The sequence below is a fragment of the Burkholderia sp. SRS-W-2-2016 genome (genome assembly GCF_001931485.1).
Taxonomy (GTDB): Bacteria; Pseudomonadota; Gammaproteobacteria; order Burkholderiales; family Burkholderiaceae; genus Paraburkholderia.
Genome location: NZ_MSDV01000050.1, coordinates 1 through 54,257, shown reverse-complemented (window position 1 = coordinate 54,257; position 54,257 = coordinate 1). Strand labels below are relative to the sequence as shown.

The window sequence follows — 54,257 nt, the reverse complement described above, 5'->3', positions numbered from 1 at the left end:
GCCGCGTACGGCGCGCGTCCGCCGTTCGCGGTCGCGCTGAACGGCGATTTCGTCGCGCGCACCCAGCATGCGGCGCGCGCGCTGCAGGCGGGCGACCGGCTCGACGTCGTGCAACCGGTCGCGGGCGGCTGAGCGCGACAGCGCGAGCCTGCCGCCAACCCATTGCCGCAAAGCCGTGACGGTAAAAAGCTTCACGCCAACCCGCCACGGCCAACCAGGATGATGCAAATGACTTCTCAACAGAGCGCCGACGCACTCACGCTATACGGTCAGACCTTCGCGAGCCGGGTGCTGCTCGGCACCTCGCGCTATCCGTCGCTGCAGTCGCTGTCCGATTCGATCGACGCGGCGCGCCCCGGCATGGTGACCGTCGCGCTGCGTCGCCAGATGAACGAGGGCAACGCCGAAGCCGGCTTCTTCGATCTGCTCAAGCGCCACGGCGTGCCACTGCTGCCGAACACGGCCGGCTGCCTGACCGTCGCGGAAGCTGTGACGACCGCGCACATGGCGCGCGAAATTTTCGAGACCGACTGGATCAAACTCGAACTGATCGGCGACGACTACACGCTGCAGCCCGACCCGGTCGGCCTGATCGAAGCTGCCGCGCAGCTCGTCAAGGACGGCTTCAAGGTGCTGCCGTATTGCACCGAAGACCTGGTGATCGGCCGCCGTCTGCTCGATGCCGGCTGCGAGGCGCTGATGCCGTGGGGCGCGCCGATCGGCACGGGCAAGGGCGTGATCAATCCGTATGGCTTGCGGGTGCTGCGCGAGCGGCTGCCGGACGTGCCGCTGATCGTCGACGCCGGGCTCGGCGTGCCGTCGCACGCGGCGCAGGTGATGGAGTGGGGCTTCGACGGCGTGCTGCTGAACACCGCGGTGTCGCAGGCCACGCACCCCGACGCGATGGCGCGCGCGTTCGCGCTGGGCGTCGAGGCGGGCCGTCAGGCTTATCTGGCCGGGCCGATGGCCGAGCGCGAGAGCGCGCACGCGAGCACGCCGGTGGTCGGCATGCCGTTCTGGCATCAGGATGAGAGCGCAGCATGACACAGACTCTGACGTTGAAAGACCGCGACCTGTTCTGGCCGCCGGCCGACGAACTGACCGAAGCGGCCGAGCGCATCCGCGCGCGCCTGGGCGACTGGCCGCCTACCCACGCGCCGTGGCGCATCTGCCTGACCGCGCCGGATCAGCCGAACGGCGGCGACCTGATCGTGATCGCCGATGCGCAGCAGCACGGCGAGCAGATGGCGCGCTGGCTTACGCACGGCGCGGGCGTGCTCGAAGCCGCCGAGAATCGCGCGACGCTGCATCTGGGCGGCGAAAAGTACCCGCTGGAAGGCCATCCGGCGGAAGACTGGCTCGCCGCGCTGGCCGCGTTCCTCGACTGCGGTTTCGATCCGCACGACGCGCTGGTGCTCGCGCTCGCGTGGCGCGACGGCGACGAAACCCGCGCCGACGACGCATTCCCGTCCGACCTCGCGCGCTTCCCGCGTCTGTTGGGCCTGCCGGCCGCGCCGGCGCAGGCGTTCCCGCGCTGCCCGGACAAACTGGGCCTGTACCCGGTGCTACCGAGCGCGGAGTGGGTCGAGCGGGTGGTCGGCTTCGGCGTGAAGACGGTGCAACTGCGCCACAAGGCGGCTGAACCGGTCGACGAGCTGAAGCGCGAAATCGCCCGCAGCGTGGCCGCCGGCCGCGCGCACGACGCCCAGGTGTTCATCAACGATCACTGGCGCGCGGCGCTGGAAGCCGGTGCGTACGGCGTCCACCTCGGTCAGGAAGACGTACATACGGCCGATCTGGCCGCGCTTGCCGACGCGGGCATCCGCCTCGGACTGTCGACGCACGGCTTCTACGAGATGCTGAAGGCGCTGCACTTCCGTCCGAGTTACATCGCGCTGGGCGCGGTGTTCCCGACCACCACCAAGGTGATGCCGACCGCGCCGCAGGGACTGAAGCGGCTCGCGCGCTACGTGCGTCTGCTCGAAGGCGTGGTGCCGCTGGTCGCGATCGGCGGTATCGATCTGCAGGTGCTGCCGGACGTGCTCGCGACCGGCGTCGGCTGTGCGGCGGTGGTGCGCGCGGTGACCGAAGCGGCCGATCCGGCCGCCGCCGTTTCTGCGCTGCAACACGCGTTTACGCAATAATCTTCAGGCTTGGTTAAAGGTAAGGGACACCTCACGGCAGCATTTTCAGGGTGGCCCTATAATTCGGCCTTCCCTGTAAAAGGATTGTCAGTTTGGTGCCTTCCTCCGCTGAGACCCTCCTCGAGCTGCGCGACGTCGACTTCGGTTACGGCGACCGGCTCGTCCTGTCGAATCTGAATCTGCGCTTCCGGCGCGGTCAGGTCGTCGCGGTCATGGGCGGCTCGGGTTGCGGCAAGACGACCGTGCTGCGACTGATCGGCGGCCTCGTACGCGCGCAGCGCGGCCAGGTGCTGTTCGAAGGCCAGGACATCGGCGGCCAGACGCGTGAAGGCCTGTACGCGCTGCGCCGCAAGATGGGCATGCTGTTCCAGTTCGGCGCTTTGTTTACCGACATGTCGGTGTTCGAAAACGTCGCCTTTGCGCTGCGCGAACACACCGATCTCCCCGAAGAACTGCTGCGCGACCTCGTGCTGATGAAGCTCAACGCGGTTGGGCTGCGCGGCGCGCGCGACCTGCTGCCGTCGGAGATTTCGGGCGGCATGGCGCGGCGGGTCGCGCTGGCGCGCGCCATCGCGCTCGATCCCGGGTTGATGATGTACGACGAACCGTTCGCCGGTCTCGACCCGATCTCGCTCGGCATCACCGCCAATCTGATCCGCACGCTGAACCAGGCGCTCGGCGCGACCTCTATCCTGGTCACGCACGACGTGCCGGAATCGTTCGCGATCGCGGACTACGTGTACTTCCTTGCCAACGGCGGGGTGCTCGCCGAGGGCACGCCGGACGAGTTGCGCGCGTCGACCGATCCGACCGTGCGGCAGTTCATCGACGGCGCGCCGGACGGCCCGTTCCGTTTCCATTACCCGACCAAAACGCCGCTCGCCGCGGATTTCGGCATCGGCGGAGGCCAGTCATGATCAGTACGATCGGTCGCTCGGTGTTGAGCGGGCTCGGCACCGCCGGCTACGCGACCCGTTTCTTTATCCGGCTGGTGCTGGAATTTTTCCCGTTGTTGCGCCGGCCGCGTCTTGTCACGAAGCAGATCCACTTCGTCGGTAATTATTCGCTGGTGATCATCGCGGTGTCGGGGCTGTTCGTCGGCTTCGTGCTCGGTCTGCAGGGCTATTACACGCTGAACCGCTACGGCTCCGAACAGGCGCTCGGGCTGCTGGTCGCGCTGTCGCTGGTGCGCGAGCTTGGGCCGGTCGTGACCGCGCTGCTGTTCGCCGGTCGCGCGGGCACCTCGCTGACCGCCGAAATCGGTCTGATGAAGGCCGGCGAGCAGCTCACCGCAATGGAAATGATGGCGGTCGATCCGGTCAAGATCGTGATCGCGCCCCGCCTGTGGGCGGGCATCATCTCGATGCCGATCCTCGCGGCGATTTTCAGCGCGGTCGGTATTCTGGGCGGTTACGTGGTCGGCGTGCTGCTGATCGGCGTCGATGCCGGCGCGTTCTGGTCGCAGATGCAGGGCGGCGTCGACGTGTGGCGCGATATCGGCGCCGGGGTGATCAAGAGCGTGGTGTTCGGCCTCGCGGTGACCTTCGTCGCGCTGTTTCAGGGCTACGAAGCGAAGCCGACGCCGGAAGGCGTGTCGCGCGCGACGACCCGCACGGTCGTGTACGCGTCGCTCGCGGTGCTCGGACTCGATTTTCTGCTGACCGCGCTGATGTTCAGCTAAGACCGCGCAGCGCGCCGGCTGCCGGCGGCGCATGATGCGCCGCGTACGGCGGCAAGCGGCGGCGCGGCGGCTTCACTTTAGGATGACGATGAAAAAGAATGCTCTCGACTTCTGGGTCGGCCTGTTCGTGGTGCTGGGGTTCGTCGCGCTGCTGTTTCTCGCGCTGAAGGCCGGCAACATGAGCTCGTTGTCGTTCCAGGCAACGTACCCGGTCAAGCTCAAGTTCGACAATATCGGCGGGCTGAAGCCGCGCGCGCCGGTCAAGAGCGCGGGCGTGACGGTCGGCCGGGTCGCGTCGATCGGCTTCGACAGCAACGCATACCAGGCGCTGGTCACGATCGATATCGACAAGCAGTTCCAGTTTCCGAAGGACACTTCGGCGAAAATTCTGACCTCGGGCCTGCTCGGGGAGCAGTACATTGGGCTGGAGCCGGGCGGTGACACGGAAATGTTGAAAGCGGGCGATACGATCGCGATGACGCAATCGGCGATCGTGCTGGAGAATCTGATCGGTCAGTTCCTGTATAGCAAGGCCGCGGATTCGGGCGCGGCGAAGCCTGCCGCGCCGGCGCCCGCTGCGCCTGCCGCTGGCGCCGCCAGCCAATAAGGAGAACAACAATGCAGACCACACCGCAGGGCGCGCGCCTCGGAGCGTGCGCGGTTCAGTTCGGCAAGGTCGCGGTGGCGGCGGCGCTGCTGGCCGGTTGCTCGACCGTGCCGACACCGACCAAGGGCGACCCGTTCGAAGGCCTGAACCGGACCATCTTCACCGTCAACGACAAGATCGACCAGTACGCGCTGAAGCCGGTCGCGAAGGGCTACGTGTGGGCGACCCCGCAGCCGGTGCGCGACAGCGTGACGAACTTCTTCTCGAACATCGGCGACGTCTACATCGCCGCCAACAACCTGCTGCAGCTGCGGATCGCCGACGGCGTGTCGGACGTGATGCGGATCGTGATCAACACGGTGTTCGGGGTCGGCGGCCTGTTCGACGTCGCGACGCTCGCGAAGCTGCCCAAGCACGAGAACGACCTCGGTCTGACGCTCGGCCACTACGGCGTGCCGGCGGGCCCGTACCTGGTGCTGCCGCTGTTCGGCCCGAGCACGGTGCGTGACGCGGTCGGCTCGCTCGGCAACTACTACGTGAACCCGATCAGCTACATCGATCCGCCGGGCCTGAGCTGGGCGCTGTACGGGCTGAACGTGGTCAACACGCGCGCCAACCTGCTCGGCGCGAGCGACGTGCTGGAAGGCGCGGCGCTCGATAAATACTCGTTCGTGCGTAACGCGTATCTGCAGCGTCGCCAGTATCTGCTGTCGAACAACCGGCGGACGCCGCAGGAGCTGCCGAGCTACGACGAGGAAGCACCGCTGCCGAAGTACGACGAAGATGCGGGCGCCGGTGCGGCCGCCGGCACAGCGGGAACGCCGGGTGCTGCGCAGGCGGCGCCGGCCTCCGGCGCGGTGGCGGCCACGCCGGCTCAGGGCGCTTCGGCACCCGAGGCCGCCTCCGGCAGCGCGGCGGGACCGACGGACACGAGTGGCAATCCGGCCAACACGCAGATCCCGGCCGGCCAGCTCGTACCGCCGACGCGTTTCAATTTCCCGTCCTTCAGATTGCATTGAGCGTGCAGCCGTAACAGATCGATACGACTCTCGCAGTTTGCGCATGGATTGCTGTCGAACTCGCGTGATAAGGTCGGTCCAACCTGTTGCACCATTTTTGAGGCAAAGCTTGATATGAAAAAATTCTTCCTGATTCCGTTGTTTGCCGCGTTGTTCTCGTTCGTGAGCGGCGGCGCATCGGCACAAACCGTCGACACCAGCCAGCCGGACGCGTTGATCAAGACCGTCACCCAGCAGGTGATGGACCAGATCCGCGGCGACAAGTCGATCCAGCAGGGCGACATTTCGCACATCACGCGTCTGGTCAACGAAAAGATCCTGCCGTACACCGATTTCCGCCGCACCACGCAGCTCGCGATGGGCCGCAACTGGCGCAGCGCGACGCCGCAGCAGCAGGACCAACTGGTCGAGCAGTTCAAGATGCTGCTGATCCGTACGTACTCGGGCGCGCTTGCTCAGGTGCGCGACCAGCAGATCCAGTACAAGCCGTTCCGCATGAACCCGGAAGACACCGACACGGTGGTGCGCTCGGTGGTGATGAACAACGGCCAGCCGATCCAGCTCGACTACCGTCTGTACAAGACCCCGCAAGGCTGGCGCGTGTACGACATCAACGTGCTCGGCGCGTGGCTGATCCAGGCATATCAGCAGCAGTTCAACGAACAGGTCCAGCAGAAGGGCGTGGACGGGCTGATCCAGTTCCTGACCCAGCGTAACCAGCAACTCGCCGCGGGCAAGCAGTCGTGAGCGAAGTGCTGAGCCCGGTCGCGAATCGCTTCGACAGCGGCGCGACGCTGACCCACGAGAGCGCGAAGGCCGCGCTCGCGGCGGGTCTGCAACGTATCGCGGCGGGTGCGGGCGGCGTCGATTGCGCGCCGCTCACGCAGTTCGATTCGTCCGCGCTCGCGGTGCTGCTCGCGTGGGTGCGGGCAGCCGGCGCGCGCGGCGTCAAATTCGAAATCGTCAATCTGCCGGCTGGTCTCGCCAGCCTCGCGCAAGCCTACGGCGTCGATACTCTTCTGTCGGCGCGACATTGACGCTCATCTAGCGTCGTCTCCCCCTTCCGGCCTGGCCGGGGGTCTCAGTTTTTGCCCTATAATCAAACGTTTTTTTGGGGCGTTGAACTGGCCCCGAATCGGCCTCGATTTCCGTTTCTTCCAGCATTTGCTCGTCCCCACGCTCCATCGGGGCTACTTTAGGCGCCGCGACGCACGCGGCCCATAGTCATGTCAGCCATAGAAATTCGTAACGTCAAGAAGCGCTACAAGGACTTGCAGGCGCTCAAGGGCGTCAGCCTCACGGTCGAAGAAGGCGAGTTCTTCGGACTGCTTGGTCCGAACGGCGCGGGCAAGACGACGCTCATCAGCATCCTCGCGGGTCTCGCGCGCGCCGACGAAGGCAGCATCGCGGTGCGCGGTCACGACGTCGTCGGCGATTTCCGCAATGCGCGTCGCGCGCTCGGCGTGGTGCCGCAGGAACTCGTGTTCGATCCGTTCTTCACGGTGCGCGAAACGCTGCGTATCCAGTCCGGCTACTACGGGCTGCGCAACAACGACGCGTGGATCGACGAGATCATGGCCAATCTCGATCTGACCGACAAAGCCGACGCCAACATGCGCGCGCTGTCGGGCGGCATGAAGCGCCGCGTGCTGGTCGCCCAGGCGCTGGTGCACCGGCCGCCGGTGATCGTGCTCGACGAACCGACCGCCGGCGTCGACGTCGAACTGCGCCAGACGCTGTGGAAGTTCATCTCGCGTCTGAACCGCGAAGGTCACACGATCGTGCTGACCACTCACTATCTGGAAGAAGCCGAATCGCTGTGCGACCGCATCGCGATGCTGCGCCGTGGCGAGGTGGTCGCGCTCGAGCGCACCAGCACGCTGCTGCAGCGCTTCGCCGGGATGCAGCTGTTCGTGCGCTTCGCGCAGGGCGTGCTGCCCGCCGAGCTGCGTCCGCTCGAGGTGGAAAGCGGCGCAGGCAACGGCAACGGCCGCCAGCATCTGCTGCGACTGACCAGCTACGACGAGGTCGAGCGCATCCTCGCGCAGTGTCGCGCGGCCGGTTGTACATTCGAAGAAATCGAGGTCCGCAAGGCCGACCTCGAAGACGTATTCGTTCAGGTGATGAACGGTCCGGAAGTGATCGAGGGGCTTGCATGAGCGGCTACAGTGGTTTCAGCACGCTGTTTTACAAAGAACTGCTGCGTTTCTGGAAGGTGTCGTTCCAGACCGTGCTCGCGCCGGTCATCACAGCGCTGCTCTATCTGACGATCTTCGGCCACGCGCTGCGCGGCCATGTGCAGGTTTATCCGGGCGTCGAGTACACGAGCTTCCTGATTCCGGGTCTCGTGATGATGAGCGTGCTGCAGAACGCGTTCGCGAACAGCTCGTCGTCGCTGATCCAGTCGAAGATCACCGGCAATCTCGTGTTCGTGCTGCTGCCGCCGCTGTCGCACTACGAGATGTTCGCCGCCTACGTGCTGGCGGCGTGCGCGCGCGGTCTGTGCGTCGGCTTCGGCGTGTTCATCGTGACGATCTGGTTCGTGCCGGTCAGCTTCACCGCGCCGCTGTTCATCATCCTGTTCGCGATCTTCGGCGCGGCGATTCTCGGCACGCTCGGTCTGATCGCCGGTATCTGGGCCGAGAAGTTCGACCAGCTCGCCGCGTTCCAGAACTTCCTGATCATGCCGCTCACGTTCCTGTCGGGCGTGTTCTATTCGACCCATACGCTGCCGCCGGTGTGGCGCGAGGTGTCGCGGCTCAATCCCTTTTTCTACATGATCGACGGCTTTCGCTACGGTTTCTTCGGGGTGTCGGATATCGACCCGCTGGTGAGCCTCGCGATCGTCGCCGGTTTCTTCGTGGTGCTGGCTGTGGTCGCGATGCGCATGCTCGCCACCGGCTACAAGCTGCGCCACTGACGAGGAGCTTCTCTTATGTTGCCGACTCCTGAACAGGTCAAGCAGTACATTGCGGCTGGGCTCGCGTGCGAGCATCTCGAAGTCGAGGGCGACGGTCAGCATTTCTTTGCGACGATCGTCTCGCCGAGCTTCGAAGGCAAGCGCCCGATCCAGCGCCATCAACTCGTGTACGCGGCGCTCGGCGACCGCATGCGCGAGGAAATCCACGCGCTCAGCATGAAGACGCTGACGCCCGCCGAATGGCAGAACGCGTAACTCTGGAAATTTAGTGCGAATTACTCAGGAAGGGCGCGACGCCGCGAGCGGCGCGCCGAACACAGACAAGCCAGGTCCGGACCAGCACCGGGCCGATCAGGAACCGACAGGCATGGATAAACTCATCATTGAAGGGGGCTACCCGCTCTCCGGTGAAGTCGTCGTCTCGGGTGCGAAGAACGCGGCGTTGCCGATCCTGTGCGCGGGTCTGCTGAGCGCGGAGCCGGTGCATCTGGAGAACGTGCCTGACCTGCAGGACGTGCGCACGATGCTCAAGCTGCTCGGCCAGATGGGCGTGCGGATCGAGGCGGCCGACGGGCGCGTGTCGCTCGACGCGTCGAAGGTCGACAACTGCGTCGCGCCGTACGAAATGGTCAAGACGATGCGCGCGTCGATCCTCGTGCTCGGCCCGCTGGTCGCGCGCTTCGGTCATGCGCGCGTGTCGCTGCCGGGCGGCTGCGCGATCGGCGCGCGGCCGGTCGATCAGCACATCAAGGGCCTGCAGGCGATGGGCGCCGAGATCACGATCGAGCACGGCTTCATCGAAGCGCGCGCGAAGCGTCTGAAGGGTGCGCGCATCGTCACCGACATGATCACCGTGACCGGCACCGAGAACCTGCTGATGGCGGCGGTGCTGGCCGACGGCGAGACGGTCATCGAGAACGCCGCGCGCGAGCCGGAAGTGGTCGACCTCGCGCACCTGCTGGTCGCGATGGGCGCGAAAATCGATGGCATCGGCACCGACCGGCTGGTGATCCAGGGCGTCGAGAAGCTGCACGGCGCGCATCACGCGGTGATTCCGGACCGCATCGAAGCCGGCACCTTCCTGTGCGCGGTCGCGGCCGCCGGCGGCGACGTGACGCTGCGCAAGATGCGTCCGCTGCTGCTCGAAGCAGTGACTGAAAAGCTGCGCGAAGCGGGCGTGACGGTTGAAGAGGGCGACGACTGGATGCGCGTGCGGATGGACAAGCGTCCCGCCGCGGTCACGTTCCGCACCTCCGAATACCCGGCGTTCCCGACCGACATGCAGGCGCAGTTCATGGCGCTGAACACGATCGCGGACGGTACCGCGCAGGTCGTCGAGACGATCTTCGAAAACCGCTTCATGCACGTGCAGGAGCTGAACCGGCTCGGCGCGAGCATCACGATCGACGGCAATACCGCGCTCGTCACCGGCGTCGACAAACTCTCCGGCGCGAAGGTGATGGCCACCGATCTGCGCGCGTCCGCGAGCCTCGTGATCGCCGCGCTGCGCGCCGACGGCGAGACGCTGATCGACCGTATCTATCACCTCGATCGCGGCTACGACCGGATGGAAACCAAGCTCAACGCAATCGGCGCGAAGGTGCGCCGGGTGTCCGGGAGCGAAGTATGAGCACGATGTCGCAAACCTCGGCGTCGCCGGCCGTGAGCGCGCCGCTCACGCTCGCGCTGTCGAAAGGGCGTATCTTCGAGGAAACGCTGCCGCTGCTGGCGGCAGCCGGCATCGAAGTCGCGGAAGACCCGGAGACATCGCGCAAGCTGATCCTGCCGACCACTGACGCGAACTTGCGCGTGATCATCGTGCGCGCGACCGACGTGCCGACCTACGTCGAATACGGCGCCGCCGACTTCGGCGTGGCCGGCAAGGACGTGCTGCTCGAGCATGGCGGCAGCGGCCTGTACCAGCCGGTCGATCTGGACATCGCGCGCTGCCGGATGTCGGTCGCGGTGGCCGCGGGTTTCGATTACGCGAATGCGGTGCGCCAGGGCGCCCGTCTGCGCGTCGCGACCAAGTACGTTGAAACCGCACGCGAGCATTTTGCCGCCAAGGGGGTACACGTCGACCTGATCAAGCTGTACGGTTCGATGGAACTGGCGCCGCTGGTCGGCCTCGCCGACGCGATCGTCGACCTCGTGAGCTCCGGCAATACGCTGCGCGCGAACAATCTTGTCGAGGTGGAGGAGATCATGCAGATTTCGTCGCGCCTCGTTGTGAACCAGGCGGCGCTGAAGCTCAAACGCGCTGCCTTGCGGCCGATTCTCGACGCGTTCGCCAACGCGTCGTCGCAAGCCGGCACTCCGGCCGCCTGACTGACCACGGCACTCTGACCACCCAGCTCAAGCGCGCCTTACCGAAACGGATACCTGTATGTCTACCAAGATTCGCAAACTCGATTCCACCGCTCCCGACTTCCACAAGTCGCTGCACGCGGTGCTCGCGTTCGAGGCGAGCGAAGACGAAGCCATCGAGCGATCGGTCGCGCAGATTCTGAACGACGTGAAGGCGCGCGGCGACGAGGCGGTGCTCGAGTACACGAACCGCTTCGATCGCATCAATGCGAAAAGCATCGCCGAACTCGAACTGCCGATGGCCGAGCTCGAAGCGGCGCTCGAAAGCCTCGAACCGAAGCGGCGCGCGGCGCTCGAAGCGGCGGCGGCGCGGGTGCGCGGTTATCACGAGAAGCAGAAGATCGAATGCGGCAGCCATAGCTGGCAGTACACGGAAGCCGACGGCACGGTGCTCGGCCAGAAGGTCACGCCGCTCGATCGCGCGGGTATCTACGTGCCGGGTGGCAAGGCAGCGTATCCGTCGTCGGTGCTGATGAACGCGATTCCGGCGCGGGTCGCCGGCGTGCGCGAAATCGTGATGGTGGTGCCGACGCCCGACGGCGTGAAGAATCCGCTGGTGCTGGCTGCGGCGCTGATCGGCGGGGTCGACCGGGTGTTTACGATCGGCGGCGCGCAGGCGGTCGGCGCGCTCGCGTACGGCACCCAGACCATCCCCGCTGTGGACAAGATCTGCGGCCCCGGCAACGCATACGTCGCGTCGGCCAAACGCCGCGTGTTCGGCACGGTCGGCATCGACATGATCGCCGGGCCGTCGGAAATCCTCGTGTTGTGCGATGGCACTACCGACCCGCGCTGGGTCGCGATGGACCTGTTCTCGCAGGCCGAGCACGACGAACTCGCGCAATCGATTCTGCTGTGCCCGGATGACGCGTTCATCGCGCGCGTGCACGAAGCGATCGACGAACTGCTGCCGACCATGCCGCGCCGCGACGTGATCCGCACGTCGCTGGAAAATCGCGGCGCGCTGATCAAGGTGCGCGACATGGCTGAGGCCTGCGCGATCGCCAACGACATCGCGCCCGAGCACCTCGAAATTTCGGCGCTGGAGCCGCATCAGTGGGCGCGGCAGATTCGCCACGCGGGCGCGATCTTCCTGGGCCGCTACACCAGCGAGAGCCTCGGCGATTACTGCGCGGGCCCGAATCACGTGCTGCCTACGTCGCGTACCGCACGTTTCTCGTCGCCGCTCGGCGTCTATGATTTCTTCAAGCGTTCGAGCGTGATCGAAGTCAGCGCGGAGGGTGCGCAGACGCTCGGCGAGATCGCCGCGGAACTCGCTTACGGCGAAGGGCTGCAGGCGCATGCACGCAGCGCCGAATACCGGATGCGGCAGAACAATAACGACCGCGGTTGATGCGGATGGCCGCCGGCGGCGCTCGATGCGGTTGAAGCGGGCGCCTCGCGGCGGAAGCGGTGCGGGTAGCGAAGGAAGTGTTGGCGGCGAAGGCGTCGCATCTAGCTGAAGCGGCGAATCGAGCCTGTCCAGCTCGATAGCCGCCGAAATCTTGCCGGCAACAGCGAGCGCCGATGCGATGCTCGCGAACCGCGTCGGCCCGAGCTCGAGCCCGAGCCCGAGTCGCCGCACCGCCCAGCGCCACACATACGCACCGAAGCGCGCGTCACCCAGCCGTTCGATAACGACAACAGAGACCAACCAGCGCGGCCCATGCCGCCGATGCCGGACCGGCGCACTCCACCCGGCCAGGCCCCCGAACCTATGACGACACCTCAAGACATCATCCGCCGCGACGTGCTCGCGATGACGAGCTATCCGGTCCCGGATGCGACCGGCTTCATCAAGCTCGACGCGATGGAAAATCCGTTCCCGCTGCCGCCGGAACTGGCCGCGCATCTCGGCGAGCGGCTGGCCGGCGTCGCGCTGAACCGCTATCCGGCACCGCGCCCGGAAGCGCTGATCGAGCGGATCCGTCACGTGATGGGGGTGCCGGCCGGCTGCGACGTGCTGCTCGGCAACGGTTCCGACGAAATCATCAGCATTCTCTCGGTGGCCTGCGCGAAGCCGGGCGCGAAGGTGCTCGCGCCGGTGCCGGGCTTCGTCATGTATCAGATGTCGGCCAAGTTCGCGAACCTCGAGTTCGTCGGCGTGCCGCTGAAGCCCGACTTCACCCTCGATACCGACGCGATGCTCGCGGCGATCGCCGAGCATGAGCCGGCGATCATCTATCTCGCGTATCCGAACAACCCGACCGGCACGCTATTCGACGACGCCGACATGGAGCGGCTGATTGCCGCGGCGACTCGCAGCCTTGTCGTGATCGACGAGGCGTATCAGCCGTTCGCGCAGAAAAGCTGGCTGCCGCGCGTCGACGAGTTCGACAACGTGGTCGTGATGCGCACGGTGTCGAAGCTGGGCCTCGCCGGCATCCGGCTCGGGTATCTCGTCGGCAAGCCCGCGTGGCTCACCGAATTCGACAAAGTGAGGCCGCCGTACAACACCAACGTGCTGACTCAGGCCGCCGCCGATTTCCTGCTCGACCACGTCGGCGTGCTCGATGCGCAGGCCGCGCAATTGCGCGAAGAACGCACGAAACTCGCGCAGGCCGTGGCTTCGCTGCCGGGCGCCGAGGTGTTCCCGAGCGCCGGCAACTTCCTGCTGGTGCGCGTGCCGGACGCGGCCGGGCTGTTCGAAACCCTGCTGACCGCGCGGGTTCTGATCAAAAACGTGAGTAAAATGCATCCATTGCTGGCCAATTGCGTGCGTTTGACCGTCGGTTCGCCCGAGGAAAACGCCCAGTTGCTCGCCGGCCTGAAGCTCGTGCTTCGCTGAGCGGCCGCGCCGTTTATCCCCCCCACACTACTAGCGCTTTCTAGCCAGATTCGAGGAATTACCATGCGCCTTGCGGAAGTCGTTCGCAACACCAGCGAAACGCAGATCCGTGTGAAGATCAACCTGGACGGCACCGGTCAGCAGAAGCTGGCCACCGGTGTGCCGTTCCTGGACCACATGCTCGATCAGATCGCCCGCCACGGGCTGTTCGACCTCGAGATCGAAGCGCATGGCGACCTGCACATCGACGACCACCATACGGTCGAAGACACCGGCATCACGCTCGGCATGGCGGTCGCGAAGGCGATCGGCGATCGCAAGGGCATTCGCCGCTACGGTCATTCGTACGTGCCGCTCGACGAAGCGCTGTCGCGCGTCGTGATCGATTTCTCCGGCCGTCCGGGTCTCGAATTCCATGTGCCGTTCACGCGCGCGCGCATCGGCACGTTCGACGTCGACCTGTCGATCGAGTTTTTCCGCGGCTTCGTGAACCATGCCGGCGTGACGCTGCATGTCGACAATCTGCGCGGCCTCAACGCGCACCATCAGCTCGAAACCGTGTTCAAGGCATTCGGGCGCGCGCTGCGCATGGCTTGCGAGCTCGACGAGCGCGCGGCCGGCCAGATTCCGTCGACCAAGGGCAGCCTTTAATCGGCCTGTTGATCAGCCTGTTACTCAGAGCCTTTTAATCAGCCTCTAACGTCTTTCATCGCCGCGAGCGCCTTCACGCCATTCATCTTTAGCGAGCCATCGGCCAGCCTCCGTGCGAGCCGGCAAGTGCCGTTCGACGCCGCGCGGCGGTGTCGATGGAATGGAGCGAGGGCCGCGCGGCCAAATCTGAAATGAAAACTTCGATAGCGATTGTGGATTACGGAATGGGCAACCTGCGTTCGGTTGCCCAGGCGTTGCGCCAGGCCGCGCCGGAAGCGGACGTCGCGATCGTCGACCGTCCGGAAGCGATCCGCGCGGCCGACCGCGTGGTGCTGCCCGGCCAGGGCGCGATGCCCGACTGCATGCGCAGTCTCGGCGCATCGGGCCTGCAGGAGGCCGTCGTCGAGGCGTCGCGCAGCAAGCCGCTGATGGGCGTGTGCGTCGGCGAGCAGATGCTGTTCGACTGGAGCGCCGAGGGCGACACGCCGGGTCTGGGTCTGTTGCCCGGCAAGGTGGTGCGCTTCGAGCTCGATGGCCAGGTGCAGGACGACGGCTCGCGCTTCAAGGTCCCGCAGATGGGCTGGAACCGCGTGCGCCAGGCGCAGCCGCATCCGCTGTGGGACGGCGTCGCCGACAACGCGTTCTTCTACTTCGTGCACAGCTATTACGTGGTGCCCGAGAACGCCGCGCATACCGCGGGCGAAACGGTCTACGGGCTGCCCTTTACCTCGGCGGTAGCGCGGGATAACATCTTCGCCACCCAATTCCACCCGGAAAAGAGCGCCGACGCCGGCTTGCGCGTGTATCGCAACTTCGTGCACTGGAACCCGTGAACGCTTTTCCGTATCCCGTTGCCGCGCGTCACAAACGCGCCAGCGCGGTCTTGTTTCAGACCGGCGCCCCGCTGGAGCGCCGAAAGACTTGTACTAAACTAGCGAAACGGCGTGCTGGCGGGCTGGCTTTCCAGCCGCTGCCGCCGACCTTCAACCCACTCCCAGACAACACCCGATTGCTATGCTGCTGATTCCCGCCATCGACCTGAAAGATGGTCAGTGTGTACGCCTCAAACAGGGCGACATGGACCAGGCGACGATTTTCTCCGAGGAACCGGCGGCAATGGCCCGACATTGGGTCGACCGCGGCGCGCGTCGACTGCACCTCGTCGACCTGAACGGCGCGTTTGCCGGCAAGCCGAAAAACGGCGATGCGATCCGCGCGATCATCGACGAAGTCGGCGGCCAGATCCCGGTTCAACTGGGCGGCGGCATCCGCGACCTGAACACGATCGAACGCTATCTCGACGACGGCCTGTCGTACGTGATCATCGGCACCGCGGCGGTGAAGAACCCGGGCTTTCTGCAGGACGCGTGCACCGCGTTCGGCGGCCACATCATCGTCGGTCTGGATGCTAAGGACGGCAAGGTTGCGACCGACGGCTGGAGCAAGCTGACCGGTCACGAAGTCGCCGACCTCGCGCGCAAGTTCGAGGACTACGGCTGCGAGTCGATCATCTACACCGACATCGGCCGCGACGGGATGCTGCAAGGTATCAATATCGAAGCGACCGTGCGCCTCGCGCGCGCGGTGAAGATTCCGGTGATCGCGAGCGGCGGTCTGTCGAATCTGGCAGATATCGAGTCGCTGTGCGAAGTCGAAGACGAGGGCATCGAAGGCGTGATCTGCGGTCGCGCGATCTATTCGGGCGACCTCGACTTCGCGGCCGCGCAGACGCTCGCGGACCGCCTGCGCGAATCGGACGACGCGTAACGCACAGCGGCGGCTTGCCGTCTCAGTGCGCGGCGCGCTTCACCCGCCGCGTGCGTTGCCGAACACCGCGTCCGGAGTCTCGCCGGCCCCCGGCCGACACCTCACTCGCGGCGCGACCCAGGCGGTCGCGCCGGCACCGTGCCGCTTGCCCGTGGCGAGCGGCCTCATCAGCGGTATTGGCAGAATTGCAAGATCATGGCTCTAGCTAAACGCATCATTCCCTGTCTCGACGTCACCGCGGGCCGCGTGGTGAAGGGCGTCAACTTCGTCGAGCTGCGCGACGCCGGCGATCCGGTCGAAATCGCGCGCCGCTACGACGATCAGGGCGCCGACGAACTCACTTTCCTCGACATCACCGCGACCTCGGATCAGCGCGACCTGATCCTGCCGATCATCGAGGCGGTTGCCTCGCAGGTGTTCATTCCGCTGACGGTCGGCGGCGGCGTGCGCGCGGTCGAAGACGTGCGACGCCTGCTGAACGCGGGCGCGGACAAGATCAGCATGAACTCGTCGGCGGTCGCGAATCCGCAACTGGTGAAGGACGCCACCGACAAATACGGCTCGCAGTGCATCGTCGTCGCGATCGACGCGAAGCGCGTGTCGGCCGACGGCGAAGCGCCGCGCTGGGAAGTGTTCACGCACGGCGGGCGCAAGGCGACCGGGCTGGACGCGGTCGAATGGGCGCGCAAGATGGCCGAACTCGGCGCGGGCGAAATCCTGCTGACCAGCATGGACCGCGACGGCACCAAGAGCGGCTTCGACCTCGCATTGACGCGCGCGGTGTCGGACGCGGTGCCGGTGTCGGTGATCGCGTCGGGCGGCGTCGGCAATCTGCAGCATCTGGCCGACGGCATCACGCAAGGTCACGCGGACGCGGTGCTTGCCGCGAGCATCTTCCACTACGGCGAACACACGGTCGGCGAGGCCAAGCGCTTCATGGCCGACCAGGGCATTTCGGTGAGGTTGTAACGTGACGAATCCGTCGGCAGTGAACTGGCTGGACAAGGTCAAGTGGGACGCGAACGGCCTCGTGCCGGTGATCGCGCAGGAAGCGACGACCAACGACGTGCTGATGTTCGCGTGGATGAACCGCGAAGCGTTGGCGAAGACCGTCGAAACCGGCCGCGCGGTGTATTTCTCGCGCTCGCGCCAGCGCCTGTGGTTCAAGGGCGAGGAGTCGGGCCACGTGCAGCACGTGCATGAAGTGCGGCTCGATTGCGACGAAGACGTCGTGCTGCTGAAGGTCGAGCAGGTGTCGGGCATCGCGTGCCACACCGGCCGCCACTCGTGCTTTTTCCAGAAATTCGAAGGCTCGGTGGACGACGGCGACTGGCAGGCCGTCGATCCCGTGCTGAAAGACCCCGAACATATCTACAAATGACGCAAACCACGCAGACCCCGTCCGACGCTTCGTCCGCATCCTCGCTGGATACGTTGCTGCGCCTCGCGGCGGTGATCGACGGCCGCAAGGGCGGCGATCCGGACCTGTCATACGTATCGCGCCTGTTCCATAAGGGCGACGACGCGATCCTGAAGAAGATCGGCGAGGAAGCCACCGAAGTCGTGCTGGCCGCGAAGGATACGCGCCACGGCGGCGCGCCGAAGGCGCTGGTCGGCGAGGTCGCGGACCTGTGGTTTCACTGCCTCGTGATGCTGTCGCATTTCGAGCTGAGCCCGGCCGACGTGCTCGCCGAACTCGAACGCCGCGAAGGGCTGTCGGGTCTCGAGGAAAAGGCGCTGCGCAAGAGCCGCGAGCGCGAGCAGAACGGCGACTGAACACACGCGCCGCGCCGCGGCGGTGGCTGACAACCCGGCGTTGCCGCTTGAAGTCGCGCGCGCCGGCACCCATATTTCGCCCAAGCGCATCTTCGGGAGGACGCTAGCATGGAACAGTCGCAAGGAAGCTACCCGCCGCCGGCCTACCGCCACGCACTGGAGCCCGAACGCGAGCGCAGCCTGCGCACGCTGACCCACGTGCTGTACGCGCTCTATGCAGTCCACTGGCTGACCGGTGGGCTGACCATTCTGATCGCGATCATCATCAACTACATCAAGCGCCCGGACGTCGCCGGCACGCCGTACGAAGCGCACTTCGAATGGCAGATCCGCACGTTCTGGCTGGGCCTCGTCGGCTATGCGATCGGCGCGTTGCTGCTGCTCGTGCTGATCGGCATTCCGGTGCTGTGGGCTGTCAGCATCTGGATGTTGTACCGTATTATCAAAGGCTGGCTGTATCTGTACGATAACAAGCCGTTCGCGAACCCGCGCGGCTGGGTCTGAGCCGCGCGCAGCCCTGCCTTGATCGGGCCGGCTCGCAGGCCGGCCCGCGTCGCGTGAGGCGTCGCGCTTCAGTCATACCGCGTCAGGAATACGATGAGTCACGATCCAAACTGCCTTTTCTGCAAGATTGCCGCCGGCGAAATTCCGTCGACCAAAGTCCATGAAGACGATGAGTTCGTCGCCTTCCGCGACATCCGCCCGGCGGCCGAAACGCATGTGCTGGTAATTCCCCGCAAGCACATCGCGACACTGTCCAACACCACCGAAGAAGACGCACCGCTGCTTGGTAGAATGTTAATTCTGACCGCGCGGCTGGCCGCCCAGCTGGGCGTCGCCTACACCGGCGGCGAGACGGGCTTTCGCACGGTAATCAATACCGGTCCCGGCGGCGGGCAGGAGGTGTATCACCTGCATGCGCATATCCTCGCCGGACCGCGCCCCTGGCAGCGCATGGGCTGAGCGAGGCAACGCGGTTCGTCCGCTGCGCATCGCGTGACACCAGCGAGCATGGACCGCGTGAGTTTTTGGCCGGCGACAATAGCGCAGCCGTTGTTTTTACCGCAGTGTAATAAGCTCGACGCGCTGCCCGGCCACAATGACTGAAGGGTCGCCTGTGACCGGATCGCCAGCGAGGCGAGGCGGCCTGCGGTAACGTAGAGATTCGATGGAGACGAAGCGCGCGCGCTTCAGGTTACGCCGCAAGGCGCACGAAATTAACCGCATCGCCACGCGGTGTCGGGGTCAAGGAGAGTAGTCATGGGTTCGTTGAGCATTTGGCATTGGTTGATCGTTCTGCTGATCGTCGCACTGGTGTTCGGCACGAAGAAGCTGCGCAATATCGGCACCGACCTGGGCGGCGCGGTGAAGGGCTTCAAGGAAGGCATGAAAGAAGCCGAAACGCCGGCGGGCGACGCGCAGCAGCGCGAGCTGCCGCGCAACGGCGCAGTCGACGTCGAAGCGAAAGAAAAGACCCAGCAATCGAGCGACTTCCGCTAAGCCACGGCCCCCGCGCCGTTTCCGCATTACTGACGGACATCCCATTTCATGCTGGACCTCGGTCTAACCAAGATGGCGCTGATCGGCGTCGTCGCGCTGGTCGTTCTCGGGCCCGAACGGCTGCCGCGCGTGGCTCGCACGGCCGGCGCGCTGTTCGGCCGCGCGCAGCGCTATATCAACGACGTGAAGGCCGAAGTCACGCGCGAAATCGAACTCGACGAACTCAAGCGCATGAAGACCGAGTTCGAGAAGGCCGCGACCAATGTCGAAACGGCGGTTCACGATAATCTGCGCAAGCACGAAGGCGAGCTGAACGACGCATGGAACAGCGGCACGTCGGTGTCGCCGAGCATCGCCGGCGGCGCGCTCGAGGATGCCGGCAGCGCCGGCACCTCGTCGTGGCCGGTCAGCACGCCGGCCGCGAACGCCAAACGCAAGAACTGGCGCGTCAAGCAGAGCGCCACGCCGACGTGGTACAAGCGCGCGAGCCTGCGCCGCACTCGCGTGCAGTCGGGCGCCGCGCGCGTCGCGCGGCACACGCCCGCCAACCTGCGTCGGCCGACGCGGTTCTTCTGATGCGCAGAACGACAATCTCTAACCGAGGGCCGGTGTGAGCGACCCCCAGCAATCCCAGAACGAAGGCGCTGAAGAGACCTTCATTTCCCACCTCGTCGAATTGCGTGACCGAATCATCCGCGCCGGTCTCGCGGTGATCGTCGTGTTCATCGGGCTCGTGTACTGGGCGCCGGACATCTTCAGGCTGCTCGCGCGGCCGCTGATGATGAACCTGCCGAAGGACGGCAAGATGATCGTCACCGACGTCACCGGCTCGTTCTTCGTGCCGATGAAGGTGACCATGCTGGTCGCGTTCGTGATCGCGCTGCCGATAGTGCTGTACCAGATCTGGGCGTTCGTCGCGCCCGGGCTCTACCAGCATGAAAAGAAACTCGTGGTGCCGCTGGTCGCGAGCAGCTACACGCTGTTTCTGTGCGGGATGGCGTTTGCGTACTTCGTCGTGTTTCCGACCATCTTCCGCGTGATGGCGCATTACAACGCGCCGCTCGGCGCGGAGATGACCACCGATATCGATAATTACCTGAGCTTCGTGCTCACCATGTTCATCGCGTTCGGCGTGACCTTCGAGGTGCCGATCGTGGTCGTGCTGCTGGTGCGGATGAACGTCGTCACGTTGAAGAAGCTCAAGGAGATCCGGCCGTATGTGATCGTCGGCGCGTTTGTGATTTCGGCCGTGGTGACGCCGCCCGACGTGTTCTCGCAGCTGATTCTCGCGGTGCCGCTGGTCATTCTGTACGAGGCGGGGATCATCGCGGCGCGTCTGTTCGTCGGCAAACGGGCGCCGGTGGTCGAGGATGCGAGTCCGCCGCCGGGGTGAGCGGATGCGAGTGGGTAGACGCCGATGCGAGCCGATGCGCAAATGAAAAGGGCAGTCCATCACGGACTGCCCTTTTTTCGTTGCCGGTTGTGGCGGGTTGTGGCGGCGCAAATAGCTGGAGCTAACTCGCGCCGCGCCGATAAGCCATTCGGCCCGGCGATCAACCGCCTTCGTCATCCGGCTGGTCGCCGCCGCTATCGTCTTCCGCCTGCTTCGGCGGCGGCGGGCGCTTGCCGATCGTCACGTCCAGATCGATCTGCCGGCCCTTGCGCACCAGATGCACCTTCGCGGCGGTGCCCGGCTTGATCTGCGCGATCACGTTCAAAAGGCGCGTGGTGTCGGTGATTTCCTGGCCGTTCACGCTCATCAGGATGTCGCCGGGCTTGATGCCCGCGCGATCCGCGGGGCCGCTCTTCAACACGCCCGCGACGATCGCACCGGACTTCTGGTCTAGCCCGAACGACTCGGCGATTTCCGGCGTCACGTCTTGCGGCTCGACGCCGATCCAGCCGCGCGTGACCGAGCCGGTGGTGATGATGCTCTCGAGCACGCTGCGCGCGGTCGACACCGGAATGGCGAAGCCGATCCCGAGCGAGCCGCCCGAGCGCGAATAGATCGCGGTATTGATGCCGAGCAGGTTGCCTTCGACGTCGACCAGCGCACCGCCCGAGTTGCCGGGATTGATCGCCGCGTCGGTCTGGATGAAGTTCTCGAACGTATTGATGCCGAGGTGGTTGCGCCCGAGCGCGCTGACGATGCCCATCGTCACGGTCTGGCCGACGCCGAACGGATTGCCGATCGCGAGCACCACGTCGCCGACGTGCGCCTGCTCCACGCGGCCGAGCGTAATGGTGGGCAGATGGGTGAGGTTCACCTTCAGCACGGCGAGGTCGGTTTCGGGATCGATGCCGATCACCTTCGCGCTGGTCGTGCGGCCGTCGGCGAGCGCGACTTCGATCTGATCGGCGCCGTCCACGACGTGCTGGTTCGTTAGAATGTAACCTTCCGAACTCACTATCACGCCTGAGCCGAGATTCGAGGCGGGCTGCTCCTGCTGCTTGCGATTGTTGTTCCGGTCGCCGAAGAAGTAGCGGAACAGCGGGTCTTTCGCGCGTGGGTCCGGAGGCAATGAGCCGTCTTTGCTGGAGAACACGTTGACGACCGCGGGCATGGCCTTTTGCGCCGCGTCCGCATAGGACGCTTCGGCATGGCCGTTGCTGATGCCAGGCGCCACTTCCCGCAGCGCAACGATGGGTTCGGCGAGTTGCCTGCCGAACTGTCCTTGACGCTGGAGCCACTGCGGTTTGAGCGTCGCAATGATGAACATCAGCGCCAACAGCACAGTCACCGCTTGGGCAAATAACAGCCAGAAGCGTCTAAGCATCTGAAGACAAGAGGTTTATATGGATCGGATTGAACTTGAATTGTACTTGAACAATCTCCTTGAAACCGCGCGCTTCAAGGACTATTGCCCGAACGGATTACAGGTCGAAGGGCGACGTAGGATCAACAAGCTGGCGACCGGCGTGACCGCGTCGGTGGCCTTTCTCGAAGCCGCGCTCGACTGGGGCGCGGACGCCGTGCTGGTTCATCACGGCTACTTCTGGCGCAACGAGGCGCCGCAGATCACCGGACGCAAGCATGCGCGTCTGAAACTGCTGCTCGCCAACGACCTGAACCTGTTCGCGTATCACCTGCCGCTCGACGATCATCCCGAGTTCGGCAACAACGCGCAGATCGGCGCGAAGATGGGCTGGATCAGCGACGCGCGTTTCGGCGACAACGACCTCGGCTGGCTCGCCACGATGCCGATGCCGATCACGCTATCGCACCTCACCGCGGAGATCGCGCACACGCTCGGCCGCGAGCCGCTGGTGTTCGGCGACCCGGACCGCCAGATCCGCCGGGTCGGCTGGTGCACCGGCGCCGCGCAGGGAATGTTCGACGCGGCGATCAACGCGGGCGCCGATGTCTACGTGACCGGCGAGGTGTCGGAGTCGGTGATGCATACGGCGGCGGAAAGCGGCGTCGCGTTTCTCGCGGCCGGCCACCACGCGACCGAGCGCTTCGGCGTGCAGGCGGTCGGCAAACATCTGTCCGAATCGTTCGATATCGAACACCTGTTTATCGATATTCCTAATCCGGTTTGAATTGCGCATTGCATTAACGCAGAAAAACGCACGAATAGCGTAGAAAACACTTAAAAGAAGGTGCGAAAAAGTTTGCGATCGGCTACGGACAAACCCTGAGTTATCAAGGGCTTCGCACGGTTTTTGGCAATCGGCCCTTGTAAATGGCGACTCCATTCGAGCAAACTAGCGGCGGTAGAAGCGACGTGAAGGAAAAATCCAACTCAGAAGTGGGGCGTGTGATGCGAGACAAAGAAGAGGAGCGCGTCGATGGCAGCCGCCGTAACTGGCTGGTAGCGACGACCGTAGCAGGCGGCATAGGAGGTGTTGCCGTTGTCGTACCCTTTGTTAGTTCGTTTGCACCATCCGAAAAGGCCAAGGCAGCAGGTGCCCCGGTCGAAGTCGATATCAGCAGTCTTAAGCCCGGCGACATGATGACGGTCGCCTGGCGCGGCAAGCCGGTGTGGATCATCAACCGCACCGACAGAATGCTTGCCGATGTCCAGAAGGCAGACAACGAGCTCGCGGATCCCCACAGCAAGAATCCTTTCTCGATGCCGCTGCCGGAGTACTGCAACAACGAATTCCGTTCCCGCGCCGAGAACAAGCATCTGCTGGTCGCGGTCGCCGTTTGCACGCATCTCGGCTGCACGCCGACGCCGCGCTTCCAGGAAGGCCCGCAGCCCAATCTGCCGGACAACTGGCCCGGCGGCTTTCTGTGTCCGTGCCACGGTTCGACCTACGACATGGCCGGCCGCGTCTTCAAGAACAAACCCGCCCCGCAAAACCTCGATATTCCGCGCTTCATGTTCACGTCGCCGACGGCCCTCGTGATCGGGAAAGACGAGAAAGGAGAAGCGTAATGGCGAGCGAACACGAAGTAGAGACGACCGGGCTGGCGGGCTGGATCGATCAGCGCTTCCCGATGACGGCCACGTGGAAGAAGCACGTGTCCGAGTACTACGCGCCGAAGAACTTCAACTTCTGGTACTTCTTCGGTTCGCTTGCGTTACTGGTGCTGGTCAACCAGATCGTCACCGGCATTTTTCTCACGATGAACTACAAGCCCGATGCGACGCTCGCGTTCGCATCGGTCGAGTACATCATGCGCGAGGTGCCGTGGGGCTGGCTGATCCGCTACATGCACTCGACCGGCGCGTCGATGTTCTTCGTCGTCGTGTATCTGCACATGTTCCGCGGGCTGATGTACGGCTCGTATCGCAAGCCGCGCGAGCTGGTGTGGATTTTCGGCTGCCTGATCTTCCTGTGCCTGATGGCCGAGGCGTTCTTCGGCTACCTGCTGCCGTGGGGGCAGATGTCGTTCTGGGGCGCGCAGGTGATCGTGAACCTGTTCTCGGCGATTCCGTTCATCGGGCCGGACCTGTCGCTGTGGATTCGCGGCGACTATGTGGTCTCCGACGTCACGCTGAACCGCTTCTTCGCGTTTCACGTGATCGCGATTCCGCTGGTGCTGGTCGGCCTCGTGATCGCGCACCTCGTCGCGCTGCATGAAGTCGGTTCGAACAATCCGGACGGCATCGAGATCAAGGCGAAGAAGGGCCCGGACGGCAAGCCGCTCGACGGCATCCCGTTCCACCCGTTCTACTCGGTGCACGATTTCATGGGCGTGACGGTGTTCCTGCTGATCTTCGCGGCGATCATCTTCTTCGCACCGGAAATGGGCGGCTACTTCCTCGAAGCGAACAACTTCGTGCCCGCTAATCCGCTGCAGACGCCGCCGGAAATTGCGCCGGTGTGGTACTTCACCGCCTTTTATGCGATGCTGCGCGCGACCACCGATCCGTTCAAGATCGTGCTGATGATCGTGATCGGCCTGCTCGGTCTGCTCGCGCTGGTCCGCGCGCGCGGCAAGTGGAAGGCCGGCCTGCCGGTGCTCGCGGTGCTGGTGATTCTGGCGATGGCGTTCACCGAGTCGAAGTTCTGGGGCGTGGTGGTGATGGGCACCGCGGTGATCTCGCTGTTCTTCCTGCCGTGGCTCGACCGCTCGCCGGTCAAGTCGATCCGCTACCGGCCGTTCTTCCACAAGGTGTTCTACGGGATCTTCGTGCTCGCGTTCCTGACGCTCGGCTTCCTCGGCACGCGGCCACCGTCGCCGTCGGCGACGCTGATCGCGCAGATCTGCGCGCTGATCTACTTCGCGTTTTTCCTCGGCATGCCTTTCTGGACGCGGCTTGGCACGTTCAAGCAGCCGCCGGAACGGGTGCGGTTCAAGCCTCACTAATCGCGAGCCAGGAGAACACGAAGATGAAAAAACTGCTTTCGATGTGCGCGCTGATCGGCGCGACGGTGTTCGGACTGCTGGCCGCGCCGGTTCATGCGGAGGAGGGTTTCCCGCTCGACCGCGCGCCGGACACCACCAACAATTTCGCTTCTTTGCAGCATGGCGCGCAATTGTTTGTAAACTACTGCCTGAATTGCCACAGTGCGAACCTGATGCGCTATAGCCGGCTGACCGATCTCGGCATCACGCCGGGCGCGATCCAGTCGAATCTGCTGTTCACCACCGACAAGATCGGCAACACGATGACCGTCGCGATGCGCCCGGACGACGCGAAAACGTGGTTCGGCGCGACCCCGCCGGATCTGTCGGTGGAAGCGCGGGCACGCGGCACGGACTGGCTGTACACGTATCTGCGCACTTTCTATCGCGACGATACGCGGCCGACCGGCTGGAACAATCTGGTGTACGAAAACGTGGGCATGCCCCACGTGCTGTGGCAGCTTCAGGGGCAGCGTACCGCGAAGTTCGGTGAGGAAATCGACGAAAAAACCGGCGAAAAGGTCCACAAATTCCTCGGTTTCCAGCAGCTGACTCCGGGGACGATGTCGCCGGTAGATTATGATTCTGCTGTGGCCGACCTCGTGTCGTACCTGTCGTGGATGTCCGAGCCGACGCAGCAGACCCGCAAGCAACTTGGCGTGTGGGTGCTGCTGTTCCTCGGTATCCTGAGCTTTTTCGCCTGGCGACTGAACGCCGCGTACTGGAAACATATCAAATAATCACGCCGCACCACGGCGTGGGGCCGGCGCCAGGAAAGACCTGCTGAACGGTTTTTCCGCGCGCTGGCCCTTCAGCTTTTTGAGGAAATGTAAACATGATGGTTCTGTATTCCGGCACTACTTGCCCGTTCTCCCAGCGTTGCCGCCTGGTGTTGTTCGAAAAGGGCATGGACTTCGAGATCCGCGACGTCGACCTGTTCAACAAGCCGGAAGACATCGCCGTGATGAATCCGTATGGTCAGGTGCCGATCCTCGTCGAACGGGACCTGATTCTGTACGAATCGAACATCATCAACGAGTACATCGACGAACGCTTCCCGCACCCGCAACTGATGCCGGCCGACCCGGTGCAGCGCGCGCGCGCCCGCCTGTTCCTGCTGAACTTCGAGAAAGAACTGTTCGTGCACGTCGGCACGCTCGAAAACGAGAAGGGCAAGGCTGCCGAGAAGAATCACGAGAAGGCTCGCCTCGCGATCCGCGACCGCCTCACGCAACTCGCGCCGATCTTCCTGAAGAACAAGTACATGCTCGGCGAAGAGTTCTCGATGCTCGACGTCGCGATCGCGCCGCTGCTGTGGCGTCTGGATCACTACGGCATCGAACTGTCGAAGAACGCGGCGCCGCTGATGAAGTACGCCGAGCGTATCTTCAGCCGCCCGGCTTATATCGAAGCGCTGACGCCGTCGGAAAAGGTGATGCGTCGTTGATTTGGCTTTGGCGCGCGGGCGCCGCATCGGTGTGATGCGCGTCCGCGCCCGCGAGAGGACTGTTGATGCAAGAGATTTCCACCAAGCCCTATCTGCTGCGCGCGCTCTACGAGTGGTGCACGGATAACGGCTACACCCCGCACATCGCGGTTCGCGTCGACAATCAGACGCGCGTGCCGCGCCAGTTCGTGCGCGACAACGAGATCGTGCTGAACATCAGCTTCGAGGCGACCAGCCAGTTGCAGATGGGCAACGAGTGGATCGAGTTCAACGCGCGTTTCTCGGGCAAGTCGCACAAGATCGAAGTGCCGGTCGCCAACATTCTGGCGATCTACGCGCGCGAAAACGGTCAGGGCATGGCGTTCCCGGTCGAATCGGCGGGCGGCGAGGCGCGCGATTCGGGCGCGGACGCGACCGACGAAGTCGACACGCCGGCGGCGCCGCGCGCGCTCGAGAGCGTGCCGGCCGATCCGGCCACCAGCGAAACGGCGGACAAGCCGCAGCCCGACGACGACGGCTCGAAAGGCGGCGGCAGGGCTCGCCTTAAGATCGTGAAATGAAGTAGAATCACGGCCTCATGCCGGCTTAGCTCATCAGGTAGAGCGCTTGACTTGTAATCATGAGGTGGCGGGTTCGAGTCCTGCAGCCGGCACCAGCATCACCCTGAAAACCCCGCGAGACGAAAGTCTCGCGGGGTTTTCTTCTTTCCGGCGCGGTTTTTAGCGGCCGGCGGCGGCTCACGCGCCGCTCTGCCATTCCCGGCTCGCCGCCGGGGTTCGGGTAGCAATGCGCAACGCAGGCGCCGTCGGATTCGACGGCGCTTTTTTGTTTGTTTTCGAGTGGTCGCGAGAGCGGCGATCGGTGCGAAAGCCTTGCTGGGCGGGCTCACCCAGACGAGGTGAGTGTCATGATGGAGCAAAAATCACGCTATCTAATTCACCTTGTCTTTTGTGGATATTTTTGTCTATTTCCGCGTTAGCTCACTTTTTAACATCATGAAAGAAGGTACATCGGTAAACCTGGGTGAGTAGCGAAAAGGGCCAAAAATCACGATATCTCTTTCACCTTGTCTTTTATAGACATTTTAGTCTCAATCCGAGGCGCAAACCTCTCACCATAGCGTGCCCGCCGTGACGCGTATCGCGATGAATCCCCGCGGCGCCGGTGCGGTACCATTCGGGCGTCGCCCGCGCCGGCCATCCTGCTGGCCGGCGTTCCGCACCGCTGTCGCGGCCCCGTCGCCGGCGACGCAACCTCGATCCGATCTCATCATGACCAGCCCCGCAACTCTCACCTGGCCCGAAGCCGACGGCCCGCGCAGCGCGCGCTGGCGCTCCGAAGCGGCGGTGCCGCCGCCGAAGCGCGTCGTCGTCGCCGACGATCGCACCACCGCCGATTCGGCTTACCGTCTCGCCTGCGAAGGCACCGCGCTGCTGTGGCACGGCGACTTTCAGAACGCGCGGCAATTGCTGCAGGCCGTCGCGCGACGGCTCGAACGCAAACCGCGCAAGTCGGGCGCGACGCCGCTCGATGCGTTCAACCTGCATCGCCAGGCGCAATCGCAGCGTGCCCGCACGCTCGGCATGATCCTGATTCCGCTCGACGGCGATTACGGCATTGCGCTGCGTCGTGCGCCCGATGTGCGGCAAGCCTGCGTCGAGGCGTATGGGCCGGCGACCGGCGAAGCGTCGGTGGTGTCGCTGCGCGAGTTGCTCGGATTAATCGGCGCGCACGAGTGGCGCAAGAAGGGTGTCGAAATCGACGCGCTCGGCGAGCGCATCCATCCGCACTACGGGGTGTTCTCGCCGGTGCGCGGCGAGTATGTCGATCTGGTGGCGCGCACGCCGCTGCCGTCGCTCGAACTGGCATTCGATATCGGCACCGGCACCGGTGTGCTGGCCGCGTTGCTGGCCAAACGCGGCGTGCAGAAGATCGTCGCGACCGATCAGGATCCGCGCGCGCTCGAATGCGCGCGCGAGAATCTCGCGCGGCTCGGTTATGACGGGCAGGTCGAGCTCGTGCAGCAGGATCTATTTCCGGAAGGACGCGCGCCGCTCGTCGTCTGCAATCCGCCGTGGGTGCCGGCGCGGCCCGCGTCGCCGCTCGAATACGCGGTCTACGACCCGGATAGCCGCATGTTGCTGGGTTTCCTGAACGGTCTCGCGGATCACCTGACGCCGGACGGCGAAGGTTGGCTGATCATTTCGGATTTCGCCGAGCACCTGGGGCTGCGCACCCGCGAGTGGCTGCTCGCGGCGATCGACAGCGCCGGCTTGAGCATCGCGGGGCGTGAGGATATTCGTCCGCGTCATCCGAAGGCGAGCGATCAGAACGACCCGCTGCATACGGCACGCGCCGCGGAGGTGACGTCGTTGTGGCGATTGAAGGCGCGTTGAACCGGTAAATGAGTCGGGCCGTGGCGGCCAAGTGACGATTTCGCCTCGGCAGGCCCTGATGGCGACGTGTCAGCCGCCAGCCGCCCGCGTGTCCAGATACGCACATACCCCGCGCCCCGCGACCAGCCCGCTGGCGAAACAAGCGGTCAGCAGATAACCGCCGGTCGGCGCTTCCCAATCGAGCATCTCGCCCGCGCAGAACGCGCCGGGCAGCCGCTCGATCATCAGACTGCCGTCGAGCGCCTCGAACGGAATGCCGCCGGCGGTGCTGATCACTTCGTCGATCGGCCGGGTGCGCAGCAGCCGCACCGGCAGCGCCTTGATCGCGTGCGCGAGGCGGTTCGCGTCCGCGAACGCGTCCTTCGGCAGAATCTCGTGCAACAACGCCAGCTTGACCCCACCGATCCCGATCCGCCCATGCAGATGACTCGCGATCGAACGCGACCCGCGCGGCCGCGTCACTTCCTCGACGACACGCTCCAGCGTCAAGCCCGGCGCGAGGTCCAGCGTGATCGTGACCGCGCCGTCGGCCAGAATCCGCTCGCGGATCGGCGCCGATAACGCGTACATCAGGCTTCCTTCGAGGCCGGTTTCGGTCAGAAGTATTTCACCTTGTCGATTGTGGACTTTTTCGTCTACATCGGTGAGCGAAAGCGCGACCGGCTTGATCGGCTGGCCCGCGAAACGCTCGCGCAGATAAGGACTCCAGTCCGCGTCGAAGCCGCAGTTGGCGGGTCGCAGCGGCGCCACGGACACGTCGCGCGCGGCCATCAGCGGCACCCATGCGGCGTCGGAGCCGAGGCGCGGCCAGCTGGCGCCGCCGAGCGCGAACACGACCGCGTCGCAATCTACGGTCACGTCGCCGGCGGGCGTTGCGAAGCACAACGACAACGGTCCCGCGGCCGCGTCGCCGGCAGCCGCCCCCCAGCCGGTCCACTTGTGACGCATATGGAACTGCACCCCCGCTTCGCGCAGCCGATGCAGCCACGCGCGCAGCATCGGCGCGGCTTTCATGTCGGACGGAAACACCCGCCCCGAGCTGCCGACGAAGGTCTCGACGCCGAGTTCGCCGAGCCACGCGCGCAGCGCGTCGGGGCCGAACACGTCGAGCAGCGGCGCGATCCGCTCGCGGCGCGCGCCGTAGCGATCGAGAAACGGCTCGAGCGGCTCCGAATGCGTGATGTTCATCCCGCCCTTGCCGGCCATCAGAAATTTGCGGCCGACCGACGGCATCGCGTCGTACACGTGCACCTGGAGGCCGTGTCGGGCGAGCGTCTCGGCGGCCATCAAGCCGGCGGGGCCGCCGCCGATGACGGCGACGCGGGCGGAATCGAGCGAGGAGGGCATGGGGCTGGGCGGATAAGCGGAGGAACGGAGAAACAGGGCGCCGCTGAACCGCCGGACGGGCCGGCGGCGCGAAGGGCGTTATTGTCACACCGCGCGCGGCACCGGGCAAACGCGCTTCAGACCGCGACCTGCCAGAGCGATGCCGGCCGTCCGTCACGGCGTTTGCCGCCTGCCGCCCGGCCGGAAAACACTCGATTCCGTCGCGCACCGCGGCGCCGGGTAGCCGGCGCGCCGCTTCGCTCGCCACGCCCGCGAACTATACTTTTCGAATACCCTCCATCGGACGCCCGTCCGCGTCGCTTCCCGCGTTAGATCCCGCCATTCAATCACCCGACGCAGCCGCAGCGGCGCGTGCTATCGCGCTCGCTCGCAGCCAGCCGGGTGCCGCGCGAATTTGAATCGGTGGAAGGGTCGATCGTCTGAGTCAAGGAGATTGCCATGACCCGCAAATACATCGATTGCCGCGAGTTTCCGAGCGAAACGAACTGCAGCGTCGCGCTATCGGCCGATACCGACAGCGAGCTGCTGGAAGCCGCGGTTCAGCACGCGGTCAGCGTCCACAAGCATGAGGACTCGCCCGAACTGCGCGCGCAGTTGAAGACGCTGTTCCACGAAGGCACACCGCCGCTCGAGGCGCCGCGCGCTTGAGAGAGTGGTTCGACGGGAAAATTCAGGAGTGCGTGGCGAGCGGCGCGAGGCCGCCCGCTCGCTAGTTCGTTTGCGCCGGCCGCGAGTCGAAACAGGCGCAATGAGCGTAGTAATGACGGGCAGCGCCTGGGCGAGTGAGTGAGGCGGTCACGCCGAGCGCCGCACGCGATACGGCGACACGGTGCGCCGGATTCCGGTCCGCCACGTCGGCAATGTCCACTAACCCGGATACGCTTCGTCGACCTTCAGCCCGGCGAGCTTGAAGATCACCCGCAGCGTTTGCGGTTTGATATCGCGCCGCGACGCGAGCGTGGTCATCACGAAGTCGAGCACTTTCGCGTACTTGAGCATCGTCAGGCAGGTTTCGAGGTCGACGTTGCCGTCGCGCATCACCTCGGCGAGCCGCAGCATTTCGGTCGAGATATCGCGCGCCATCTCCAGTTCGAGTTGCTGCTTCTCGGACCAGGCCGGCGTCGCGGTGAGCTTCGCCAGCATTTCCTGAAATTTCTGTTCGACGTTTCCGTTGGGTACCGTATCCATTGCCGCCCCTTCTTTCATCAACCCAGCGCGCGTCCGGTTGCGAGGCCGGCGCACTGCTGGTTACGTAACGTTCGGTCCGTGTTCCGGGACCGCCCTCCCCACATGCATCCGGTTCGCTGGCCCGGCGCCGCGGCCGGACAGCCTCCTTTTTTCAGGCGACACGGCCCGCGCTTCTGACTGGGCCCGTGCGCGAGGTGGTTTCAGTCAAGCCCGAAACGTCCTTGCGCGCCGCTGTTCGAGCACGAAGTGTTCCAGGTTGAATGCATGTCTCGCATGATTCGCACGGCCCGCTCGGTGGAAGTGCCGCACTTTGGGTAAACTGGCAGTAACTTTTCTCTTTTTCCGTCATCTGTCGCACGTTCGAGCCGCAATAGATGCCGATTCCCACGATGTCCGGTAAAACTCACGAAATCCGCCCCAACCAGTCCGTCGAACTGCTGAAGGAACTCCATATCCTCACGCGCGACGGCAAGATGAATCAGGACAGCCGTCGCAAGCTGAAGCAGGTCTACCATCTGTTCCAGTTCATCGAGCCGCTGCTCAAGGACCTGAAGGACAGTCAGGGCGCGCTGACGCTCGTCGATCACGGCGCCGGCAAGTCATACCTCGGTTTTATTCTTTATGACTTGTTTTTCAAGGAGTTTCAGGACGCCGCTGGTGGGGCGTCGCACATTTACGGCATTGAAACGCGCGAAGAGCTGGTCACGCGCTCCGAAGAGCTGGCCGCGCGGCTCGGCTTCAAGGGGATGTCGTTTCTGAATCTGTCGGTCGCGGAGTCGATCACGTCGACGCGTCTGCCCGCGCAGATCGACATCGTGACCGCGCTGCACGCGTGCAACACCGCAACCGACGACGCGATCCACTTCGCGCTCGAAAAGCACGCGAAGTACATCGTCGTGGTGCCGTGCTGTCAGGCCGAAGTGGCGGGGGTGTTGCGGCAGAACAAGGGCAAGGCGCTCAAGAACGCGCTGACGGAAATCTGGCGCCATCCGCTGCATACGCGCGAGTTCGGCAGCCAGATCACCAACGTGCTGCGCTGCCTGCAACTGGAGGCGCACGGCTATCAGGTCAACGTGACCGAGCTGGTCGGCTGGGAACATTCGATGAAAAACGAGCTGATCATCGCGCAGTACAAGGATCTGCCGCGGCGCCGGCCGGCCGAGCGGCTGACCGAGGTGCTGGACACGCTCGGGCTCGACGCGCTGAAAGAGCGCTTCTTCGTGCCGGCCGAGGCCTGAGGCCCAACGCCGGCGATTACTTCTCCCGCTTCATCAGCGCATCCCAGCCCGCGAGACCGATGCGCCGCAGCGTTTCCTGATTGCGCTCGTAGATGTCTTCCGCGTCGGGAAAAGCCTGCACCGCGCGCTCGATACTGTCCTCGCGCAGCAGATGCAGGATCGGATAGGGCGCGCGGTTCGTGTAGTTCTCGATGTCGTCCGGCTCGCTGCCTTCGAACTGGTAGCGCGGATGAAAGCTCGCGATCTGGATGATCCCTTCGAGCCGGAGCTGCTGGAGCAGCCGGTCGGCGAAATACAGGCAATCGTTGAAGTCGAGAAATTCGCCGAGCGCGCGCGGCAGGATCAGCAGCGTCGTGTCGACGGCGGCCGGGTCGGCGGCGGTGAGCGTTTGCAGCTCGGCTTCCAGATCGGTCAGCACGCCTTCGAGGTCCTGAGCGTCGCTGACCGCGTAGCGGATCTGCCCCTTCACGTACACCGCCTTCGCGAACGGGCACAGGTTCAGCCCGATCACGGCTTCGCTCAGCCAGTGGCGGGTCGCGGCGATAACGCTCTGGTGGGATTCGGCGGGCAACGGCATGGCGGGCGGACGCGGCAGGGGAAAGCCGTGATTCTAAGCGTGATTCGATTCGAGCCCGTTCAGCGCGCCGGCGGCGCGCTGCCGCAAGCCGCCGCGATCAACTGCGCGGCCACCTTCGGCGCGACGACGATCGGCCCGCGGCCGGGCCCATAAGTCTGACTCGCCGCATACACCCCCTCGATCAGCAAACCGAGCGCATTGGCGAGCGCCTCCGGATCGGCGGCGCCGGCCGCAACCGACAGCTCCAGCAGCCGCGCCATCAGCCGCTGCTTGTTGCGGAACACGAACTGCCGCGCCGGGTGCTGGGGATCCGGAAACTCCACCGACACGTTCACGAACGGGCAACCGCGGTAATCGTCGATCGACGCGCGCCTTGCGAGGTCGTCGAAATACTGCTGCAGCTGTTTCGCCGGCTCGCCCGGATGCTTCGCGAAGCTCTTCTCGACGTAGCCGAAGAACTGCTCGTCCTTCTGCTCGAGATACGCCATCACCAGCTCGTCCTTCGACGAAAACTGCCGGTACAGACTCATCTTGTTCACGCCCGCGCGCTCGACCACCGCATCGACGCCGACGGTACGCACGCCGTCGCGGTAGAACAGTTCGCTGGCCGCGCGCAGCAGGTGCTGCTGCGCCTGCGGGCCGGCCGTCTGCGCGCCGCGCGGACGCCGGACGGTCTTGGGATTGGGAGCTTCGTTGTCGGACATGGAAAGTCACCCGGATGAAATTGACGCCTTGACATGTTACCGAGCGGTAACTAAGATCGCAACACCATTGTGACCGATCTGTCACAACTCTCTTACCTAAGCCGTAATAATGCGAACGACGCCGCCGCAACCGAAAGGCAGCGCGTCGATTGGAGATCCGATGAACTGGGCTGCGAAACTGATAGGCGGGCGCTTCCACTATGGCTGGTTGACCGTCGCCGTGGTGTTTCTGGTGTTGCTCGCGGCGGCCGGCACGCGCGCGACGCCGAGCGTGATGATGGTGCCGCTCGAACATCAATTCGGCTGGAGCCGCGCGACGATTTCGCTGGCGATCTCGGTGAACATCGCGCTGTACGGGCTGATGGGCCCGTTCGCGGCGGCCGCGATGCAGCGCTTCGGCGTGCGGCCCACGCTGCTCGCCGCGCTCGGCACGATGGCCGCGGGCGTCGCGCTGTCGTCGCTGATGAGCCACCCGTGGCAGATGGTGCTGATCTGGGGCGTGATGGTGGGCGGCTCGACCGGGGTGGCGGCGCTGTCGCTGTCCGCGACCGTGGTGACTCGCTGGTTCACCACTCGCCGCGGTCTGGTGATGGGGATTCTGACCGCCAGTTCGGCGACCGGCCAACTGGTGTTCCTGCCGATGCTCGCGGCGATCGCCGAGCACTACGGCTGGCGCCAGGTCGTGTGGGTGGTCGCGCTGGCGGCCGCGGTGGTGATTCCGCTGGTCGCGTTCCTGCTGCCCGAGCATCCGGCCGACATGAAGCTGCGCCCATACGGCGAACCGCACGACGCACCGGTCGCCGCGACCGTGACGAAGCAGAACCCGCTGGCCATTGCGTTCGGCACGCTCGCGATGGCGAGCAAGACGCGCGACTTCTGGCTGCTGTTCTTCAGCTTCTTCATCTGCGGCGCGAGCACCAACGGCTATGTCGGCACCCACCTGATCGCGATGTGCGGCGATTACGGGATGACCGAAGTGCAGGGCGCGTCGCTGCTCGCCGCGATGGGCGTGTTCGATCTGTTCGGCACGACCTTGTCGGGCTGGCTGTCGGACCGCTTCAATAGCCGCGTTTTGCTGTTCTGGTACTACGGGCTGCGCGGGCTGTCGCTGATGTATCTGCCGCACGCGTTCGGCATCGACTTCTTCGGGCTGCCGCTGTTCGCGGTGTTCTACGGCCTCGACTGGATCGCGACCGTGCCGCCTACGGTGCGGCTCGCCACCGATGTCTACGGCAAGGAATCGGCGCCGATCGTGTTCGGCTGGGTGGTCGCCGGTCACCAGCTCGGCGCGGCGTTCGCTGCGCTCGGCGCGGGGATGCTGCGCGCGAGCCTCGGCACCTACACGGTCGCATCGATGATTTCCGGCGGCCTGTGTCTCGTCGCCGCGGTGATCGTGCTGCGGATCAATCGTCCGGCCAAGGTGCCGGAACCGCAGGCGATCTGAACGGGCGGGCGGCGCACCCTGGCGCCGCCTCCACATTGAAATCGACGCAAGCACGCACGGCCCCGCCACGGGGCCGTGTTTTTTCGTAGCCGGCGCGGCCGGGCTGTGCATCGGCGCGTGGCGCAGGTTGGAGCGCGCGCGGAAGCCCGCTATCCTATGTGGCCCGGGCAGCCGCCCGGCCGATCATGAATTTCCACCGAGAGAAGCGCATGACCAACAAACCCGCCGTAACCGAAGTTGCCATTCACGAGCTGATCGCCGGCCGCTGGAGCCCGCGCGCGTATTCGAGCGAGCCGGTGAGCCGCGACCAGCTGCGCGCCGTGCTCGAAGCCGCGCGCTGGGCGCCGTCTTCGTATAACGCGCAGCCGTGGCGTTTCATGGTGTTCGATCGCAGTGTCGATGAGGTTGCGTTCAAGAAGGCGTTCGCGACGCTGGTGCCGTTCAACCAGGGCTGGAATGCGCCGGCGCCGGTGCTGATCGCGGTGACCGCGCACACGCTGACCAATAAGGGCGACGTCAATCGCTGCGCGCAATACGATGCGGGCGCGGCGGCGATGTCGCTGGTGCTGCAGGCTCACGCGCTCGGACTGGCCGCGCATCAGATGAGCGGTTTCGACGTGAACGCGTTCCGCAGCGGCTTCGAACTGCCGAAAGACGTCGAACCGATCGCGATGATTTCGCTCGGCCACTATGGCGACGTCGACAAGCTGGACCCGGTGCTGCGCGAGCGCGAAAAGGCCGCGCGTCAGCGTCAGCCGCTCGCGGACATCGCGTATGGCGGCGGCTGGAAAAAGGCGTTTTGAGCGACTGACAGGCGGTGCGGGCGGCGCGGTTTCGCGAACGGCGAACCGCCCTGTGAAGTGTGGAAGCCCGGCAGCCTGCATGAACGCGCGGCATCGACCGCGCGTTTTTTATTGGGCGCCATCCTCGCTATCGGTCACGCTCGACAGCGGCGCCGCCACGTGTTCGAGCGACTTGCGCTCCGCATCGACACCCCAGATCGCCGCGACAACCGCGGCCCCGAGCATCAGCGCGGAGCCGACCAGATAACCGGAAAACACCTCGCTGCGCTGATGCGTATCGATCAGCCGGCCGAAAAACGCCGGCCCGATGATGCCGCCGAGCGCGGTGCCGAACGCATAAAACACGGCGATCGCGAGCGCGCGGATTTCGAGCGGAAACGATTCGCTCACCGTCAGATACGCGGAGCTCGCGGCCGCCGACGCAAAAAAGAAAATCACCATCCACGCGATCGTCTGCGTGACCACGCTCAGCAACTGTTGCTCGAACAGATAGCCGGACACCGTCAGCAGCAGCGCCGACATCCCGTAGGTCGCGGCGATCATCTTGCGCCGGCCGATCACATCGAACAGCCGGCCGAGCACCAGCGGGCCGAGGAAATTGCCGAGCGCGAACGGCAGCAGATACCAGCCGATCTCGCCGCCCGGCACCTGATAGAAATCGGTCAGCACCAGCGCGTAGGTGAAGAAGATCGCGTTGTAGAAGAACGCCTGCGCGGTCATCAACGTGAGGCCGACCAGCGCGCGGCGCCGGTGCACGTTAAATAGCGTATGGAATACCTCGCGCAGCGGCGTGTGATCGCGCGCGCGCAGCCGCAGCCGGGTGAGGCCGTCGTCGGCGAGCGTGTGGCCGTCGGCGCGAAAACGCGCCTCGATTCCCTCGACGATCGTGCGCGCGTCGCGTTCGTCGCCGTGCGTGAGCAGCCAGCGCGGGCTTTCGGGGATCCAGATGCGCATCGGCAGGATCGCCAGCGCGAGCACCGCGCCGATGAAGAAGCACGCGCGCCAGCCCCAGTCGGCCGGCAGCAACTGCGGATCGAGCAGCACCAGCGAGCCGGCCGCGCCGAGCCCCGCGCCGACCCAGAAGGTGCCGTTGATGCCGAGATCGGTCCAGCCGCGCACCCGCGCCGGGGTGAATTCCTGAATCGTCGAATTGATCGCCGTGTATTCGCCGCCGATGCCCGCGCCGGTCAGAAAGCGGAACAGCATGAAGCTGGCCAGATTCCACGACAGCGCGGTGGCCGCGGTGGCGGCCAGATACAGCGCCAGCGTGATGAAAAACAGCTTGCGGCGGCCGAGCCGGTCGGTCAGCCAGCCGAAGCCGAGCGCGCCGAGCACCGCGCCGGCGATGTACGCGCTGCCGGCGAGGCCGACGTCGGCATTCGTGAAGCGCAGCGCCGGGCTGGTTTTCAGCGCGCTCGCGACCGCGCCGGCCAGCGTCACCTCGAGTCCGTCGAGCAGCCAGGTCACGCCGAGCGCGACGACGATCAGCGTATGGAAGCGGCCCCACGGCAGGCGGTCGAGCCGCGACGGCAGATCGGTTTCGATCGGCGCGGCGTGCTGACGCTGGTTGCGCTCGTTCACGGCGGCGGTCGGCGGCACGCTCATTGCGCTAGGACTCCTTGGTTGACGGAAGCTGGCGGCGAATTCATCGGAGGGAGCAAGACGCGTTCCGCAGCCGCGATTCGAACGGCGACGATCGCGCCCCGGTATTGCCGGTTGATGCTGCCGGAGTTTTCGTGTTACAAAGCCGCTCCCCTTTCTGTCCGCGCCAGCCGTGAGCGGCGATTCCTGCCATGAACTATTGCGCGATTGACTTCGGTACTTCCAATTCGGCCGTTTCGGTGCCGGACGGCGCCCAATTGAAGCTGGCGCCGGTCGAGCGCGCGTACACGACGCTGCCGACCGCGGTCTTCTTCAATACCGACGAAAACACTACCGAATTCGGCCGTGCGGCGCTCGCGGCCTACATCGACGGCTTCGACGGCCGGCTGATGCGCTCGATGAAGAGCATCCTCGGCTCGCCGCTCGCCGAGAACACGACCGACCTCGGCGACGGCAGCGCGATCCGCTACACCGACGTGATCGCGACCTTCCTCACCCATCTGAAACGTTCGGCCGAAGCGACCGCCGGCGGCGCGATCGATCGCGCGGTGCTGGGTCGCCCGGTATTTTTCGTCGACGACGATCCGCGCGCCGATCAGATGGCGCAGCAGCAGCTCGAAGCCGCCGCGCGCACGGTCGGTCTGCGCGAGATTCATTTTCAGTATGAACCGATCGCCGCCGCGTTCGACTACGAATCGCATCTGACCCAGGAAGGGCTGGTGCTGGTCGCCGACATCGGCGGCGGTACCTCGGACTTTTCGCTGGTGCGGGTAGGACCGCAACGGATGCAGCGCGTCGAGCGCAAGGACGACGTGCTGGCGCACCACGGCGTGCACGTCGCTGGCACCGATTTCGACCGCCGCGTCGAACTCGTGACGATCCTGCGCGAACTCGGCTACCAGTCGCTCGACCCGCAAGGGCGCGAGATTCCGAACCGGATCTACTTCGATCTGGCGACCTGGCACCTGATTAATACTGTCTACACGCCGAAGCGCGTCAGCGAACTCGCGCTGATGCGGCACCTTTTCACCGAGACCCGCCATCACGACCGGCTGATGCGGGTGGTCGAGCAGCGTTTCGGCCATGCGCTGGCCGCGCATGCGGAAGAGGCGAAGATCGGCGTCGCGGCGGGCGGCGAGACCGTGATCGATCTGGACGAAGTCGAAGAGGATTTGCGGCTTGCATTCGACGAAGCGCAACTGATCAGCGCCGGCGAAGACGAAACCCGCCGCATCGTGCAGGCCGCGCGCGACACGGTGCAGGCGGCGGGCATTGCGCCGCGTGATGTCGACGCGATCTATTTCACCGGCGGCTCGACCGGGCTGGCGTTTCTCTCGGGCGCGCTGGCCGCGGCGTTCCCGGATGCAAAGGCGGTATTCGGCGACCGGCTGGCGAGCGTGGCGACCGGTCTCGGTATTCATGCCCGGCGCCTGTTCGGATAATCGGGATTATCGGCAAATAGGCGCCGCGAATCGCGAAGTCGTTTGAAGTTAATCGACACGCCGCGGCGAATTGCACGGTAAATCACGCAATTAACGCCAATAATAAAAAAACCCCGCCGAGGCGGGGTTTTTTCTAGCTTCCCGAAGGAGGCTGGGGGCTTACACCGGCTTGATGTTAGCCGCTTGCTTGCCCTTCGGGCCCGTCTTCACTTCAAACGTGACCTTCTGGTTTTCTTGCAGCGTCTTGAAGCCGTCAACGCGAATTTCCGAGAAATGCGCGAACAGGTCTTCGCCGCCGCCGTCCGGAGTGATGAAGCCAAAGCCCTTTGCGTCATTGAACCACTTGACGGTACCGGTTTCCATATTACTTTTTCCTAAAAATGGTGAATAAGGCCGAAGCCCGGGGGTGCATGAAAATCAAGGAAGGGGTAATGGGACCAACCGGAGTACCGTTGATGGGCGACCTACGAAAGAACCACTTCACTCGCCGCTTGAAATCCTGCCCGAACGTTATACGGCGAAATCGGACGAACGTCAATAGTTTGCGCGATTGTTGACAAAACTTTGTCAGACAAAGCCGAAGTTTTCTTACAAAGCTTGCGCTCCCGGCCAACTTTTTGCTAGGGAGAACCCTTAGTTGACCGACGGATTCACTGCAGTAACTCGGTGCAACCGTTAAACTACGCGCCGCGCGTGGGTTGCACCTAATTTGCATCTTCGACGCGCTTTCATGCGCGTCACCCGTCTCCCACCGCCACAAGCGATGTCACGCGGTGCCGACATGGGTTTTGATTTAGGAGAAGACGTGAAAAGTTCTATTCAACGGAACATCGGGCCGTTCGCGCTGATGCTGACCGGTCTGGGCTCGATCATTGGATCGGGCTGGCTGTTCGGCGCGTGGAAGGCCGCCAAGATTGCCGGTCCTGCCGCCATTTGCGCGTGGATCATCGGCGCGGTCGTGATTCTGGCGATTGCGCTGACCTACGCGGAACTCGGTGCGATGTTTCCGGAGTCGGGCGGGATGGTGCGCTATGCGCGCTACTCGCACGGCGCGCTGGTCGGTTTCATCAGCGCGTGGGCCAACTGGATTGCGATCGTATCGGTGATCCCGATCGAGGCCGAAGCATCCATTCAATATATGAGTACCTGGCCGTACGACTGGGCGCATGCGCTGTTCGTCGATGGGTCATTAACGACCAACGGGCTATTGCTGTCGGCCGTGCTGGTGGTTATCTACTTCCTGCTGAACTATTGGGGCGTGAAGCTGTTCGCGCGCGCCAACACGGCGATCACGATCTTCAAGTTCCTGATCCCGGGAGCGACGATCATCGGTCTGATGGCAACCGGCGTGCACACCGAGAACTTCGGCGAGACCACCACGTTCGCGCCGTACGGCTGGTCGGCGGTGCTGACCGCGGTCGCGACGAGCGGCATCGTGTTCGCGTTCAACGGTTTCCAGAGCCCGATCAACCTCGCCGGTGAAGCGCGCAATCCGGCCAAGAGCGTGCCGTTCGCGGTGATCGGCTCGATCCTGCTGGCGCTGGTGATCTACGTGCTGCTGCAGATCGCGTACATCGGCTCGGTGAACCCGGCCGACGTCGCGAAGGGCTGGGGCCACTTCAACTTCGCGTCGCCGTTCGCGGAACTGGCGATCGCGCTGAACCTGAACTGGCTGGCGATCCTGCTGTACGTCGATGCATTCGTGAGCCCGAGCGGCACCGGTACGACCTATATGGCGACCACCACGCGGATGATCTACGCGATGGAGCGCAACAACACGATGCCGAAGATCTTCGGCCAGGTGCATCCGTTCTACGGCGTGCCGCGTCCGGCGATGTGGTTCAACCTGATCGTGTCGTTCATCTTCCTGTTCTTCTTCCGCGGCTGGAGCTCGCTGGCGGCGGTGATCTCGGTCGCGACCGTGATCTCGTACCTGACCGGCCCGATCAGCCTGATGGCGCTGCGCCGCGCGGCGACCGATATCGAGCGGCCGCTGCACATCGTCGGCATGAAGGTGATCGCGCCGTTCGCGTTCGTCTGCGCGTCGCTGATCCTGTACTGGGCGAAGTGGCCGCTGACCGGCGAAATCATTCTGCTGATGGTCGTCGCACTGCCGGTGTACTTCTACTTCCAGGCGAAGGCGGGCTTCGAAGGCTGGGGCCGCGATCTGAAGGCCGCGTGGTGGCTGGTCGCGTATCTGCCGATCATGGCCGTGCTGTCGCTGATCGGCAGCAAGGAGTTCGGCGGCTACGGCATCCTGCCGTACGGCTGGGACATGCTGGTCGTGATCGCGTTCTCGCTGGTGTTCTATTACTGGGGCGTGAACAGCGGCTATCGCTCGGAGTACCTCGACGAACGTCTGGAGCACGACGAAGTGCTCGAAGGCATCGGCGCGCATTGAGCGTCGTGTCGATCTGAAGTAGGGGCCGCGGTGGTTGCGGGCCCTGATAAAAAAGCCCGCCTGACGTTTCGTCAGGCGGGCTTTTTTGTTGGCGCTTCCGGAATGCAGGCGAGTTGATCAGGCGCTGCCGAACACGTAGTTCGTCATCGCCAGCGAGCGCTGGAACGTGCCCAGCGACTGGATGCCGAGCGTGTAGTCGTCGTCCGCGGCGCCGAGCGCGGCGAACACCGGCAGCAGATGCTCGTCGGTCGGATGCATCAGCACCGCGTGCGGCGCCTGACGGCGATAGTCGAGCAATGCGTCGATGTCGCGCGCGGCCAGCTTCTGCTCGAACCAGTCGGTGAACTCGCTGACGCGCGGATCGGCGTCTTCGGGGCGCGCGGAGAAATCGGCGGCGCGCAGGTTATGGGTGATCTGGCCCGAGCCGATCACCATCACGCCTTCGTCCTTCAGCGCGCGCAACGCGCGGCCGATGCGGAAATGATGCGCGGCGTCCTCGTACGGCTGAATCGACAGTTGCGCGACCGGCACGTCGGCTTGCGGAAACATCAGCAGCATCGGCACCCACGCGCCGTGGTCGAGACCGTGCGGCTCGACGCCCGCGGCGATGCCGTTCGCGCCGAGCAGCGCGGCGGCGCGGTGCGCGACGTCCGGCGCACCCGGCGCCGGGTACTGGATCTCGTAGAGCTGGCGCGGAAAGCCGTAGAAGTCGTGGATCGTCTCAGGCGCCGTCGCTATGCTGGCGACGGGCTGCGTCGTGCACCAGTGGGCCGACAGCATCAGGATCGCTTCGGGACGCGGCAGCTGCGTGGACAGCGAGCCGAATTCGGCGGACGGCATCGACGGATCGATCGGCAGCGTCGGTGCGCCGTGGGACAGGAAGAGGGCGGGTAAGCGGTTCATGGTAGCAACGCGGCCGGCGGACGCGGCGTGGAATTGAGTTGCTACGAATATAGGTCCGCCCGGCTATTTCATAAATGACCGGGAACGGATTTGATTGCGTCGCCCGTATTGTTAATCGGGCGCGCCGCGCAAGCCTTGCCAGCCCGGCGACAGCGCCGGTCCGAGCGCGAACAGATCGAGCACCCGCGCGACCGTGTGATCGACCATTTCGTCGATCGATTGCGGTTGGTTATAGAACGCGGGCAGCGGCGGAAAAATCACGCCGCCCATTTCGGTGACGGCCGTCATATTGCGCAGATGCGCGAGGTTGAACGGCGTTTCGCGCACCAGCAGCACGAGGCGGCGGCGTTCCTTCAGTGTGACGTCGGCGGCGCGGGTGATCAGGTTGTCGGCGAAACCGTGGGCGACGCTCGCGAGCGTCTTCATCGAGCACGGCGCGATGATCATCCCGTCCGTCGCGAACGAGCCGGACGCGATGCTCGCGCCGACGTCGCGCACCGAATGAACGACATCGGCGAGCGCGTGTACGTCTTCCTTGCCCAACTGGAGTTCGTGCTGGATGTTGAGCCAGCCTGCGCCGGAGACCAGCAGATGGCTCTCGACGCCGCCCAGCCGGCGCAGCGTCTCGAGCAGCCGGACGCCGTAGATGGCGCCGGTGGCGCCGGTGATCGCGACGATCAGCCGGCGGGGCGCCGCAGCGCGGGTTTGCAGCATGGCTGGCGGCGCCTTATGAAGCGAATTGAGCGAAGCGGGGCGCTCAGGCCGCGGCGAACAGCTGCTGCAGTTCGCCCGATTCGTACATCTCCATCATGATGTCCGAGCCGCCGATAAATTCGCCCTTCACGTACAGCTGCGGAATCGTCGGCCAGTTCGAGAAGACCTTGATGCCCTGACGGATTTCGTCGTCTTCGAGCACGTTGACGGTCTTGATTTCACCGACGCCGCATGCTTTGAGGATCTGGATCGCGCGGCCGGAGAAGCCGCACATCGGGAACTGGGCGTTGCCCTTCATGAAGAGGACGACGTTGTTGCCGTCGACGATTTGCTTGATGCGTTCTTGCGTGTCCATGACCTTGCGGTTCCGGTATGTGTAGGGAATAGGCTGAAATGATAGCGGATTTCGCTACGCGCGGCCGGAGTCGCTTCTGGTAGCGGGGTTTCTGCCAGGGCTGATCGAGGCGCGCGTGGCAGGGCGGCGCTGGCGTGCGCGCAGGCTTACGCCGCGCCGTCGCCCAGTACGCCGCCGCTGATGCGCTCGATGCCGGCCAGGTCGCGCTCCGAGCGGACCTGCGCAAAGCCGCCCGCGCTGAGTAACGCGCGCACCGCCTCGGCCTGGTCGTAGCCGTGCTCGATCCACAATGCGCCGCCGGCGGCCAGACGCGCAGGGGCGCCCGCGACGATCGCGCGGATCGCGCTGAGGCCGTCCGCTTCGTCGGTGAGCGCGCCGCGCGGCTCGAAGCGCAGATCGCCTTCGAGCAGATGCGGGTCGCCGCTGGCGATATACGGCGGATTGCTGACGATCGCGTCGAAGCGGAGGGAGGCGTCGAGCGAGTCGTACCAGTCGCTCTGCAAAAACGTCACGGCGCCGCCGGGGCGCTTCGCGTCGAGCAGACGCGCGCCGTTGCGTGCGGCGACCGCGAGCGCGTCGGCCGAACGGTCGAGCGCCCAGACCTGCGCGTCGGGCCGCATCGACGCGAGCGCCACCGCGATCGCGCCGGTGCCGGTGCCGAGATCGAGCACGCGCGGCCGCGGCCGGTTTTCTAGCGCCGTGAGCACGGTCTCGACCAGCAGTTCGGTTTCGGGGCGCGGAATCAGTACGTGCGGCGTCACTTCGAACTCGAGGCCGAAAAACTCGCGCGCACCGACCAGCTGCGCAACCGGTTCGCCCGCTACCCGCCGCGCTTCGAGCGCGCGATAACGCTCGACGTTCGCAGCTTCGAGCGGCTCGTCGCCGCGCGTGATCAGCTGCGTGCGGCGCCAGCCGAGCACGTGCGTGAGCAGAATCCGCGCTTCGAGCGGCGGCAGCGGGGACGCGCGCAACAGCGCGTCGGCCGTCGCGGGCTGAGCGGAGGGATCGAGCGGGGCCGGAGGGGCGTCGGTCATTTGGGAAACAGGGAGATCAGGGCATCACGGGCATCAGCGGCGCCAACCGCTTCACCCTCGTTAATCCGCGTCGCCCAGCGACGCCAGCAACTCCGCCTGATGCTCGCTGACGAGCGCCGCGATCAACTCATCGAGATCGCCGTCCATCAGCGCGTCGAGCCGGTACAGCGTCAGATTGATCCGGTGATCGGTAAGCCGCCCCTGCGGGAAATTGTAGGTGCGGATCCGCTCGGAGCGGTCGCCCGAGCCGATCAGGTTCTTGCGCGTCGCCGCTTCCTTCGCCTGCTGCTCGTGCGCCTGCTTGTCCTTGATGCGCGCGGCCAGCACCTTCAGCGCGCGGTCCTTGTTCTTGTGCTGCGAGCGGTCGTCCTGACATTCGACGACGATCCCGGTCGGCAAGTGCGTAACCCGCACCGCAGAGTCGGTCTTGTTGATGTGCTGACCGCCGGCGCCCGACGCGCGGAACGTGTCGATGCGCAAATCGGCCGGATTGATCTCGACCTCGCCGATCTCGTCCGCTTCCGGCATCACCGCGACCGTGCAGGCCGACGTGTGGATGCGGCCCTGCGTTTCGGTGGCCGGCACGCGCTGCACGCGATGACCGCCCGACTCGAACTTGAGCTTCGAATACGCGGCATCGCCGGCGATCCGCACGATCACTTCACGATAGCCGCCGAGGTCCGACTCGCTCGCCGACATCATCTCGACCTGCCAGCGATTGCGCTCCGCATAGCGCAGATACATGCGCAGCAGATCGCCCGCGAACAGCGCGGATTCGTCGCCGCCGGTGCCCGCGCGGATTTCGAGGTAGATGTTGCGATCGTCGTTCGGGTCTTTCGGCAGCAGCATTTTCTGCAGCTCGACGCCGAGCGTCTCCATCCGTTCACGCGCCGCGCGGATTTCCTCTTCGGCGAAATCGCGCATCGACGCGTCCGACAGCAGCTCCTGCGCGGTCGCCGCGTCGTTCTGCACCTGACGCCAGAGTCCGTACTGCTCGACGACCGGGCCGAGCTCCGCGTGTTCGCGCGTGAGCTTGCGGTATTGATCGAGATTCGACGTGATGTCCTCGCGGCTCAACAGGTCGTTCAGTTCGGCCAGCCGGGTGGTCAGCTGGTCGAGCTTGCGTTGCATGCTCGTTTTCATCGGGCGGTAGCGGAGCGGACTCCGGAAAGGATGCGGCCAGGGGAACGGGCGAGGGCCCGGGATGGAAGCAGGGACTGCGAGCTACGCCGGGGACGACGCAAACGCGGCGCAGACGCGGCGGCGCAAAGGGCGCCGCTAACGCTCCGAGGAACCGGAGTGTTTGTAGAAACCGCTCATCAGCTCGATCAGCTTGTCGCGGTTGTCGCTGCTCGCGCGATTGAGCGCGTGCGTCGGACCGTGGATCAGCTTGTTGGTGAGCGATTGCGACAGCGCTTCGAGCACCGCCGCTGGATCTTCGCCGCGCGCGAGCATCTTCTGCGCGCGTTCGACTTCGGTGCGGCGCAGCGCGTCGGCCTGCGTGTGCATGTGGCGGATCACCGGCACGATGCTGCGCGCGTCGAGCCACTGCATGAAGTTCTGCACGCGCGTTTCGATGATCGCTTCGGCCTGCGCGACCGCGGCCTGACGCGACGCATTGCCTTCGCGGACGATCGCGCCGAGGTCGTCGACGGTGTACAGGAACACGTCTTCGAGCTGGCCGGCTTCGGGTTCGATATCGCGCGGCACCGCGAGGTCGACCATGAAGATCGGCCGATGGCGGCGCGCTTTCACCGCGCGCTCGACCGCGCCGAGGCCGATGATCGGCAACGTGGACGCGGTACAGGACACGATGATGTCGAATTCGTGCATGCGAGCCGGCAGTTCCGACAGCGGAATGGCCCGCCCGTTGAAGCGCTCGGCGAGCCGCTGGCCGCGCTCGGCGGTGCGATTGGCGACCACCAGCTCGCGCGGCCGCTGCGCGGCGAAGTGGGTCGCGCACAGTTCGATCATTTCGCCGGCGCCGATGAACAGCACGCGCTGGTTCGCGATCTTGTCGAAGATGCGCTGCGCGAGGCGCACCGCGGCGGCGGCCATCGACACCGACTGCGCGCCGATTTCGGTGGTGCTGCGCACTTCCTTCGCGACCGCGAAGGTGCGCTGGAACAGCTGGTTCAGATAGGTGCCGAGCGCGCCGGCCTCGGATGCGGTGCGCACCGCGTCCTTCATCTGTCCGACGATCTGGGTTTCGCCGAGCACCATCGAATCGAGACCCGACGCGACCCGGAACGCATGGCGCACCGCTTCGGATTGCGGCAGCGCGTACACGTGCGGCGCGAGTTCGTCGATCGGGAGGTTGTGGTACCGGGATAGCCACTGCAGCGCGGCCTCGCGCGCCGCGAGGTCGTCGGTCGCGCAGTAGAGCTCGGTGCGGTTGCAGGTGGAGAGAATCGCCGCTTCCGGCGCATTCGGGGCCATCCGGCCCAGCCAGATGCCCTTGAACGTGTCCAGTGCGGGCTTGATCTGTTCGAGCGGAAACGCCACGCGTTCGCGCAGGGCGACAGGCGCAGTGTGGTGGTTGATTCCGATCGTTAGAAGCTGCATGGTGTGGGGCTATCGTTCAGGCCGATATTATAGCGTTTTCACGATTTTCACATCCGGCACGCCGCATACCCGGCATGTGTCAGATCGCGCCGGTCAGGCTTTCCAACGGAATCGGGTCGAGCTGATAACCGTAACCATAGACCGGCGTCAGCGTGTAGCCAAGCTCCGGGCGCAGTTGTAGCTTGCTGCGTACCCGCGACGCATGGGTGTCGATGGTGCGTGACTTTACGTCGCGGCGACGCGACCACACGGTTTCGAGGATGTGCGCACGCGACACCGGGCGCGCGAGGTTGTTGAACAGCAGCAGCGCGAGGCGGAATTCCTTCGGCGTCAGGATTACCGTGAGATCGCGGAAGCTCACCTCGAAGTTCGCGGCGTCGAATGTATACCCGCCGATCACGTCGCGGCGCCGGTTGGCGGGCCGCCGCAGCCCCGCGCGACGCTGCAGCGCCTCGACCCGGGCCAGCATTTCGGGGCCGCGCACCGGTTTGCTCAGGCAGTCGTCCGCGCCGGCGTGCAGCGCGGCGACGATCTGACTCTCGCGCGGGTCCGCGATCAGCATCATGACGGGCAGCCCAGGCAGAATGGAGCGCGCGCGCGGGATCACGTCTTCGGCGCAATGGTCGCCGGCCCAGCTTTCGGTGATCAGCAGATCGAAAAATTCGTCCGCGGCGCGCTGCAGGAATTTGGCGCTGGTGGTGAAGTGCTGGCAGATGTGGCCGCCGGCAAAAATCAGCCGGTCGACTAATTTGGCATGCAGCACGTCTGGTTCAATGAGGGCGATGCGCATGGCTCTGCGTCAGCCTGGCAATGAGCGGGGGATGGCTTTGCCGTAAGCCTTTCAGCTTGCCTAAGCACACTCCCGACCCCTAAACTCAACCGCTACGCGGAAAGCGCCGTGCTGAACTTGTATAGTTAATGAGGCAAAAATGCTAGCTGTGGCGGCTTCCTTCGCCTATGAGACGAATCCGATTTTGCTGTGGTCACGTTGCGAGAGTCGTCGCTGATGGGCTGGCCAGGCATTCTCGTGCTCGGTGTCGCGATCGGTCTGGCCGGCTGGTGGCTGCATCCGTTGCGCCGGGCGAGCCGCGCCCGCTGGTGGCTTGCGCTCGTCGCCGGCGTGCTCGGCGCGAGTGTCGCGCGCATGGCCGGCAACGTGACCGGTCTGTTCCATGATGGCGACCTGCTCGAATGGCCGGTGTGCACCGCCGTCGCGCTGATCGCCGTCGCCGTGACGGTCGGCCTCGGCTCGCGCCGCGCCATCCGTCGATGAATTCTTTGCAGGTAACCCCATGAACGCCCGACTCCCCGAAACCTCCTCCATTCCCGAGCGTCTAGCGAGCCTGCGCGCCGCGATGGCGCGCGAAGGCATCGCCGCCTATCTGGTGCCGTCCGCCGATCCGCATCTGTCCGAGTATCTGCCGGGGCGCTGGCAGGGTCGCCAGTGGCTGTCGGGCTTTACCGGCTCGGCCGGCACGTTGATCGTCAGCGCCGATTTCGCCGGCGTGTGGACCGACAGCCGCTATTGGGAGCAGGCCAGCGCGCAATTGGCCGGCACTGGCGTCGCGTTGATGAAGATGACCGGCGGCCAGCAGACCACCCCGCATTTCGAATGGCTCGCGCGCAACGTCGCGCAGGGCGGCACGGTCGGGGTCGATGGCGCCGTGCTCGGCGTCGCGGCGGCGCGTGCGTTGAGCGCGACGCTCGGCGCGCACGGCGTGCAGCTGCGCACCGACGTCGATCTGTTCGACGCGATCTGGGCGCAGCGCCCCGCGCTGCCCGCCGACGCGGTGTTCGAGCATGCCGAGCCGCAAGCGGGGCTCGCGCGCGCGGAGAAGCTCGCGCAGGTGCGTCGCGCGATGGCCGACAAGGGCGCGCAAGCGCACTTCATCTCGACGCTCGACGACCTCGCATGGCTGCTCAATCTGCGCGGCGCCGACGTCAGCTACAACCCGGTGTTCGTCGCGCATGCGCTGATCGGGGTGGATCGCGTGTCGCTGTTCATCGCCGACGGCAAGGTGTCGCCGGGCCTGGCCAACGTGCTTGCGCGCGACGGCATCCACATCGAGCCGTACGCAAAGGCCGCCGACGCGCTCGCCGCGCTGCCGGCCGGCAGCACGCTGCTGATCGACCCGCGCCGGATTACTTATGGCCTGCTGCAGGCGGTGCCGTCGACGGTCAAGCTGGTCGAGTCGGTCAATCCGTCGACCTTCCTGAAGTCGTGCAAGAGCGCCGCCGACGCCGCGCACGTTCGCGCGACGATGGAGCAGGACGGCGCGGCGCTCGCCGAATTCTTCGCGTGGTTCGAAGCCGCGCTGGGCCGCGAGCGGATCACCGAGCTGACCATCGACGAACGTCTGACGGCCGCCCGCGCGCGCCGTCCCGGTTTCGTGTCGCTGAGCTTCGCGACGATCGCCGGCTTCAACGGCAACGGCGCGATGCCGCATTACCGCGCGACCGACGAGTCGCACGCGGTGATCGAGGGCAACGGGCTGCTGCTGATCGACTCCGGCGGCCAGTACCTGACCGGCACCACCGACATCACCCGGGTCGTGCCGGTCGGCACGCCGAGCGACGCGCAGCGGCGCGATTTCACGGTCGTGCTGAAGGGGATGATCGCGTTGTCGCGCGCGCAGTTTCCGCGCGGCATCCGCTCGCCGATGCTCGATGCGATCGCGCGCGCGCCGATCTGGCAGGCGGGCGCCGACTACGGCCACGGCACCGGTCACGGGGTCGGCTACTTCCTGAACGTGCACGAAGGCCCGCAGGTGATCTCGCACTACGCGCCGGCCGAACCGTGGACCGCGATGGAGGAGGGGATGATCACGTCGAACGAACCGGGTCTGTACCGGCCGGGCAAGTGGGGCGTGCGGATCGAGAATCTCGTGCTGAACGTCGCGGCGGAGAAAACCGAGTTCGGCGATTTCCTCAAGTTCGAGACGCTGACGCTGTGCCCGATCGACACGCGCTGCATCGAGCTGTCGCTGCTGCGCGACGACGAGCGCGCGTGGCTCAACGCGTATCACGAGACCGTGCGCACGCGGCTGTCGCCGCATGTGAGCGGCGACGCGAAAGCGTGGCTCGAGTTGCGCACGCAGCCGATTTGAGCGTAGCGGGGCGACCCTCGCGGATTAACGGAAAGCGGACGGAGAGCGCATGGCAATCAAGGCAGTGGTGTTCGACTTCGGTGGTGTGCTGATCGACTGGAATCCTGACTATCTGTACCGCCAGCTGATTCCCGATGAAACCGAGCGCCGCTGGTTTCTGACGCACGTGTGTTCGATGGACTGGGTGATCCGCCAGGACGGCGGCCAGCCGATCGCCGAAGGCACCGGAGAGCTGATCGCGAAGTTTCCCGATCACGCGCACCTGATCCGCGCGTTCTACGAGCGCTGGCACGAGATGGTGGCCGGCGTGTTGCAGGACGGCGTCGCGCTGATGGAACAGCTCGAAGCAGCCCACGTGCCGCTCTTCGGCCTCACCAACTGGTCGGCCGAGACTTTCCCGTATGCGTGGGAGCACTATCCGGTGCTGCGGCGCTTTCGCGACATCGTCGTGTCGGGGCGGGTGAAGCTGGTGAAGCCGGACCCGGCGATCTTCGCGGAGATGCGCCGGCTCATCGAGTTGCAGATGCCGGGTCTCGAGCCTGCCGAGCTCGTCTTTATCGACGACAACCGGAAGAACGCCGAGGCCGCAACGGCGCTCGGCTGGCACGGCGTGCATCACACCAGCGCGGAACACACGGCGGCGCGACTGCGCGAGTTGGGCTTGCCGGTGTAAGCGGTGTAAGCGGGGCGGCGCCGCGCGCGTCGCTCACTGTGCTCGCAACACTCTCAGCGCCCCGCGCGGCTTCCTCGCAGTCAACGAGCCGCGCGCGCCGCTACTGCCCCAACAGATTCTTCAACGCATTGCCGAGTCCCTTGACGGTCTCGCCGGCGCCCTTCGCGACCCCTTCCACACTGACCCCGAGCGCCTGCGCGAACCCCGCGCCGATGCGCGCGAGGATCCCTTCGCGCACCGAGAACTTCGGATCGCGCAAATCGCCATCCAGCACGAAATGCAGCGTGATGTCGCCGTCGCGCTTCTTCAGCGCGGCGACCGCGGCGTGGGTCGGAATCGACATGAACGTTTCGAGCGGGTTGCCCGATTCGGCCAGCTGCAGATTGTGGACCGTCACCGTGCCGGGCGCGTGCAGGTGGTAGTTGCGCACCGTCGATTCGATCGTCAGATCGACCGTGCCGCCGGTCACCTGCGCGCGGGTGCCGGCCTTTTTCAGCAGATACGGATCGAGCGTCACGATGTCGACGCCATGCAGTTTGCTGATGGTCTGCGAATCGCGGCTCGCGATCTTGATCCAGCCGTCGAAGCTGACCGTGCCGGTATGCGCCGGTCCCTTGATCGAGCCGCTGACGCTGACATTGGTCGGCTCGGCGAGCGACGGCAGATGCAGATTGTCGACGGTCGCGTTCGCGTTGCTGACCGTGATCCTGAACGCGGGTGGCCCGACGGTCAGGTCGTAGAAGTGGAAGTTGCCGTGCTCGAAGCGGATCCGGTCGACCTGCTTTTCGCTCGGCACCGCCGGCGTCGCGCCGTTCGGCTGATCGGCGCGGTTCACCGACTGGCGCAGATTCGGCAGCAGATTCAGCGAGCCGTCCTGTTTGCGCAGTACCGCGAGATCGAAGCCGCGCACCACGACTTCGCGGATATGGATGCGCCGCACGAGCAGCGCGCGCACATCGGGCGTGATGATGATTTCGTCCGCGCGTAGCGGCTCGCCGGCCGGCCAGCCGGGCGGCGCTTTCAGCAGAACGTGGGACAGATGCAGCGAGGTGAGGCCGACGTCGATACTTTCCGCGCTGCCCAGCGGGCCGAGTGCGGCGGTGACGCGATCCTTGATTTCCTGTTGTGCGAATTGCAGCGCGCCGATGGCGAGCAGAACGAGCGCCAGCAACGTGCCGCCCACGACGACGATCCAGCGCCTGCCCCTCGACAACGCCATGCTTGTCTCCTCGTCACCGCGTCGGGCGGTGTGCTGATGACCGGCTTATCGGTGCGCGGCCGCGCGCGCGTGTCCCGCATTTTTCTTCGCGTATTTTTCTTCGCATAGGCACGCCGGCATTGCACCGGCCGCCACCAGCGCGCCGCGTGAATTCCCCAATCACACGACGCCCCGGACAAGCAACGCGCATGCCCCGCCGCTGCGCCGTGATAAAGCGACACGGACAGCGGCGCGCATCAAGCGCTTAACGCGCTTAGCGCGAGATCGGCTTGTAGCGCAGACGCTTCGGCCGCGCGCCTTCCTCGCCCAGACGCGCACGCTTGTCGGCTTCGTATTCCTGATAGTTGCCGTCGAAGAAGGTGACTTGCGAGTCGCCTTCGAACGCGAGGATGTGCGTCGCGATCCGGTCGAGGAACCAGCGATCGTGCGAGATCACCAGCACCGAGCCGGCGAATTCGAGCAGCGCGTCTTCGAGCGCGCGCAGCGTTTCGACGTCGAGGTCGTTCGACGGTTCGTCGAGCAGCAGCACGTTGCCGCCGGCGATCAGCGTCTTCGCCAGATGCAGACGGCCGCGCTCACCGCCCGACAGATTGCCGACGATCTTCTGCTGGTCGCCGCCCTTGAAGTTGAAGCGGCCGATGTACGCGCGCGACGGCGTTTCGTATCTGCCGACCGTCAGCACGTCGGCGCCGCCGGAGATTTCCTCGAACACGGTCTTGTTCGCGGCAAGCGCTTCGCGGCTCTGGTCCACGTAAGCGAGCTTGACGGTCGGGCCCTGCACGATTTCGCCCGAATCCGGCTGTTCGCGGCCGGTCAGCATGCGGAACAGCGTCGACTTACCGGCGCCGTTCGGGCCGATGATGCCGACGATCGCGCCGGCCGGAATCTTGAAGCTGACATCATCGAGCAGCATCCGGTCGCCGTACGACTTGCTGACGTTCTTGAACTCGATCACTTCATTGCCGAGGCGGTCGCCGACCGGAATGAAGATTTCCTGGGTTTCGTTGCGCTTCTGGTAGTCCTGGCTGTTCAGTTCCTCGAAGCGGGCGATACGCGCCTTCGACTTCGCCTGACGGCCCTTCGGGTTCTGGCGCACCCACTCGAGTTCCTTCTTGATCGCCTTCTGGCGCGCCGATTCCGACGCCTCTTCCTGCTTCAGGCGCTCTTCCTTCTGATCGAGCCAGCTGCTGTAGTTGCCCTTCCACGGAATGCCGTGACCGCGGTCGAGTTCGAGAATCCACTCGGCGGCGTTGTCGAGGAAGTAGCGATCGTGGGTGACCGCGACGACGGTGCCCGGAAAGCGCGTGAGGAACTGTTCGAGCCACTCGACCGATTCCGCGTCGAGGTGGTTGGTCGGCTCGTCGAGCAGCAGCATGTCGGGCTTTTGCAGCAGCAGCTTGCACAGCGCGACGCGGCGCTTTTCACCGCCCGACAGATGCTCGATCTTCGCGTCCCACGCCGGCAGACGCAGCGCGTCGGCGGCGATTTCGATCTGCTGCTCGGCGCTGCCGTCCGAGGTCGCGAGGATCGCTTCGTACTTCGCCTGTTCGGCGGCGAGCGCGTCGAAGTCGGCGTCCGGCTCCGCGTAGGCCGCGTAGATTTCGTCGAGCTTTTTCTGCGCGTTGAACACGTCGCCGAGACCTTCTTCGACCGCTTCACGCACGGTCTTTTGCGGATCGAGCTGCGGTTCCTGCGGCAGATAGCCGATGTTCAGGTTCGGCATCGGCGTGGCTTCGCCTTCGATCTCGGTATCCACACCGGCCATGATGCGGATCAGCGTCGATTTGCCCGAGCCGTTCAGGCCGAGCAGACCGATCTTCGCGCCGGGGAAGAACGACAGCGAGATGTCCTTGAGGATCTGGCGCTTGGGCGGCACGATTTTGCCGACCCGGTTCATGGTGAAAACGTATTGGGCCATTTTGCTTGCAGTAGACGTTGACGACGCCGGCCGCGTGCGGGCGGGCAGTCGGGGGTGAATGGGTAATCGGTGTGTCAGGGCCGGGCTGAGTGCCCGGCGCCGGCCGGCGCGGCAGCGGATTTCGACGACGTTCGCGCGCGCGGCGGTGGTTCAGGTG

General features: G+C 65.1%; 59 protein-coding genes and 1 tRNA gene (1 of these 60 running past the window's edge). 44 read left to right on the top strand and 16 right to left on the bottom strand.

Annotated elements, in window-relative coordinates:
• The 27 genes from thiS to tatC form a co-directional block, all read left to right on the top strand.
• Positions 1–132, top strand: partial view of a sulfur carrier protein ThiS gene (thiS, locus tag BTH42_RS21630; protein ID WP_075303282.1) — the 3' portion only. 66 nt of this gene lie to the left of the window's left edge; the window shows 132 of its 198 coding nt (coding positions 67–198); its start codon lies off the left edge, out of view; its stop codon occupies positions 130–132.
• Positions 133–228: 96 nt separating this feature from the next.
• Entirely contained in the window at positions 229–1,044 is an 816-nt protein-coding gene (locus BTH42_RS21625) for a thiazole synthase (RefSeq protein WP_075303222.1), read from the top strand.
• Complete coding sequence (gene thiE / locus BTH42_RS21620; RefSeq protein ID WP_075303221.1) at positions 1,041–2,144, top strand: thiamine phosphate synthase; 1,104 nt, start codon at positions 1,041–1,043, stop codon at positions 2,142–2,144. The genes BTH42_RS21625 and thiE overlap by 4 nt, the downstream gene beginning before the upstream one ends.
• 95 nt (positions 2,145–2,239) lie before the next feature.
• A complete protein-coding gene (locus BTH42_RS21615; protein WP_075303281.1) occupies positions 2,240–3,061 on the top strand; it encodes an ABC transporter ATP-binding protein in 822 nt (273 codons plus the stop codon).
• The gene (gene mlaE, locus BTH42_RS21610) at positions 3,058–3,825 is read left to right on the top strand and encodes a lipid asymmetry maintenance ABC transporter permease subunit MlaE (RefSeq protein WP_075303220.1); all 768 of its coding nucleotides are present in this window, start codon (positions 3,058–3,060) and stop codon (positions 3,823–3,825) included. Before BTH42_RS21615 ends, mlaE begins: the two co-directional genes overlap by 4 nt.
• Positions 3,826–3,913: 88 nt before the next feature.
• On the top strand, positions 3,914–4,432 hold the full coding sequence (gene mlaD, locus BTH42_RS21605) for an outer membrane lipid asymmetry maintenance protein MlaD (RefSeq protein WP_075303280.1): 519 nt from the start codon (positions 3,914–3,916) through the stop codon (positions 4,430–4,432).
• Positions 4,433–4,443: 11 nt separating this feature from the next.
• Positions 4,444–5,451, top strand: a complete 1,008-nt coding sequence (locus BTH42_RS21600) for a VacJ family lipoprotein (protein WP_075303219.1) — start codon at positions 4,444–4,446, stop codon at positions 5,449–5,451.
• A gap of 114 nt (positions 5,452–5,565) precedes the next feature.
• Positions 5,566–6,198, top strand: coding sequence for a phospholipid-binding protein MlaC (locus tag BTH42_RS21595; RefSeq protein WP_075303218.1), 633 nt, complete (start codon positions 5,566–5,568; stop codon positions 6,196–6,198).
• Positions 6,195–6,488 carry a lipid asymmetry maintenance protein MlaB gene (locus BTH42_RS21590; RefSeq protein WP_075303217.1) on the top strand — a complete coding sequence of 98 codons (294 nt, stop codon included), beginning with the start codon at positions 6,195–6,197 and terminating at the stop codon, positions 6,486–6,488. The genes BTH42_RS21595 and BTH42_RS21590 overlap by 4 nt, the downstream gene beginning before the upstream one ends.
• A 189-nt stretch (positions 6,489–6,677) precedes the next feature.
• On the top strand, positions 6,678–7,610 hold the full coding sequence (locus BTH42_RS21585) for an ABC transporter ATP-binding protein (RefSeq protein WP_075303216.1): 933 nt from the start codon (positions 6,678–6,680) through the stop codon (positions 7,608–7,610).
• The gene (locus BTH42_RS21580) at positions 7,607–8,371 is read left to right on the top strand and encodes an ABC transporter permease (RefSeq protein ID WP_075303215.1); all 765 of its coding nucleotides are present in this window, start codon (positions 7,607–7,609) and stop codon (positions 8,369–8,371) included. Before BTH42_RS21585 ends, BTH42_RS21580 begins: the two co-directional genes overlap by 4 nt.
• Positions 8,372–8,386: 15 nt before the next feature.
• Positions 8,387–8,626 carry a BolA family protein gene (locus tag BTH42_RS21575; protein WP_075303214.1) on the top strand — a complete coding sequence of 80 codons (240 nt, stop codon included), beginning with the start codon at positions 8,387–8,389 and terminating at the stop codon, positions 8,624–8,626.
• Between the two features lie 112 nt (positions 8,627–8,738).
• A complete protein-coding gene (gene murA / locus BTH42_RS21570; RefSeq protein WP_075303213.1) occupies positions 8,739–10,001 on the top strand; it encodes a UDP-N-acetylglucosamine 1-carboxyvinyltransferase in 1,263 nt (420 codons plus the stop codon).
• Entirely contained in the window at positions 9,998–10,699 is a 702-nt protein-coding gene (gene hisG, locus BTH42_RS21565; protein ID WP_075303212.1) for an ATP phosphoribosyltransferase, read from the top strand. Before murA ends, hisG begins: the two co-directional genes overlap by 4 nt.
• A 58-nt stretch (positions 10,700–10,757) precedes the next feature.
• A complete protein-coding gene (gene hisD, locus BTH42_RS21560; RefSeq protein ID WP_075303211.1) occupies positions 10,758–12,092 on the top strand; it encodes a histidinol dehydrogenase in 1,335 nt (444 codons plus the stop codon).
• Between the two features lie 363 nt (positions 12,093–12,455).
• Positions 12,456–13,526 (top strand): histidinol-phosphate transaminase, encoded by a 1,071-nt coding sequence (hisC, locus tag BTH42_RS21555; RefSeq protein ID WP_075303210.1) that lies wholly within the window; start codon positions 12,456–12,458, stop codon positions 13,524–13,526.
• A gap of 63 nt (positions 13,527–13,589) precedes the next feature.
• On the top strand, positions 13,590–14,177 hold the full coding sequence (gene hisB / locus BTH42_RS21550; protein ID WP_075303209.1) for an imidazoleglycerol-phosphate dehydratase HisB: 588 nt from the start codon (positions 13,590–13,592) through the stop codon (positions 14,175–14,177).
• 191 nt (positions 14,178–14,368) lie between these two features.
• The gene (gene hisH / locus BTH42_RS21545; protein ID WP_075303208.1) at positions 14,369–15,010 is read left to right on the top strand and encodes an imidazole glycerol phosphate synthase subunit HisH; all 642 of its coding nucleotides are present in this window, start codon (positions 14,369–14,371) and stop codon (positions 15,008–15,010) included.
• Positions 15,011–15,191: 181 nt separating this feature from the next.
• Positions 15,192–15,944, top strand: coding sequence for a 1-(5-phosphoribosyl)-5-[(5-phosphoribosylamino)methylideneamino]imidazole-4-carboxamide isomerase (gene hisA, locus BTH42_RS21540; RefSeq protein WP_075303207.1), 753 nt, complete (start codon positions 15,192–15,194; stop codon positions 15,942–15,944).
• Between the two features lie 195 nt (positions 15,945–16,139).
• Positions 16,140–16,913 carry an imidazole glycerol phosphate synthase subunit HisF gene (gene hisF, locus BTH42_RS21535; RefSeq protein ID WP_075303206.1) on the top strand — a complete coding sequence of 258 codons (774 nt, stop codon included), beginning with the start codon at positions 16,140–16,142 and terminating at the stop codon, positions 16,911–16,913.
• Position 16,914: 1 nt separating this feature from the next.
• The gene (gene hisI, locus BTH42_RS21530; protein WP_075303205.1) at positions 16,915–17,325 is read left to right on the top strand and encodes a phosphoribosyl-AMP cyclohydrolase; all 411 of its coding nucleotides are present in this window, start codon (positions 16,915–16,917) and stop codon (positions 17,323–17,325) included.
• Positions 17,322–17,720, top strand: coding sequence for a phosphoribosyl-ATP diphosphatase (locus tag BTH42_RS21525; protein WP_075303204.1), 399 nt, complete (start codon positions 17,322–17,324; stop codon positions 17,718–17,720). The genes hisI and BTH42_RS21525 overlap by 4 nt, the downstream gene beginning before the upstream one ends.
• A gap of 108 nt (positions 17,721–17,828) precedes the next feature.
• Positions 17,829–18,224 (top strand): hypothetical protein, encoded by a 396-nt coding sequence (locus tag BTH42_RS21520; RefSeq protein WP_075303202.1) that lies wholly within the window; start codon positions 17,829–17,831, stop codon positions 18,222–18,224.
• A gap of 93 nt (positions 18,225–18,317) precedes the next feature.
• Entirely contained in the window at positions 18,318–18,683 is a 366-nt protein-coding gene (locus BTH42_RS21515) for a histidine triad nucleotide-binding protein (RefSeq protein ID WP_075303200.1), read from the top strand.
• 297 nt (positions 18,684–18,980) lie between these two features.
• Positions 18,981–19,220, top strand: coding sequence for a Sec-independent protein translocase subunit TatA (gene tatA, locus BTH42_RS21510; protein WP_075303198.1), 240 nt, complete (start codon positions 18,981–18,983; stop codon positions 19,218–19,220).
• A gap of 48 nt (positions 19,221–19,268) precedes the next feature.
• Positions 19,269–19,796: a Sec-independent protein translocase protein TatB gene (gene tatB / locus BTH42_RS21505; protein ID WP_075303196.1), complete on the top strand. Its 528-nt coding sequence runs from the start codon at positions 19,269–19,271 to the stop codon at positions 19,794–19,796.
• A 34-nt stretch (positions 19,797–19,830) separates the two neighbouring features.
• A complete protein-coding gene (gene tatC, locus BTH42_RS21500; protein ID WP_075303194.1) occupies positions 19,831–20,613 on the top strand; it encodes a twin-arginine translocase subunit TatC in 783 nt (260 codons plus the stop codon).
• A 160-nt stretch (positions 20,614–20,773) separates the two neighbouring features.
• On the opposite strand, the gene BTH42_RS21495 is transcribed toward tatC, so the two are convergent.
• Positions 20,774–21,997, bottom strand: a complete 1,224-nt coding sequence (locus BTH42_RS21495; RefSeq protein WP_075303192.1) for a Do family serine endopeptidase — start codon at positions 21,995–21,997, stop codon at positions 20,774–20,776.
• A 19-nt stretch (positions 21,998–22,016) separates the two neighbouring features.
• Between BTH42_RS21495 and BTH42_RS21490 the strand changes: the two genes are divergently transcribed.
• The 8 genes from BTH42_RS21490 to BTH42_RS21455 all read left to right on the top strand — a co-directional run bounded on the left by BTH42_RS21490 (position 22,017) and on the right by BTH42_RS21455 (position 28,866).
• Positions 22,017–22,763: a Nif3-like dinuclear metal center hexameric protein gene (locus tag BTH42_RS21490; RefSeq protein ID WP_075303190.1), complete on the top strand. Its 747-nt coding sequence runs from the start codon at positions 22,017–22,019 to the stop codon at positions 22,761–22,763.
• 221 nt (positions 22,764–22,984) lie between these two features.
• Positions 22,985–23,605, top strand: a complete 621-nt coding sequence (petA, locus tag BTH42_RS21485) for a ubiquinol-cytochrome c reductase iron-sulfur subunit (RefSeq protein ID WP_075303187.1) — start codon at positions 22,985–22,987, stop codon at positions 23,603–23,605.
• The gene (locus BTH42_RS21480; RefSeq protein WP_075303185.1) at positions 23,605–24,984 is read left to right on the top strand and encodes a cytochrome bc complex cytochrome b subunit; all 1,380 of its coding nucleotides are present in this window, start codon (positions 23,605–23,607) and stop codon (positions 24,982–24,984) included. The genes petA and BTH42_RS21480 overlap by 1 nt, the downstream gene beginning before the upstream one ends.
• Before the next feature lie 23 nt (positions 24,985–25,007).
• Positions 25,008–25,763, top strand: coding sequence for a cytochrome c1 (locus BTH42_RS21475; protein ID WP_075303182.1), 756 nt, complete (start codon positions 25,008–25,010; stop codon positions 25,761–25,763).
• 95 nt (positions 25,764–25,858) lie between these two features.
• Positions 25,859–26,470: a glutathione S-transferase N-terminal domain-containing protein gene (locus BTH42_RS21470; RefSeq protein WP_006052302.1), complete on the top strand. Its 612-nt coding sequence runs from the start codon at positions 25,859–25,861 to the stop codon at positions 26,468–26,470.
• Between the two features lie 65 nt (positions 26,471–26,535).
• Positions 26,536–27,030 (top strand): ClpXP protease specificity-enhancing factor, encoded by a 495-nt coding sequence (locus BTH42_RS21465; RefSeq protein WP_075303179.1) that lies wholly within the window; start codon positions 26,536–26,538, stop codon positions 27,028–27,030.
• A gap of 19 nt (positions 27,031–27,049) precedes the next feature.
• Positions 27,050–27,125 (top strand) — tRNA-Thr (locus tag BTH42_RS21460).
• A gap of 616 nt (positions 27,126–27,741) precedes the next feature.
• Positions 27,742–28,866: a class I SAM-dependent methyltransferase gene (locus tag BTH42_RS21455; RefSeq protein WP_075303176.1), complete on the top strand. Its 1,125-nt coding sequence runs from the start codon at positions 27,742–27,744 to the stop codon at positions 28,864–28,866.
• Between the two features lie 69 nt (positions 28,867–28,935).
• On the opposite strand, the gene BTH42_RS21450 is transcribed toward BTH42_RS21455, so the two are convergent.
• Complete coding sequence (locus tag BTH42_RS21450) at positions 28,936–30,213, bottom strand: TIGR03862 family flavoprotein (protein ID WP_075303173.1); 1,278 nt, start codon at positions 30,211–30,213, stop codon at positions 28,936–28,938.
• A 438-nt stretch (positions 30,214–30,651) separates the two neighbouring features.
• On the opposite strand from BTH42_RS21450, the gene BTH42_RS21445 reads away from it, so the two are divergent.
• Positions 30,652–30,861 (top strand): DUF1059 domain-containing protein, encoded by a 210-nt coding sequence (locus BTH42_RS21445; RefSeq protein WP_075303170.1) that lies wholly within the window; start codon positions 30,652–30,654, stop codon positions 30,859–30,861.
• A 219-nt stretch (positions 30,862–31,080) separates the two neighbouring features.
• Here BTH42_RS21445 and BTH42_RS21440 read toward each other — a convergent pair whose 3' ends face one another.
• Positions 31,081–31,401 carry a DNA-binding protein gene (locus BTH42_RS21440; protein WP_075303167.1) on the bottom strand — a complete coding sequence of 107 codons (321 nt, stop codon included), beginning with the start codon at positions 31,399–31,401 and terminating at the stop codon, positions 31,081–31,083.
• 389 nt (positions 31,402–31,790) lie between these two features.
• Here BTH42_RS21440 and BTH42_RS21435 point away from each other — a divergent pair, with 389 nt between their 5' ends.
• Positions 31,791–32,639 (top strand): SAM-dependent methyltransferase, encoded by an 849-nt coding sequence (locus tag BTH42_RS21435; RefSeq protein WP_075303279.1) that lies wholly within the window; start codon positions 31,791–31,793, stop codon positions 32,637–32,639.
• 16 nt (positions 32,640–32,655) lie between these two features.
• Here BTH42_RS21435 and BTH42_RS21430 read toward each other — a convergent pair whose 3' ends face one another.
• The gene (locus BTH42_RS21430; RefSeq protein WP_075303164.1) at positions 32,656–33,216 is read right to left on the bottom strand and encodes a DUF1415 domain-containing protein; all 561 of its coding nucleotides are present in this window, start codon (positions 33,214–33,216) and stop codon (positions 32,656–32,658) included.
• A gap of 59 nt (positions 33,217–33,275) precedes the next feature.
• Positions 33,276–33,920, bottom strand: a complete 645-nt coding sequence (locus BTH42_RS21425; protein WP_075303161.1) for a TetR/AcrR family transcriptional regulator — start codon at positions 33,918–33,920, stop codon at positions 33,276–33,278.
• 160 nt (positions 33,921–34,080) lie between these two features.
• On the opposite strand from BTH42_RS21425, the gene BTH42_RS21420 reads away from it, so the two are divergent.
• Positions 34,081–35,364, top strand: a complete 1,284-nt coding sequence (locus tag BTH42_RS21420) for an MFS transporter (protein ID WP_075303278.1) — start codon at positions 34,081–34,083, stop codon at positions 35,362–35,364.
• A gap of 209 nt (positions 35,365–35,573) precedes the next feature.
• On the top strand, positions 35,574–36,167 hold the full coding sequence (locus BTH42_RS21415) for a nitroreductase family protein (protein WP_178392212.1): 594 nt from the start codon (positions 35,574–35,576) through the stop codon (positions 36,165–36,167).
• Positions 36,168–36,275: 108 nt separating this feature from the next.
• On the opposite strand, the gene BTH42_RS21410 is transcribed toward BTH42_RS21415, so the two are convergent.
• The gene (locus tag BTH42_RS21410; protein ID WP_075303156.1) at positions 36,276–37,772 is read right to left on the bottom strand and encodes an MFS transporter; all 1,497 of its coding nucleotides are present in this window, start codon (positions 37,770–37,772) and stop codon (positions 36,276–36,278) included.
• Positions 37,773–37,960: 188 nt separating this feature from the next.
• On the opposite strand from BTH42_RS21410, the gene BTH42_RS21405 reads away from it, so the two are divergent.
• Positions 37,961–39,211: an Hsp70 family protein gene (locus tag BTH42_RS21405; RefSeq protein ID WP_075303154.1), complete on the top strand. Its 1,251-nt coding sequence runs from the start codon at positions 37,961–37,963 to the stop codon at positions 39,209–39,211.
• Positions 39,212–39,370: 159 nt separating this feature from the next.
• On the opposite strand, the gene BTH42_RS21400 is transcribed toward BTH42_RS21405, so the two are convergent.
• Positions 39,371–39,574 carry a cold-shock protein gene (locus tag BTH42_RS21400; RefSeq protein WP_013090665.1) on the bottom strand — a complete coding sequence of 68 codons (204 nt, stop codon included), beginning with the start codon at positions 39,572–39,574 and terminating at the stop codon, positions 39,371–39,373.
• A 442-nt stretch (positions 39,575–40,016) separates the two neighbouring features.
• Between BTH42_RS21400 and BTH42_RS21395 the strand changes: the two genes are divergently transcribed.
• Entirely contained in the window at positions 40,017–41,612 is a 1,596-nt protein-coding gene (locus BTH42_RS21395) for an APC family permease (RefSeq protein ID WP_075303152.1), read from the top strand.
• A 117-nt stretch (positions 41,613–41,729) separates the two neighbouring features.
• On the opposite strand, the gene BTH42_RS21390 is transcribed toward BTH42_RS21395, so the two are convergent.
• From BTH42_RS21390 to BTH42_RS21360, 7 genes are all read right to left on the bottom strand, one after another.
• Positions 41,730–42,515: a class III extradiol ring-cleavage dioxygenase gene (locus BTH42_RS21390; RefSeq protein WP_075303149.1), complete on the bottom strand. Its 786-nt coding sequence runs from the start codon at positions 42,513–42,515 to the stop codon at positions 41,730–41,732.
• 111 nt (positions 42,516–42,626) lie between these two features.
• On the bottom strand, positions 42,627–43,229 hold the full coding sequence (locus tag BTH42_RS21385; RefSeq protein WP_178392211.1) for a UbiX family flavin prenyltransferase: 603 nt from the start codon (positions 43,227–43,229) through the stop codon (positions 42,627–42,629).
• Between the two features lie 43 nt (positions 43,230–43,272).
• Positions 43,273–43,584: a Grx4 family monothiol glutaredoxin gene (gene grxD, locus BTH42_RS21380; RefSeq protein ID WP_075303146.1), complete on the bottom strand. Its 312-nt coding sequence runs from the start codon at positions 43,582–43,584 to the stop codon at positions 43,273–43,275.
• A 146-nt stretch (positions 43,585–43,730) separates the two neighbouring features.
• A complete protein-coding gene (gene prmC / locus BTH42_RS21375; protein WP_075303144.1) occupies positions 43,731–44,618 on the bottom strand; it encodes a peptide chain release factor N(5)-glutamine methyltransferase in 888 nt (295 codons plus the stop codon).
• 60 nt (positions 44,619–44,678) lie between these two features.
• The gene (gene prfA / locus BTH42_RS21370) at positions 44,679–45,761 is read right to left on the bottom strand and encodes a peptide chain release factor 1 (RefSeq protein ID WP_075303142.1); all 1,083 of its coding nucleotides are present in this window, start codon (positions 45,759–45,761) and stop codon (positions 44,679–44,681) included.
• A gap of 135 nt (positions 45,762–45,896) precedes the next feature.
• Complete coding sequence (gene hemA / locus BTH42_RS21365) at positions 45,897–47,183, bottom strand: glutamyl-tRNA reductase (protein WP_075303139.1); 1,287 nt, start codon at positions 47,181–47,183, stop codon at positions 45,897–45,899.
• Positions 47,184–47,262: 79 nt separating this feature from the next.
• The gene (locus BTH42_RS21360; RefSeq protein WP_075303136.1) at positions 47,263–47,973 is read right to left on the bottom strand and encodes a response regulator transcription factor; all 711 of its coding nucleotides are present in this window, start codon (positions 47,971–47,973) and stop codon (positions 47,263–47,265) included.
• Positions 47,974–48,189: 216 nt separating this feature from the next.
• On the opposite strand from BTH42_RS21360, the gene BTH42_RS21355 reads away from it, so the two are divergent.
• Genes BTH42_RS21355 through BTH42_RS21345 form a run of 3 tightly spaced genes read left to right on the top strand, consistent with a single transcriptional unit; the run spans position 48,190 to position 50,963 of the window.
• Positions 48,190–48,456, top strand: a complete 267-nt coding sequence (locus tag BTH42_RS21355) for a hypothetical protein (RefSeq protein ID WP_075303120.1) — start codon at positions 48,190–48,192, stop codon at positions 48,454–48,456.
• 19 nt (positions 48,457–48,475) lie between these two features.
• Positions 48,476–50,290: an aminopeptidase P family protein gene (locus BTH42_RS21350; protein WP_075303104.1), complete on the top strand. Its 1,815-nt coding sequence runs from the start codon at positions 48,476–48,478 to the stop codon at positions 50,288–50,290.
• Positions 50,291–50,339: 49 nt separating this feature from the next.
• Positions 50,340–50,963 carry an HAD family hydrolase gene (locus BTH42_RS21345; protein WP_075303102.1) on the top strand — a complete coding sequence of 208 codons (624 nt, stop codon included), beginning with the start codon at positions 50,340–50,342 and terminating at the stop codon, positions 50,961–50,963.
• 100 nt (positions 50,964–51,063) lie between these two features.
• Here the strand turns inward: BTH42_RS21345 and BTH42_RS21340 are convergent, their stop codons facing one another.
• Both BTH42_RS21340 and ettA read right to left on the bottom strand, forming a co-directional pair.
• The gene (locus tag BTH42_RS21340) at positions 51,064–52,182 is read right to left on the bottom strand and encodes a DUF748 domain-containing protein (protein WP_075303100.1); all 1,119 of its coding nucleotides are present in this window, start codon (positions 52,180–52,182) and stop codon (positions 51,064–51,066) included.
• Between the two features lie 253 nt (positions 52,183–52,435).
• Positions 52,436–54,100, bottom strand: a complete 1,665-nt coding sequence (gene ettA, locus BTH42_RS21335) for an energy-dependent translational throttle protein EttA (RefSeq protein ID WP_075303098.1) — start codon at positions 54,098–54,100, stop codon at positions 52,436–52,438.
• Between the last annotated feature and the right edge of the window lie 157 nt (positions 54,101–54,257).

Excerpts from the sequence above, each read along its gene's own strand:
- BTH42_RS21415 (WP_178392212.1), top strand. The coding sequence starts at position 35,574 with ATGACCAACAAACCCGCCGTAACCGAAGTTGCCATTCACGAGCTGATC.
- BTH42_RS21595 (WP_075303218.1), top strand. The coding sequence starts at position 5,566 with ATGAAAAAATTCTTCCTGATTCCGTTGTTTGCCGCGTTGTTCTCGTTC.
- BTH42_RS21440 (WP_075303167.1), bottom strand. The coding sequence starts at position 31,401 with ATGGATACGGTACCCAACGGAAACGTCGAACAGAAATTTCAGGAAATG.
- thiE (WP_075303221.1), top strand. The coding sequence starts at position 1,041 with ATGACACAGACTCTGACGTTGAAAGACCGCGACCTGTTCTGGCCGCCG.
- BTH42_RS21435 (WP_075303279.1), top strand. The coding sequence starts at position 31,791 with ATGTCCGGTAAAACTCACGAAATCCGCCCCAACCAGTCCGTCGAACTG.
- BTH42_RS21575 (WP_075303214.1), top strand. The coding sequence starts at position 8,387 with ATGTTGCCGACTCCTGAACAGGTCAAGCAGTACATTGCGGCTGGGCTC.
- hisG (WP_075303212.1), top strand. The coding sequence starts at position 9,998 with ATGAGCACGATGTCGCAAACCTCGGCGTCGCCGGCCGTGAGCGCGCCG.
- mlaD (WP_075303280.1), top strand. The coding sequence starts at position 3,914 with ATGAAAAAGAATGCTCTCGACTTCTGGGTCGGCCTGTTCGTGGTGCTG.
- BTH42_RS21410 (WP_075303156.1), bottom strand. The coding sequence starts at position 37,772 with ATGAGCGTGCCGCCGACCGCCGCCGTGAACGAGCGCAACCAGCGTCAG.
- BTH42_RS21475 (WP_075303182.1), top strand. The coding sequence starts at position 25,008 with ATGAAAAAACTGCTTTCGATGTGCGCGCTGATCGGCGCGACGGTGTTC.
- mlaE (WP_075303220.1), top strand. The coding sequence starts at position 3,058 with ATGATCAGTACGATCGGTCGCTCGGTGTTGAGCGGGCTCGGCACCGCC.
- BTH42_RS21355 (WP_075303120.1), top strand. The coding sequence starts at position 48,190 with ATGGGCTGGCCAGGCATTCTCGTGCTCGGTGTCGCGATCGGTCTGGCC.
- hisA (WP_075303207.1), top strand. The coding sequence starts at position 15,192 with ATGCTGCTGATTCCCGCCATCGACCTGAAAGATGGTCAGTGTGTACGC.
- BTH42_RS21425 (WP_075303161.1), bottom strand. The coding sequence starts at position 33,920 with ATGTCCGACAACGAAGCTCCCAATCCCAAGACCGTCCGGCGTCCGCGC.
- BTH42_RS21345 (WP_075303102.1), top strand. The coding sequence starts at position 50,340 with ATGGCAATCAAGGCAGTGGTGTTCGACTTCGGTGGTGTGCTGATCGAC.
- hisF (WP_075303206.1), top strand. The coding sequence starts at position 16,140 with ATGGCTCTAGCTAAACGCATCATTCCCTGTCTCGACGTCACCGCGGGC.
- BTH42_RS21470 (WP_006052302.1), top strand. The coding sequence starts at position 25,859 with ATGATGGTTCTGTATTCCGGCACTACTTGCCCGTTCTCCCAGCGTTGC.
- BTH42_RS21580 (WP_075303215.1), top strand. The coding sequence starts at position 7,607 with ATGAGCGGCTACAGTGGTTTCAGCACGCTGTTTTACAAAGAACTGCTG.
- BTH42_RS21350 (WP_075303104.1), top strand. The coding sequence starts at position 48,476 with ATGAACGCCCGACTCCCCGAAACCTCCTCCATTCCCGAGCGTCTAGCG.
- BTH42_RS21385 (WP_178392211.1), bottom strand. The coding sequence starts at position 43,229 with ATGCTGCAAACCCGCGCTGCGGCGCCCCGCCGGCTGATCGTCGCGATC.
- BTH42_RS21515 (WP_075303200.1), top strand. The coding sequence starts at position 18,318 with ATGAGTCACGATCCAAACTGCCTTTTCTGCAAGATTGCCGCCGGCGAA.
- BTH42_RS21495 (WP_075303192.1), bottom strand. The coding sequence starts at position 21,997 with ATGCTTAGACGCTTCTGGCTGTTATTTGCCCAAGCGGTGACTGTGCTG.
- hisD (WP_075303211.1), top strand. The coding sequence starts at position 10,758 with ATGTCTACCAAGATTCGCAAACTCGATTCCACCGCTCCCGACTTCCAC.
- BTH42_RS21400 (WP_013090665.1), bottom strand. The coding sequence starts at position 39,574 with ATGGAAACCGGTACCGTCAAGTGGTTCAATGACGCAAAGGGCTTTGGC.
- BTH42_RS21405 (WP_075303154.1), top strand. The coding sequence starts at position 37,961 with ATGAACTATTGCGCGATTGACTTCGGTACTTCCAATTCGGCCGTTTCG.
- BTH42_RS21420 (WP_075303278.1), top strand. The coding sequence starts at position 34,081 with ATGAACTGGGCTGCGAAACTGATAGGCGGGCGCTTCCACTATGGCTGG.
- prfA (WP_075303142.1), bottom strand. The coding sequence starts at position 45,761 with ATGAAAACGAGCATGCAACGCAAGCTCGACCAGCTGACCACCCGGCTG.
- BTH42_RS21430 (WP_075303164.1), bottom strand. The coding sequence starts at position 33,216 with ATGCCGTTGCCCGCCGAATCCCACCAGAGCGTTATCGCCGCGACCCGC.
- tatB (WP_075303196.1), top strand. The coding sequence starts at position 19,269 with ATGCTGGACCTCGGTCTAACCAAGATGGCGCTGATCGGCGTCGTCGCG.
- hisC (WP_075303210.1), top strand. The coding sequence starts at position 12,456 with ATGACGACACCTCAAGACATCATCCGCCGCGACGTGCTCGCGATGACG.
- BTH42_RS21520 (WP_075303202.1), top strand. The coding sequence starts at position 17,829 with ATGGAACAGTCGCAAGGAAGCTACCCGCCGCCGGCCTACCGCCACGCA.
- BTH42_RS21600 (WP_075303219.1), top strand. The coding sequence starts at position 4,444 with ATGCAGACCACACCGCAGGGCGCGCGCCTCGGAGCGTGCGCGGTTCAG.
- BTH42_RS21445 (WP_075303170.1), top strand. The coding sequence starts at position 30,652 with ATGACCCGCAAATACATCGATTGCCGCGAGTTTCCGAGCGAAACGAAC.
- BTH42_RS21625 (WP_075303222.1), top strand. The coding sequence starts at position 229 with ATGACTTCTCAACAGAGCGCCGACGCACTCACGCTATACGGTCAGACC.
- grxD (WP_075303146.1), bottom strand. The coding sequence starts at position 43,584 with ATGGACACGCAAGAACGCATCAAGCAAATCGTCGACGGCAACAACGTC.
- petA (WP_075303187.1), top strand. The coding sequence starts at position 22,985 with ATGCGAGACAAAGAAGAGGAGCGCGTCGATGGCAGCCGCCGTAACTGG.
- ettA (WP_075303098.1), bottom strand. The coding sequence starts at position 54,100 with ATGGCCCAATACGTTTTCACCATGAACCGGGTCGGCAAAATCGTGCCG.
- hemA (WP_075303139.1), bottom strand. The coding sequence starts at position 47,183 with ATGCAGCTTCTAACGATCGGAATCAACCACCACACTGCGCCTGTCGCC.
- murA (WP_075303213.1), top strand. The coding sequence starts at position 8,739 with ATGGATAAACTCATCATTGAAGGGGGCTACCCGCTCTCCGGTGAAGTC.
- BTH42_RS21340 (WP_075303100.1), bottom strand. The coding sequence starts at position 52,182 with ATGGCGTTGTCGAGGGGCAGGCGCTGGATCGTCGTCGTGGGCGGCACG.
- BTH42_RS21455 (WP_075303176.1), top strand. The coding sequence starts at position 27,742 with ATGACCAGCCCCGCAACTCTCACCTGGCCCGAAGCCGACGGCCCGCGC.
- BTH42_RS21360 (WP_075303136.1), bottom strand. The coding sequence starts at position 47,973 with ATGCGCATCGCCCTCATTGAACCAGACGTGCTGCATGCCAAATTAGTC.
- hisH (WP_075303208.1), top strand. The coding sequence starts at position 14,369 with ATGAAAACTTCGATAGCGATTGTGGATTACGGAATGGGCAACCTGCGT.
- BTH42_RS21585 (WP_075303216.1), top strand. The coding sequence starts at position 6,678 with ATGTCAGCCATAGAAATTCGTAACGTCAAGAAGCGCTACAAGGACTTG.
- tatA (WP_075303198.1), top strand. The coding sequence starts at position 18,981 with ATGGGTTCGTTGAGCATTTGGCATTGGTTGATCGTTCTGCTGATCGTC.
- BTH42_RS21465 (WP_075303179.1), top strand. The coding sequence starts at position 26,536 with ATGCAAGAGATTTCCACCAAGCCCTATCTGCTGCGCGCGCTCTACGAG.
- BTH42_RS21525 (WP_075303204.1), top strand. The coding sequence starts at position 17,322 with ATGACGCAAACCACGCAGACCCCGTCCGACGCTTCGTCCGCATCCTCG.
- BTH42_RS21480 (WP_075303185.1), top strand. The coding sequence starts at position 23,605 with ATGGCGAGCGAACACGAAGTAGAGACGACCGGGCTGGCGGGCTGGATC.
- BTH42_RS21450 (WP_075303173.1), bottom strand. The coding sequence starts at position 30,213 with ATGCCCTCCTCGCTCGATTCCGCCCGCGTCGCCGTCATCGGCGGCGGC.
- BTH42_RS21490 (WP_075303190.1), top strand. The coding sequence starts at position 22,017 with ATGGATCGGATTGAACTTGAATTGTACTTGAACAATCTCCTTGAAACC.
- hisB (WP_075303209.1), top strand. The coding sequence starts at position 13,590 with ATGCGCCTTGCGGAAGTCGTTCGCAACACCAGCGAAACGCAGATCCGT.
- BTH42_RS21390 (WP_075303149.1), bottom strand. The coding sequence starts at position 42,515 with ATGAACCGCTTACCCGCCCTCTTCCTGTCCCACGGCGCACCGACGCTG.
- prmC (WP_075303144.1), bottom strand. The coding sequence starts at position 44,618 with ATGACCGACGCCCCTCCGGCCCCGCTCGATCCCTCCGCTCAGCCCGCG.